Source organism: Mycobacterium dioxanotrophicus, from assembly GCF_002157835.1.
In the GTDB taxonomy this organism is placed as follows: Bacteria; Actinomycetota; Actinomycetes; order Mycobacteriales; family Mycobacteriaceae; genus Mycobacterium; species Mycobacterium dioxanotrophicus.
In genome coordinates this window covers 856,338-911,606 of record NZ_CP020809.1, presented here as the reverse complement: position 1 = coordinate 911,606, position 55,269 = coordinate 856,338, and the positions used below count along the sequence as shown (strand labels likewise).

The window sequence follows — 55,269 nt, the reverse complement described above, 5'->3', positions numbered from 1 at the left end:
TCGGTGTCGTGATCAGCGGGCTCATCGCGGTTTTCGTCACGCCCGACCGGTTGGCCCGCTGGCTGCCCCGGCGTACCAGTGTGGCGATCCTGGCAGCCGGGGTGGGCGGCGCGGCGCTGCCCGGCTGCGAATGCGGGTCGGTACCGGTGGCACGCAGACTGTTCAGCGACGGCGCCGTCGGAGCGGCCGCGTTGACGTTCATGTTGGCCGCTCCGGCGATCAATCCGGTGGTGCTGGTCGCGACGGCCGTCGCCTTCCCCGGCCACCCCGACATGGTGGTGGCCCGCTGCGGCGCGTCGCTGCTGACGGCACTCGTCATGGGTGCGGCCTGGTCGCGGTTCGGCAAGCCGGAGTGGATCACCAAGCGCCTGCCCAGGACTCACCACGGCAGCGGCTCGAAGTGGGCCGTGTTCATCGAGGCCGCACGCCACGACTTCCTCACCGCATGTTCCTATCTGGTCATCGGCGCGGCCGCCGCAGGCGCGCTGCACGTGCTGGTCCCGGCCTGGGTATACGAGCACCTGGCCGGTCAGCTGGTGCTGGGCGTCATCACCATGGCGTTGCTCGCGGTGGTGCTCGCGTTGTGTTCGGAGGCAGACGCCTTCGTGGCGGCCAGCCTGACCATGCTGCCGTTGCTGCCCCGGCTGGTGTTCCTGGTCGTCGGGCCCGCGGTGGACCTCAAGTTGTTCGCCATGCAGGCCGGGATGTTCGGCCGGCCGTTCGCGGTCCGGTTCGCGCCTGCCACATTCGCGGTGGCTACCCTGGTCGCCACCGGCGTGGGGTTGCTCGTGCTGGGGCCGCAATGACCCGCGAAACCGAAAACGCACTGTTGCTGCTCGTCGGGGTCAGCACCGCGATCATCGTCGCCACCGGGGCCTTCACCCGCTACGTCAAGCCCAGCCTGCTGCCGTACCTGATCGCCACGGCCGTGCTGCTGATCATGCTGGCATTGGCGGCCATCGTGCGCGACATCCGGCACGGCCCCACCGACGACCATGACCATGAGCACGCCCACTCCAGCGGCACGGCTTGGCTGCTGCTCATCCCGATCGCCCTGCTGGCCTTCGTGGTACCGCCCGCGATCCGGCCGGACGCGGCGTCGGTCACCCCGGTGTCCACCGATGTGCTCCGGCGCCCCTTCCCGGCACTGCCCGCCGGAACCCCGGAACTTTCGCTGCCCGACGTGCTGATCCGCATCGCCCAGGACACCGCGGGCACGCTCGACAACCGCACCATCAAGGTCACCGGCTTCACCATGCGCGACGGCGACCACACCTATCTGGCCCGGATCGTCATCATCTGCTGTGCGGCGGATGCGCAACTGGCCCGCATCGGTCTCACCGGACCTGCCGCCGCCGACCTGGCCGGCTACCCGGAGAACACCTGGATCACGGTCGAAGGCAGTGTGCCTGCGGGACAGAATGATTCGAGCCGACGCGCGATCCCGAACCTGACCGTGCTCACTGCGGCGCGCACCGACCCGCCGCCACACCAGTACGCCTACTGACCGAGTGCGCAGTCACCGCAGTAGGAACCGCCAGGCACGCGGTAGAACAGGCAGCAGCTCCGACGCCGCGGCCCCGTCATCGTGCCTGCCAGCCCGCCGGTGCTCAGCAGCGCGCGGGTGAGCGTCGTCACCGACGGCCGCAAGTCGGGACGGCCGCCGACCAGCGCACGTGCCGCCCCGACCAGAGCCGCGGCCGCGTTGCCGTAGAGCAGGCCGGCCGCGATCTTGACCCGAAGGCCCGCGGCCAGCAGGTCCAGATGCTCCTCCACGACAACGCGATAGAGCAGCTCGGGCAACGCCTCGAGTTCGCCGACGGATCGCCCGTCGCCGACGGGTAGTCGCAGCGCCGTGCCAGAGTGAAAGCGTTGCAGCCCAGCCAGATCCGGCACGACGTCACATCCCGCCACGCACGCCAGCACTGGTGACCAGAGCCGGGAGGCATGGCTGAACTGGATCATCGATGCCGCAATCCGCAGTTCCGTCGTTCCATATCCCGCTGCGGTCTTTTCGATCAGGTCGGCGCATCCGTCGTCGTAGCACTGCCGGACCGGGAGCCAGCCGTCGGCGTCGCCACCCACGGTGATCGCGAAAAATCCACCGTACGATTGCGATTCGGCCAGCGCCGCGGATATGTCCATCGGCCTCGATGGTGTCACATCAGCGTGGGGCCGCCGCAGGCAACAGCGCCATCTCGCGCGCGTTCTTGATCGCCGCGGCGACCTGTCGCTGCTGTTGCGGCGTCAGACCTGTCACGCGGCGCGACCGGATCTTGCCGCGTTCGCTGATGAAGGTGCGGAGCAGCTGGACGTCTTTGTAGTCGACGCGCGTGACGCCGAGCGCATGCAGCTGATTACGCCTGGGCTTCTTGAGATCCGTTGCAGGCGGTCGCTTCTTGGTGTTCTTCCCGGATTTTGCGGCCATCACCAGCTCGACTTCCGTACGCCGGGCAACTCGCCGCGGTGCGCGAGTTCTCTGACCCGCACCCGGGACAGGCCGAACTTGCGCAGATGCCCGCGCGGCCTGCCGTCGACAGCGTCGCGGTTGCGCAGCCGAACCGGGCTGGAGTCGCGTGGCAGGCGTTGCAGCGCGGAGACCGCGGCGGCGCGCGCATCCCGCGAGCTGGCCGGATCGCGGATGATCTCCTTGAGCTCGGCCCGGCGTTCGGCGTAGCGCTCCACGAGCTTTCGGCGCTGCTCGTTCTTGGCGATCTTGGATGCCTTGGCCATCAGCGTTCCTCCCGGAAGTCGACGTGCCTGCGGATCACCGGGTCGTACTTGCGCAGCACGATCCGGTCGGGGTCGTTGCGGCGGTTCTTGCGGGTGACGTACGTGTAGCCGGTTCCCGCGGTGGATCTCAGTTTCACGATCGGTCGAATGTCGGTGCGCGCCATCAGATTTTCTCTCCCCGGCTGCGGATCTGGGCCACCACGGCTTCGATGCCGTCGCGGTCGATCACCTTGATGCCCTTGGCACTGACCCGCAGCCGGATCCGGCGGCCCTCCGAAGGCAGGTAGTAGGTCTTGTTCTGGATGTTCGGGTTCCACCGCCTGCGACTGCGGCGGTGCGAGTGCGACACGGTGTTACCGAAGCCGGGCGAGCGCCCGGTGACTTGGCAGTGGGCCGACATGAGCCTCCTTGATCGTGGGGTAACCTGGCTTAAGCATAATGACAATCGTTTTCAATAGCGAATCAGGAGCTGCATGCGAACCCCCGTGGTACTCGTCGCCGGGCAAGGCGGCACCGATGACGTCGTCGCGGAACTGAGCCGCAGTCCCGGCACCGTGGTGGTCCGGCACACCTTCGACGGACAGGTGGTGCTGCGCCAGGTCAGCACCCCAACCGGAGCATCGGACTGGGCACTGGAACTCGCGCACGGCTGCGTGACCTGCACGGTGCGCGACGATCTGCTGGTGCTGCTGCGCCGCCTGCACCGGCGCGGCGACGTCCAGCGCATCGTCGTGCAGTTGATGGCCTGGCTGGAACCCGAACCGGTGTGCTGGGCGATCGAGCACATCCGCGTGCACGTCGGCCCCGGCTACATCGACGGACCCGCGGCCCGCGACGTCTACGTCGACGGCGTCGTCGGATGCCTCGACACCGCCGTCTGGCTGCAGCAGGCCGTCGGCGAGGTGGAGCTCGACGACGGGCGCACGGCCGCGCAGGTCGTCGTCGGCCAGGCCGAGTTCGCCGACGTGCTGGTGCTGACCGAACCCGAGGCGACGACACTGGCGGTGCTGCGCAGGCTCACGCCGCTTGCCCGCATCACCGTCGGCCCCGAGCGCATCGAACTGGCGCTGGCGCATCTGGAGCCGGACAGCCGGCGCGGCCGGGCCATCGCCCCGCACGACCCGCTGCTCGCCGGCGAACCGCCGCTGGACCGCGACGGCGAAGTCGGCATCGTCGAGTTCACCGCGCGACGGCCGTTCCACCCGGTGCGCCTGCACGCCGCGCTGGACCTGTTGCTCGACGGTGTGGTGCGCACGCGCGGCCGCGCCTGGCTCGCGAACCGCCCGGGCGAGGTCATGTACATCGAATCCGCCGGCGGCGGGCTGCGGTTCAGCAACGCCGGAAAATGGCTCGCAGCAATGGATTCCAGCGAGCGCTGCTACGTCGACCCGCAGCGACGAGCACTGGCGGCAGTCCTGTGGGACCAGCTGTTCGGCGACCGGCACATCTCGCTGGCGGTGCTGGTGTGCGGCGCGGCGCCCGAGGACATCCTCGACGCCCTGCGCGGCGCCCTGCTCACCGACGCCGAACTCACCCAGCCCGAGGACTGGGCCGACTACCCAGACCCGTTCGGCGACTGGCACGAGGAGCCGTGCCAGCCACCCATCGAGGAAACCGTCCGACCCGGACACGACGAAGGAGAAGCACGATGAAAGCCGACATCCACCCCGACTACCACCCGGTGGTCTTTCAAGACGCCGCGACCGGCACGCGCGGTTCTTGACCCGGTCCACCGCCACCAGCGAGCGGACCGTCGAGTGGACCACGCCGGAGGGCACCCGGACCTACCCGCTGATCGTGGTCGACGTCAGCTCGGACTCGCATCCGTTCTGGACCGGCTCGCAACGCCACATCGATTCGGCCGGCCAGCTGGAGAAGTTCCGCCGCCGCTACGGTTAGCGGTCCCCATAGGGTGGGACCATGCGGCTCAAGCCCGGCAGGCCCGACCTGGCCGATTACGCGCGGTTTTTCGACGCCCCACCGGCCACGCCGCAGTCCCCGCTGCGGGTCACCTGGGCCGGGGTCACGACGCTGCTGGTCCAGGACGGGTCGTCGGCCGTGTTGACCGACGGGTTCTTCTCCCGCCCGCCGCTGTTGACCGTCGGCCTGCGCCGGCTCGAACCATCCCTGCCACGTATCGACGGCTGCCTGGCCCGGCTCGGCGTCAACCGGCTCGACGCGGTGCTGCCCGTGCACACCCATTTCGACCACGCCATGGATTCCGCGGTGGTGGCCGACCGCACCGGCGCCACCCTGGTCGGCGGATCCTCAGCAGCGCAGATCGGCCACGGGCACGGGCTGCCTCCCGATCGGGTCGTCACCGCCACCCCGGGCCGGCCGCTGCCGCTCGGCGCATTCGACGTCACCCTGTTCGAATCCGAACACTGCCCACCCGACCGGTTCCCCGGCACCATCACCGAGCCGGTCGTACCCCCGGTGAAAGCATCGGCCTACAAATGCGGCGAGGCCTGGTCGGTACTGCTGCGGCACCGCGCCACCGATCGCCGGATGCTGATCGTCGGCAGCGCAGGCGCCATACCCGGGGCGCTGGCCGGGCAACGCGCCGACGTCGTCTACCTCGGTATCGGGCAACTCGGGCTGCAACCCGAGCGGTACCTGCTGGACTATTGGGCCGAGACCGTACAGGCTGTCGGCGCCCGTCGGGTGGTGCTGATCCACTGGGACGATTTCTTCCGGCCCCTGCACAAACCGTTGCGGGCGTTGCCGTATGCCGGTGACGATCTGGACGTCTCGATGCGTGTGCTGGCCCGGCTGGCCGCCCGCGACGCCGTCCGCCTGCACCTGCCGACGCTGTGGGAGCCTGCAGACCCGTGGGCCTAGTACTGGTGCTGCTGGCCGTCGTGCTGGTGTTCGCCCTCGCGAAGCCGGAAGGCTGGCCCGAGGCTGCCGTGGCGGTTCCGGCCGCCGGGCTGCTGATCGCGGTCGGCGTCATCTCGCCGCACGACGCCCTGGCCGAGGTGAACCGGCTCCTGCCCGTGGTCGGCTTTCTTGCCGCCGTGCTGGTACTGGCACATCTGTGCGACGACGAAGGCCTGTTCCACGCGGCAGGCACCCTCATGGCCCGCGCGAGCAGAGGCGATCCACGCCGCCTGCTCACCCGCGTGTTTCTCATAGGCGCCACCACCACAGCAGTGCTGAGCCTCGACGCGACCGTCGTGCTGCTCACCCCAGTGGTGCTGACCACGGCCCGCACGCTGGACATCACGCCGCGCCCGCACGCGTACGCCACGGCACACCTGGCCAACACCGCGTCGCTGGTGTTTCCGGTGTCCAACCTGACCAACCTGCTGGCCTTCGCCGTGGCGGGACTGTCCTTCACACAGTTCAGCGCCGTCATGGCAGCGCCGTGGCTGGCCGGTATCGCCGTCGAATTCGTCGTGTTGCGTTGGCTTTTCCGTCACGAGCTGAGCCGCCCGGCCGCCGAGGTGACGCCCCCACCACCCGAAGTTCCGGTGTTCGTGCTCGCGGTGCTGGGCTTGACGCTGGCGGGTTTCGTGGTCACCTCGTTGGTCGACCTGTCCCCGGCCTGGGCCGCGCTGACCGGCGCGCTCGTGCTCGGCGTCCGCAGCCTGGCCCGGCGACGCAGCACGGTGAGCAGTATCGCCCGCGCTGTCAACGTTCCGTTCCTCGCGTTCGTGCTGTGCCTCGGTGTGGTCGTCGACGCCGTCGTCCACAACGGTCTCGGCGACATCATGGCCGGACTGCTGCCCGTCGGCGACTCGCTTCCCGCGCTGCTGGGCTTCGCGGCGGTGGCGGCGATACTGGCGAATCTGGTCAACAATCTGCCCGCCGTACTGGTGCTGCTGCCACTGGTGGCGGCATCGGGGCCCGCCGCGGTGCTGGCCGTGCTGATCGGCGTCAACGTCGGGCCGAACCTCAGCTATGTCGGATCCCTGTCGAACCTGCTGTGGCGCAATGTGGTGCATCAATACGGCCTGACCGCCCGGTTCCGTGAGTTCAGCCGGGTCGGCTTGTGCACGGTGCCGCTGACACTGGTGGCCGCCGTGCTCGGACTGTGGGTCGGGCTGCGCGTCGTCGGGCTCTGAGCGACACCGTTCACCTGCACGTTCGGCGCTGTTCGCGTTGACCCGGTAGCACGGCAGGGGTGAGCGACAACGTCGGCGTCAGCCGCCGCAAACTTCTGCTGGTGGGTGGCACCACCGCACTGCTGGGCGCCGGGGCGGGCGGCGCGGCCACCGAACTGCTGCGGCCCAAGGCCACCGGCCCGGACTTGTGGCCGCGCACGGACCGCAACGGCGCACCGCCGGTGTCCGGGGTGCACCTGCAGTTCGGCGCCGACGCCGCGAACGAGGTGGCCGTGTCATGGCACACGACCGCCGCGGTGAACAATCCCCGGGTCACGTTCGGCACACCCGCGGGTGGCCTCGGGGAAACCGTCGCCGCCGACACCGTCACCTACCGAGATGCGCAGTCCGGCACCGAAGTCCGGGTGCACCATGCGCGGCTGACGGGGTTGCTGCCCGACACCGATTACGTCTATGCCGCCGTTCATGACGGCGCAAGCCCTGAACTGGGTAGCGTGCACACCGCGCCGCGGGGCCGAGCTGCGTTGCGTTTCACGAGCTTCGGTGATCAGTCCACCCCGACGCTGGACGCGATGGTGGCCAACGCGTTCGGCAGCGACAACCGTGGTTCACCTGCCGCGGGCGACATCACCGCGGCCGTCGAACAGACCGCGCCACTGTTCAACCTCGTCAACGGTGACCTGTGCTACGCCAACCTCTCCGGCAACCGGATCCGTACCTGGTCGGACTGGTTCGACAACAACTCCCGCTCGGCTCGACACCGGCCGTGGATGCCCGCGGCGGGCAACCACGAGAACGAGCTGGGCAATGGCCCGATCGGGTTCGGCGCCTACCAAACCTATTTCGCGCTGCCCGATTCCGGCTCCGACGCCGAGCTGCGTGGCCTGTGGTACGCGTTCACCGCGGGCGCGGTGCGGGTGATCAGTCTGAACAACGACGACGTGTGCTATCAGGACGGCGGCAACTCCTACGTGCACGGCTATTCCGGTGGCGCCCAGAGGCGTTGGCTCGAAGGAGAATTGGAGCGCACCAGTACCGATCCCGCCATCGACTGGGTGGTGGTGTGCATGCACCAGACCGCCGTGTCGACCGGCCACAAGACCAACGGCGCCGATCTGGGCATCAGGCAGAATTGGCTGCCTCTGTTCGACCGCTACGGCGTGGATCTGGTGGTGTGCGGGCACGAACACCACTACGAACGGACGCATCCGATCCGCGGCACCCTGCCGACCGACACCCTGACCCCGGCGGTATCCGACCACGGCACAGTGCATCTGGTGATCGGCGGGGGCGGCACCTCGATACCGTCCAACCGGATGCTCTTCGACGAACCCCGCTGCCAGGTGCTCATGGGCGTCGACGGGGTCGACCCCGCGCTGAAGAAACGGACACCGCGCTATGTCGAGGAACCGGCGGCGTGGTCGGCGTTCCGGGACCGTGACAACCCGTACGGGTTTGTCATGTTCGACGTCGACCCGGGCCGTCCGGGTGGCGAAACCTCAATCGAGGCAACGTATTTCGCAATAACCGGCCCGCTGGGCACGATGACCCCGGTGGACCGGTTCAGCCTGCGCAAACCGCGCCGGGCCTGACGGAATCAGCCGCGGCGCTGGCGGGCGATCTCGGCCAGCACCACACCGGCGGCCACCGAAGCGTTCAGCGATTCCGTCGGGCCGGCCATCGGGATCGACACCACCGCATCACAGGTCTCCCGCACCAACCGGGACAGACCCTTACCTTCGGAGCCCACCACCACGACCATCGGCCCGGTGCCGTCCAGTTGGTCCAGCGTGGTGTCGCCACCGGCATCCAGACCCACCACCTGCAGGCCGGCATCGGCCCAACTCGTGAGGGTGCGAGTGAGATTCGTGGCCCTGGCCACCTTGAGCCGGGCCGCCGCACCGGCGCTGGTCCGCCAGGCCACCGCCGTCACCGACGCCGAGCGCCGCTGCGGAATCACCACACCGTGGCCTCCGAACGCGGACACCGATCGCACGATCGCGCCGAGGTTGCGCGGGTCGGAGATGTTGTCCAGCGCCACCAGCAGGGCGGGCGAGCCCTCGTCCTTGGCCGTTGCCAGCAGATCGTCGGGATGCGCGTAGAGGTACGGCGGCACCTGCAGGGCCAGACCCTGGTGCAGCCCATTGGAACTCATCCGGTCCAGGTCGGTGCGCGGCACCTCAAGGATCGAGATACCGCGGTCGGCGGCGATCTGCACCGACTCGGTCAGCCGCTCGTCGGCCTCGGTGCCCAGCGCGATGAACAGTGCCGTGGCAGGGACTTTCGCGCGCAGGCATTCCACGACCGGGTTGCGGCCGAGCACCAATTCGGTGTCATCGGTCTTCTTGTGCCTGCCCTGCTGCTGGCGGGCCACCTTCGCGGCCTTCTTGGCGGCCGGATGGTTGGGCCGCATATGGGCGGGCGGCGTCGCCCCGCGGCCCTCGAGGCCGCGCCTGCGCACGCCGCCGGACCCGACGGTCGGGCCCTTCTTGGTGCCTGCCTTGCGGATGGCCCCGCGCCGCTGTGAATTGCCCGCCACTATTCGCCCCGTCGCTTCGCTCGCCCCGCCATTTACTTCGTCCCATTCAACAAGGACCACTGGGGTCCGTCGGCGGTATCGGTGACCTCGATACCGGCCTCCTTCAACCGATCCCGGATCGCGTCGGCGGCGGCCCAGTCCCGCCGTTCACGCGCCTCGGTCCGGCTCGTCAAAGCCCACTGCACCAGAACGTCGACGGCGGCCAGCGCGGCCGACGTCTCGTCGCGCGACTCCCAGCGTTCGTCGAGCGGGTCGCAACCGAGGATGCCCGTCATCGCCCGGATGGACCGGGCCTGGGCCATCGCACCGTCGTGGTCGCCGGTGTCCAGCGCCCGGTTGCCCTCGGCGCGCGCGGCGTGCACCTCGGCGAGCGCGATCGGCACCGAAAGGTCGTCGTCGAGCGCGGCGGCGAATTTCGGCGTCCACTCGCCGACGGTCACCTCACCGACCCGGTTGTGCACGCGGTGCAGGAAATCCTCGATGCCGCAGTAGGCCTTAACCGCGTCCTGCAGCGCCGTCTCGGAGAATTCGAGCATGGACCGGTAGTGCGCGCTACCCAGGTAGTAACGCAGCTCGGCGGCCCGAACCCGTTGCAGCACAGCGGGAATCGACAGGACGTTGCCGAGCGACTTGCTCATCTTCTCGCCGCCCATGGTGACCCAGCCGTTGTGCAGCCAGTACCGCGCGAAACCGTCACCAGCGGCGTTGGCCTGCGCGATCTCGTTCTCGTGGTGCGGGAACACCAGATCCATGCCGCCGGCGTGGATGTCGAACTCGGCGCCGAGATAGGCCTCGCACATCGCGACGCACTCGGTGTGCCAGCCGGGGCGGCCCCGCCCGAACGGGGTCGGCCAGGACGGCTCACCGGGTTTGGCACCCTTCCACAACGTGAAGTCACGCTGATCGCGCTTGCCGGTGGCGGCCCCCTCACCCTGATGGACGTCGTCGATGCGGTGGCCGGACAGCTTGCCGTAGTCCGGCAGGCTCAGCACGTCGAAATACACGTCGCCGTCGGCGGCATAGGCGTGGCCCTTGTCGACCAACCGCTCGATGAGTTCGACCATCTGCGTGATGTGTCCGGTGGCCCGCGGCTCGGCCGACGGCGGCAGCACCCCCAGCGCGTCGTAGGCGGCGGCGAAGGCCCGCTCGAACGTCGCGGCCCATTCCCACCACGGCCGGCCTGCGTCGGCGGCCTTGTTGAGGATCTTGTCGTCGATGTCGGTGACGTTGCGGATGAAGGCGACGTCGTAGCCGTTGGCGGTCAGCCAGCGGCGCAGCACGTCGAAGGCGACGCCGCTGCGGACGTGCCCGATGTGCGGCAGGCCCTGCACCGTGGCACCGCACAGGTAGATGGAGGCGTGCCCTGGGCGCAACGGCACGAAATCACGTACGGCACCAGCCATGGTGTCGTACAGCCGCAGTCCGGCACGATCAGTCACGACCGGCCAGCTTACCGGCCTAATCGGCCTTGACCACCAACGCGGTGGCAATGGCCGCCAATCCCTCGCCGCGGCCGGTCAGTCCGAGACCGTCGGTGGTTGTCGCCGAGACCGACACCGGTGCCCCCACCAGCTCTCCCAGCAGGCGCTGAGCCTCGTCGCGGCGAGGCCCGATCTTGGGCCGGTTGCCGATGACCTGGACGGCCGCATTGCCCACCGTGAACCCGGCCTCGGCCAGCAAACCGCGAACGTGCCGAAGCATGTCCGCGCCGCTGACACCGCGCCACTGCGGTTGGTCGGTGCCGAATACACCGCCGATATCGCCGAGACCGGCGGCGCTCAGCAGCGCGTCACACAACGCGTGTGCCGCGACGTCGCCGTCGGAGTGCCCGGCGCAGCCGTCGGCGCCGTCGAAAAGCAGCCCCAGCAGCCAGCAGGGCCGTCCGGACTCGACAGGATGCACGTCGGTACCCAGACCGATCCGTGGAATCGTCACGAGGCGCCCGACCCGCCGCGCGCCAGCGCGGCCTCGGCGAGCAGCAGATCCATGGGAGTGGTGATCTTGAATGCCATCGGGTCGCCATCGACGACCTGTACTGGCGTACCGCTCTGCTCGACGAGCGAGGCGTCGTCGGTGACCACCCCGGACCCCGCACGCTGATACGCGCGCCGCAGCACGTCGACATGGAAGCCCTGAGGTGTCTGGACGGCTCGCAGCCCGGCCCGTTCCGGCGTCCCGAGCACCGCACCGTTGGCGTCGACCGCCTTGATGGTGTCGGCCAGCGGCAGGCCCGGGACGACGGCACTGTGCCCAGCCTCGAGAGCCCGCACGACACGGACGATCAGCGCAGCCGGAGTCAGCGCCCTGGCCGCGTCATGGACCAATACGAATTCCGCGTCACCCACCGCCTGCAGGGCCAGCCGGACCGACTCGGTACGGTCGGCACCGCCCGCCACGATCTCGGCCGCTGCACCGAAGATCAGCTTGGCCTCATCGGTCAGCGCGGGCGGCACCGCGACAACGACAGCGTCGATGACCCCCGACGCACGCAAACCGTCGAGAGCGTGTTCCAGCAGCGGCCTACCGGCCAATTTCACGAAGGCTTTCGGCCTACCCGCACCCAGCCGCTCACCCGAGCCGGCGGCCGGGACGACCGCTACCGTTGTCACTACGCGTCAGGACGCGGCGGCCAGAACCTCGTCGAGCATGGTCTCGGCCTTGGCGTCGTCGGTGTTCTCCGCCAACGCGAGTTCGCCGACCAGGATCTGCCGGGCCTTGGCCAGCATCCGCTTCTCGCCCGCGGACAGGCCGCGTTCCTGATCCCGGCGCCACAGGTCGCGGACGACCTCGGCAACCTTGTTGACATCCCCCGAAGCAAGCTTCTCCAGATTGGCCTTGTAGCGGCGCGACCAGTTGGTCGGCTCCTCGGTGTGCGGCGCACGCAGCACCTGGAACACCTTGTCAAGGCCTTCCTGCCCGACTACGTCACGCACGCCGACGTACTCGGCATTTTCTGCAGGTACTCGAACGGTCAGGTCCCCCTGGGCGACCTTCAGGACGAGATATTCTTTCTGCTCGCCTTTGATGGTTCGGGTTTCGATCGCCTCGATCAACGCAGCACCGTGGTGTGGATAGACAACGGTGTCTCCGACCTTAAAAATCATCTGATTCGAGCCCCTTTCGCCCCCCTATCCTAACACGGGCCTTGCTTACACGCCGATCAACAGTGCAGGTCAGGGGCACCGCAGGTGAAGAGTAGGGGTTGACAGGGTGACGAAATCGTGCAACCAAACAGCCGCTGCCACACCCGATTCGGCCGATCTCAACCCTCGCCGTTCCGCCCGCAACCCCGACCTACTACTCTGCATAGTCGAAGTAGGGCGACCCAATTCAGGAGGCTTGAGTGAACCGCTTCACATTGCGCGCCTCGGTCGGCATGGCCGCGTGCGGCCTGGCCGCCGCAGTCGCACTCACCGGATGTGGCGCCGGCCAGGTCTCCCAGACGTCCACCCAGGAGCCCGCGGTCAACGGCGTCAACGCCCAGGCCGGACCGGTCTCGCTGCGCAACGTCCACCTGCGGGCCCCGCAGGACACCGACTATGTGCAGCCGGGATCTCCCGCCGAGTTGCTGTTCGTCGCCGCCAACACCTCGGCCGACGTGAACAACAAGCTGAAGTCGATCACCTCCGACATCGGTGACGTGGCGCTGACCGGTGACACCACGGTGCCCGCCAACGGCGTGCTGGTTGTCGGTGAGCCCGACGGGCAGATCGCGCCGCTGGAGAAGGTCGAGGCTGCCGACGCCGTCACCGCCAAGGTGACGCTGACCAAGCAGATCAGCAATGGCCTGCTGTACAACTTCACGTTCAACTTCGAGAACGGCCAGACCACCGTGGCCGTCCCGATCTCGGCGGGCGACGCACCGCGCCGCGACAAGACCGGCGATTCGGACCAGGCCGAGGGCGGCTCCGCCGAATCAGGCGGACACCACTAGGTTTTCGCCGTGCTGTTGCCGATGGATGTCGGTGACAGCCGCTAGGGTCACGGCGTGGCCGGTTCGAAAGCACGTTCGCAATACCGGTGCTCGGAATGCGCGCATGTCACCCCGAAATGGGTGGGACGCTGTGCGAACTGCGGCACGTGGGGCACCGTCGACGAGGTGGCCACGCTGTCCGCGATCGGCGGCGCGGCCCGCCGGTCGGTAGCCCCGGCCTCCCCCGCCGTTCCGATCACCGCCATCGACCCGGGCGCGACACGGCACTGCCCCACCGGGGTCAGCGAGCTCGACCGGGTACTCGGCGGCGGTCTCGTCGCGGGATCGGTGACACTGCTCGCCGGTGACCCTGGCGTCGGCAAGTCCACGCTGCTGCTCGAGGTCGCCAACCGCTGGGCACACGAAGGCCGCCGGGTGCTCTACGTGTCCGGCGAGGAATCCGCCGGGCAGATCCGGCTGCGGGCCGAGCGCACCGGCTGCACCCACGACGAGATGTACCTGGCATCCGAGTCCGATCTGCAGATCGCGTTGGGCCATATCGACCAGGTACGCCCCAGCCTCGTCATCGTCGACTCGGTGCAGACCATGTCCACCACCGAGGCGGACGGCGTGACCGGCGGCGTGACACAGGTGCGTGCGGTGACCACCGCGCTGACGGGCTACGCGAAGTCCACCGCCCAAGGCCATTCGGTGGCACTCATCCTGGTCGGCCACGTCACCAAGGACGGCGCCATCGCAGGGCCGCGCTCACTGGAGCATCTGGTCGACGTGGTGCTGCACTTCGAGGGTGACCGCGCGTCGTCGCTACGGATGGTGCGCGGGGTCAAGAACCGGTTCGGCGCCGCCGATGAGGTCGGCTGTTTCCTGATGCACGACAACGGAATTGAATGCGTCAGCGATCCGTCCGGACTGTTCCTCGACCAGCGCACGGCACCCGTCGCAGGCACCGCCGTGACCGTCACGCTCGACGGCAAGCGCCCGATGATCGGTGAGGTGCAGGCACTGTGGAACCCGACGGACGCGCCGGCACGACGGACCGTCAGCGGCATCGATTCGGCGCGCGCCGCGATGATCAGCGCCGTGCTGGAACGGCACAGCGGCCTGCCGCTGGCGCGCAGCGACCTGTACGTGGCGACCGTCGGCGGCATGCGGCTCACCGACCCTTCGGCGGATCTCGCGGTCGCGTTGGCCATCATGTCGTCCTGCTATCAGCTGCCGTTGCCGATGGACATCGTCGCCATCGGCGAGGTGGGCCTGGCGGGTGACCTGCGCCGGGTCAGCGGGCTGGAACGCCGGCTGGCCGAAGCCGCCCGGCTGGGCTTCAACACCGCCGTGGTGCCACCTGGGATCACCGACACACCGGCCGGGATGCGGGTCATCGCGTCCGACAACATCGCAACCGCATTGCGGGCGGTCCGGGAGATCGCGGAGAATAACGGCCGATCCTAGGAGGACCGATGGCCGTTAAGACCGGTGGCAGAGCCGGCCGCAACGTCGTGCACCTGGCCCGTCCGACGCTGCGCGAGACCTTGGGCCGGTTGGCACCAGGGACCCCGCTGCGCGACGGGCTGGAACGCATCCTGCGCGGCAGGACGGGTGCGCTGATCGTGCTCGGCTACGACGAGAGCGTCGAGGCCATCTGTGACGGCGGTTTCGAGCTCGACATCCGCTACGCACCGACCCGGCTGCGTGAGCTGTCCAAGATGGACGGCGCGGTCGTGCTGTCCAGCGACGCCAACCACATCCTGCGGGCCAACGTGCAGCTGGTGCCCGACCCGTCGATCCCCACCGACGAGTCCGGCACACGGCACCGTTCGGCCGAGCGCACCGCGATCCAGACCGGCTACCCCGTGGTTTCGGTGAGCCACTCGATGAGCATCGTGACGGTCTACGTGGCCGGGGAACGGCACGTCGTCCCCGACTCGGCGACCATCCTGTCGCGGGCCAACCAGACCGTCGCCACGCTGGAACGTTACAAGGGCCGCCTCGACGAGGTGAGCAAGCAGCTCTCGACCGCCGAGATCGAGGACTTCGTGACACTGCGCGACGTCATGACGGTGGTGCAGCGCCTGGAGATGGTGCGCCGGATCAGCCTTGAGATCGACGCCGACGTCGTCGAACTGGGCACCGACGGCCGTCAGCTCAAACTGCAGCTCGACGAGCTCGTCGGCGACAACGAAACGGCCCGCGAACTGATCGTGCGGGACTATCACGCCAACCCCGAACCCCCGACGGCGGCGCAGGTCAGCGCCACCCTCGAAGATCTGGACGCGCTCACCGACAACGAGCTGCTCGACTTCACCACGCTGGCGCGGGTCTTCGGCTATCCCACGACGGCCGAGGCACAGGACTCGGCGATGAGCTCCCGGGGATACCGCGCCATGGCAGGCATCCCGCGACTGCAGTTCGCCCACGTCGACCTACTGGTCCGCTCGTTCGGCTCGCTGCAGGGGTTGCTGGCCGCCAGCGCCGACGACCTGCAGTCGGTCGAAGGCATCGGGTCCATGTGGGCCCGGCACATAAGAGAAGGGCTCTCCCTGCTGGCCGAGTCGACGATCGCCGACCGGCTGGCCTAGAACCGGCTCAGTTACCCGGGGCAGGTGCCGGGGCGGCCGGGGCACCCTCGGCCGGCGGCGGTGCCGGCTGCTGCGCGGGCGCGAGGATGAACGGCACGGGCGCCGATCTCAGATTGCCCAGTTGCACCATCAGGTTGTAGGTGCCGGGCCCGATCGGCTGCCGAGGCAGCGGGCACTGGGGTGCGGAGCTCATCCCGGTCCAGGTCACCTCGGTGGTCACCTGCTCGCCCGGGTTGAAGGTCTTGACGAGCGTTTCGTTGGACGGCGCGCAGTCCAGGTTGGACCACAGGCGAGTGTTGTCCAGCGAGTAGACGTAGGCGGCCAACACGGCTGCGCCGACGTCACGCTTGCAGGCCACCAGGCCGATGTTGGTGACGACCATGGTGAACTTCGGCTGATCGCCGACGACGTACTGCGGCTGGCTGGTGATGCCCTTGACAGCCAGGGTCGAATCCGGGCAGTCGTCGCCCTCCTTGAGCACCGGCGGCGGCGTCACCGCCGCGGTCGGGGTTGCCGTCGGCGGCGGAGCGTGCTGCGCCGGGGGCACCACCGGAGTTTTGACCTCGGGGTTCTCGCCCGGCAGCGGGGTCGGCGCGGCAGCGGTCGGGGTGGGAGTCGACTGTTCAGCGGACTTGGATTCGGCACCTGAGCTGTTGCTCACCACGACAGCGATGATCGCGACGACCACCGCGACGACGACCACCCCGATCCCGATCGCCAGCGCTCGGCGCCGCCGGTAAATCTCCGCAGGCAGGGGGCCCCGTGGTTCCAGATCCAACACGACCTTCACGGTAAGCCCAGGTCATCCCCAGTTGCCCGAGGCGGCCCGGCGTGTCGCCGACGGGCTTGTCGTCAGGCGTGACCGATGTCGCCCACGTGATGGCGCAACTCGACCCGGCCGTCGGACAGGTGGTAGGTCGCGCCGACGATGGCCTGGGTGCCCGCCGCGATGCCCTGGGCGATGGCCGCTGAGCGCATCTGCAGCTGGTTGACGGTTTCCTTGACGTGATGGGCCTCGAACTCGTCGACCCGCTCGAGCCCAGCGTGGCGACCCATCAGGATCGACGGCGTCACCCGCTCGACGATGTCGCGCACGTACCCGCCGGGCACCTGTCCGTCATCAAGCGCGTTGATGGCGGCCTGGACCGCACCGCAGCTGTCGTGCCCCAGCACCACGATCAGCGGCACGCCCAGGATCGAGACGGCGTATTCGATGGAGCCGAGCACCGCGTTGTCGATCACGTGGCCCGCCGTGCGCACGACGAACATATCGCCCAGACCCTGGTCGAACAGCAACTCGGCGGCGACACGGCTGTCGCCACACCCGAACACCACCGCGGTGGGCTTCTGACCGTGTGTCAGTCTGGCGCGCCGAGCGATGTCCTGGCTCGGATGCTGCGGCTCGCCCGCGACGAAGCGCGCGTTACCGTCCTTGAGTGCCTTCCACGCCGACACCGGGTTCGAATTGGGCATGGCGGTCAGCCTATCGCTCTGGACGCCTGATGCCCTGATGAGCATCGATTCCGACGAGCTGACCGGGTGGTACCGGGAATTCCAGCGCGACCTGCCGTGGCGCAGGCCCGGCGTCACGGCCTGGCAGATCCTGGTCAGTGAGTTCATGCTGCAACAGACGCCGGTGGCCCGGGTCGAGCCGATCTGGCTGGACTGGATCGCGCGGTGGCCCACGCCGTCGGCGACTGCGGCGGCCGGTGTCGGCGAGGTGCTGCGGGCGTGGGGCAAGCTCGGATACCCGCGCCGGGCCAAGCGCCTGCACGAGTGCGCCGTCACGATCGCCGCCGAGCACGGTGATGTGGTGCCCGCCGACGTCGAGACACTGCTGACGCTGCCGGGTGTCGGGGCCTACACCGCGCGGGCGGTCGCGTGTTTCGCGTATGCGGCCAGGGTGCCTGTGGTGGACACCAACGTGCGCCGGGTGGTGGCGCGCGCGGTGCACGGCCGGGCCGATTCTCCGGCGAGCGTGCGCGACCTGGACGACGTGTCCGCGCTGCTCCCCGACTCCGATGCGGCACCGGTGTTCTCGGCCGCGCTGATGGAACTCGGCGCGACGGTGTGCACCTCGCGGACCCCGCGGTGCGGGATCTGCCCGCTGAGTTCGTGCCTGTGGCGCACGGCGGGTTACCCGGCGCCCACGGGACCGGCCCGCAAGGTGCAGCGGTACGCGGGAACTGACCGCCAGGCCCGCGGCAGGCTATTGGATGTCTTACGCACCAACAGTTTTCCCGTCACCAGGGCACAGCTCGACGTGGCCTGGCTCACCGACACCGCCCAGCGTGACCGAGCCCTGGACTCGCTGCTGGTCGACGGCCTGGTGGAACAGACACCCGACGGCCGCTTCGCGTTGGCCGGCGAGGGCGAAAATACATGAGGATGGCCTGAATACCCGTCGGGGGTCCCCATGACGCCGCTTCGGCACATACAACGGAGACATGCCGAAACTGACGCTACTGCTCTGTACGACAACGTTTCTCGCGTTGGGACTGGCGGCCCCGGCGGCGGCCGCGCCCAGCGGCACCGGATCGGCCGAGGACACCGTGCGCGAGTTGGAAAGCCGGGGCTATCACGTCCAGGTGAATTCCAATGCCAAGACCAGCCTTTCGCTGTGCAAGGTGACGGGAGTGCACGGCCTGGCCGACTCCAACATCAACGACACCGGACACCGCATCGACCCGTCGCAGCACACCACCGTCTACGTCAATGTGTCGTGCCAGCCCGACGGCTAGGCCGAGGCGACGGCTTCGCCGTCGTCGCAAACGGATTCCCCTGTGCCGCAAGCAAATCTGCGACGGTAGTCCGACGGCGTCACCCCGATGACGCGGCGGAAGTGGTGCCGTAGCAACGTCGCGGTGCCGAACCCGGCCTGCCCTGCGATCCAGTCGATGTCGAGGTCGGTCTCCTCGAGCAAGCGGCGCGCGTACAGCACCCGCTGATCGGTGATCCACTGCATCGGCGTGGTGCCGGTCTCCTCGACGAAGCGTCGCGCGAAGGTCCGCGTCGACATCGCCGCCCGCTTGGCCAGGGTGCCGACGGTGTGCGGCTTGTCCAGGTTGCCGATGATCCAATCCAGATGTGGGGCAAAGCCATCCGAACATCGCACCGGGATCGGCTGGTCGATGAACTGGCGCTGGCCGCCGTCGCGCTGCGGCGGGACCACCATGCGGCGGGCGATCTTGTTGGTCACCTCGCTGCCGAGTTCCCGCCGCACGAGGTGCAGGCAGGCGTCGATACCCGCGGCCGTGCCGGCGCTGGTGATCAGGTTGCCGTCGTCCACGAACAGCACATTGCGGTCGACGCGTGCGGTCGGATACATCCGGGCCAGCTCGTCGGCGTGCATCCAGTGCGTGGTGCACGGCCGTCCGTCGAGCAATCCGGCCGCGCCGGCCAGGAAGGCTCCGGAGCACACGGTCAGGATGATCGATCCGGCATCGGCGGCGGTGCGCACCGCGGCCAGCGCTTCTGGCAGGTAATCGGTGCCTGCGATCGCCGGGATCGCCACCAGGTCGGCACCGATCAGGGCATCGAGGCCGTGGTCGGGTGTGAGCGTGGCGCCGATCGAGGTCCGCACCGGCTTACCGGGCTCGGGGCCGCACACCTTGAAGTCGAAGTTGGGTACCCCGTCGGCCGAGCGGTCGATCCCGAAAACCTCACAGATCACCCCGAACTCGAAAACCGCGAGGCCGTCGAGCACCAGCGCGGAGACGCTTCTGATCATGGCAGTATCTTACCGAAAGGTGTCAGTGCTGCCACTTGTTGGCCGGATATTGACCTAACAAGAATTACTGCCATGACCTATGCACTCGCCCTCCTGATCATGGCCTCGCCGTTCCTGGTCGCTGCCGCCCTGAGCTGGGCAGCGCACCGCAGCGGCATCCTGCGCATCCACCTCGACCAGTTCCGCACCTATGCGCCGCTCGCGGGTTGGCTGGCGGACTACGACGCGAATCGGGCCGAGCACGATCTCGATGCGGTGCGCACCCGCTTCGAGCAGAACCCGGCCTGGCCGACCGCAGGCGCCCTAGGCGAGCGACGCTAGGAACTTCTCCACGGCGTCGCGGTAGACCTGCGGCTGCTCGTCATGAATCAGGTGCCCCGCCTCAGGAACATGCAGATACGTTGTCCGGTAACCGATCTCGGCCATCGTCCGCATCTGTCCGGGAGGGGCCACCGAAGTCCCCGCCTCAAGCAGCAGGGCAGGCACCCGCACCGCGCGCCACTGCTGCCAGTAGTCCCTCGTCCCCCACTCGGCGGCGATGTCGAGCCACCACTGCGGCCGGCCGTGCAGACGCCAACCGGTGGCGGTGCGGTCGAACGCCTCCAGGAAGTAGCGACCGGCCACCGGGCCGAACTCCTGGTAGACCTCCTGCGCCGAACCGTATTCGACCGGCAATGCATGCACCCACGGCTCCCACGGCCCGGTGGTGCGCCCGAGAAAATCCGGTGCCATGTCCTCGACCACAACCGCCGTCACCAACTCCGGTCTGGCCGCGGCCAGGCACCACGAATGCAGCCCGCCCATCGAATGACCGATCAGGCGCGCGGGCTCACCCAGTTCCGCGACCGCGTCGGCAAGATCGGCGACGAAGCGCTCGGTGCTGATCGGGAACGGGTCGGGCACATCGCGGCCGCGGTGCCATGGCGCGTCGTAGGTGTACACCGCGCCCAAGGCGGTAAGCCACGGAACTTGCCGGGTCCACGTGCTGCCGCGGCCCATCAGTCCGTGCACCAGCACGATCGGTGCACCGCGACCACCATGGTGGGCGAGGAGTTCTGTGACCATGCCGTTATCTTGCCGCGCGGTCGCGGTAGCCTGATTCCCATGCCCGTCGTGAAAATCAACGCCATCGAGGTCCCGCCCAACGCAGGCCCGGAACTGGAGAAGCGGTTCGCGCACCGTGCACACGCCGTAGACAACCAGCCGGGATTCCTGGGGTTCCAGCTGCTGCGTCCGGTCAAGGGCGAGAACCGCTACTTCGTCGTGACGCAGTGGGAAACCGAAGAGGCGTTCCAGGCGTGGGCACAGGGCCCGGCCGTCGAGGCCCACAAGGGTGAACACAAGAACCCCGTGGCAACCGGGGCGTCGCTGCTGGAGTTCGAGGTTGTGTTGGACGTTGCGGGGCCCGGCGCTCAGGCATAGCCGGAGCGGGGTGGCACGGCGGACGACCTGCCTGACGGCTGTCGTCGCGCTCGCCGCTGCCCTGGCTTCCGGTTGTTCACAGGGTGCCGCACCGGCGGCCGAGCTCTCCTACGGCGCCCACATCGACACCAACACCCCACCTGGTCTGCGGGCCAAGCAGACCATGGACATGCTGAACTCCGACTGGCCCATCGGCCCGGTCGGAGTGCGCACGCTCGCCAGCCCCGAGAAGGTCGACGACGTCGGCACCAAGATGGACCGGATCTGGTGGGACCGCCCGTTCCGGGTGTCCTCGGTGGACATCGGCGCGGGCCAGGCCACGCTGCACGTGTTGACGTCCTACAACGTCGCGCAGGATATCGAGCTGCGCACCAACGACGCCGGGCTGGTCGATCGGTTCGACGTCAACCTCGTCCCACCGGTGATCAACTCCTGGTCGGACATCGACACCGAGCTGACCAAGTCGGGCGCGCGGTACTCCTACCAGGTCGCCAAGGTGACCGACGGCAAGTGCGTGAAAGTCGCCGGGACCAACACCGACCTGTCGTTGCCACTGGCCTCGATCTTCAAACTCTATGTGCTGCTTGCCGTCTCAGATGCGATCAAGGCCGGAACGGTGCACTGGGACGATCTGCTGACCATCACAAAAGAGGGCAAGAAACTCGGTTCGGCGGGGCTGGACAAGATGCCGCCGGGCGCCCAGATCACCGTGCGCACCGCCGCCCAGCAGATGATCTCGGCGAGCGACAACATGGCCACTGACCTCTTGATCGGGCGCGTGGGCACCGGCGCGGTGGAACGCGCCCTGGTCACCGGCGGCCACCACGACCCGGCCAGCATGACGCCGTTCCCGACCATGCACGAGGTGTTCTCGGTCGGCTGGGGCGAGCCGAACCTGCGCGAGCAGTGGAAGCAGGCCTCTCCCAAGGACCGCGTCCAGTTGCTGCAGCAGACCAATTCCCGCCCCTACGAACCGGATCCGATGCGCACCCACACGCCGGCGTCCAACGACGGCCTGGAATGGTTCGCCAGTGCCGAGGACATCTGCCGGGTGCACGCCGCGCTGCAGGCCTCGGCCGTCGGCGAGGCGGCCCCCGTCAAGCAGATCCTGTCCGCGCTGCCCGGCATCGACCTCGACCCGGCGAAGTGGACCTACGTCGGCGCCAAGGGCGGCAACCTGCCCGGAGACCTGACCTACAGCTGGTACGCCGTGGACCACACCGGGCAACCCTGGGTGGTGAGCTTCCAGTTGAACTGGCAGCAGTTCCGCAGCCCCACGGCCGCGGGCTGGTTGTGGTCCATCGCCAAGCGGGCCTTCGCGATGGCGCCCATCGGTTGACTCAGTTGCTGCGCAGCGTCCAGGCATGGCCGCGGAAGTGCAGCACCGTGCGGCTCACCGGTGCAATGTCGATGCGCCAGAACGATTTCGGCGGGGCATCCAACGCGATGAGGACGGCGGCGCGGACCACCGCCGGGTGCGTGACGGCCACGAGCCTGCCGCGCTTGGCGGTCACGGTATCCATCCACCGCCGTACCCGTGCGATCAACTCCACGACGGTTTCCCCGCCGTGCGGCGCCTTGCCCGGATCGGTGAGCCAGATGGCCAGTTCGGCGGGGCGCACCCCGGAGAGCACGTCACCTCGCCAGAGACCGCAATCCAGATCGGCCAGCAGCGGCTCGACCTCGGCGCGCAGGCCGAGCAACTCCGCGGTCTGGCGCGACCTCTTCTCCGGGCCGCAGTAGGCCTGGTCCACCGGGCCGAGCTCGATCGACGCATCGACCTGACGGTGGCCCAGGGAATTGAGTGGTTCGTCGATGGGGAAACGTCCGGCTGCCACGGCGTCGGTCATGGCATGCGACACCAGCGACAGCCGGACGACTTCACTCACGCGATCAGACGGTCCTGCTGCACGCGCCTACCCTCGACGAGCCGGGTGGCGAGCACGCCGAACACCAACCCGATCGTCGCCCAGATGACCACCTGTGTGCCCAGCGAATACAGCCGGAACTCGTAGACGTCTTCGGGCGGGAAACCGGACGGCGTCTCGTGGATGGCCGGCAACACCAGCATCACCACGCCGACCGCGACGATGTAGGCCGCGGCGGCGGCCAGCGCCGCGTTCCAGGCACCGAGCTTGGGCGCCAACTGACTACCGAGATAGACCGCCGCGACCATCAGCAGCGCCGACAACCCGACCATCAGCAGGTAGAGCAGCCCGCGCTGGGTGATGGTCTCCTCCAAGCTGGTCGCCGGAGGGTTGGGCGGGTACTTCAGCGCAGGTACCACCCACAGTGCGATCAGCATCGCGCCTGCGATCAACGCCGACAACGCACGCACAGACAGGCCGTTGACGCGGTTGTAGGCCACGCAGAACACCACAGCGAACAGCGCGCCCATGGCGACCGCGAAGGCCAGCACCCCGAACCCCAAGCCGATGTTCGACTGCACGCCTCGGGTAAACAGTTCGACGCCCTCACCATGGCTGTGGCCGTGGCCGGACGCGGCTTCCATCGCCTCATGTGCGGCCGACTGGCGTTCCTCGAAATCGATGGCCCGGCCGATGATCGGCTCAAGGAATACCTTGGCCCAGACGAAGGCGAGCACCCCGGCAAGGGCGCCGGCGAGAACGCCGCGCCCGATGATGTGTTTTTCCATGTTCGCTTGTGCCGCCGGAGAATCAGTGGCAGGGGAAGCCGAGCAGGTGCCGGGCGTCGTGGACGAACTCGTGGATGTACATGTTGTCGCCGAACACCGAGGTGGCCCCCTGGTCGACGCCGACGAAGTAGAGCACGACGAGCGCCAGGAACGCCGTGAGGCTGAGCCACAGCACAGCTTTGGTTGCCGAGAGATCGAGCGTGGGCGCGTAGCTCTTACGTGCCTCGGGAGAAGTCATCCGGGGGGTCCTTTCTGGGAGTTCGCGTCCCAGTGGCAGCTGTGACGGGCTCAGGGTCTGACTGTGTACAGTGGCGCGACCGTTCTGGATTCTCACCAGATTCCTTCGTCCGTCGATTACAGGTGCATCGTAAACCTGTGAATCTCCCGTGTCAGCCGCCGTACCCGAGTTGCTGTGCGGTGTACTTGGCGGCGTCGGTGACAGGCACGGCCTGCACGGCGGTGCCGTAGGCGCAGATCTCGGTCCAGGTATCGCCGATCTCGGTGGTGTCGAAGCGCATCGCGACGATCGCATTGCCGCCCCGGGCGCGGGCCTCGTTCATCAGCCGGCCCATCGCCTCGTTGCGGCTTTCGGCAAGGTTCTTGGTCATGCCCTGCAGCTCGCCGCCGAACATGCTCTTGAACCCGGCGCCCATCTGCGAGAAGGCGTTTCGGGACCGCACTGTCAGCCCGAAGACCTCGCCGCAAACCCGCTGAATTTCCCAGCCCGGAATGTCGTTGGTGGTGACGATCAGCATGGTAGAGCCCTTCCCTCGTGGGTGTGGATGCGTGACAACGCAAATACCGAGCAGTGAATCCCGTTGCTATGCACTGCCTGTGACATACCTGGACCACATAATCACGCCGTGAATCAACTCTTTCGCCGTGTTCGCGTGTTTGCAGCAGCCCTGACTGTAGTGATGCCGTTCCTGTCGATGCCGACGGCAGCAGCCGACCCGCCGCAAGGCGGCGCGCACATCACCGGCATCGAGCACGTCAACGATCGCTGGGACAAGGTCTCGGTGTACTCGCCCGCCATGAACCAGGTGATCGTCAACGACGTGTTCAAAGCCCCGCGCTCGGGTGCGCCGACGTTCTACCTCCTGCCCGGTATCGACGGTGGCGACAACCTCGACCCGGGCGGCAACTTCGCACCCGGCGCCAAGAGTTGGTTCGGAATGACCGACATCCAGGGCTTCTTCGCCAACAAGAACGTCAATGTCGTGTCCCCGCTCGGTGGGCAGTTCAGCTGGTGGACCGACTGGGTCAACGACGGCAGCAAGCAGTACCAGACCTACATGACCCGTGAACTGCCGCCGGTGATCAACGCGCAGTACAACACGAACGGGCGCAACGCGGTCGGCGGACTGTCGAGCACCGGCGGCACCGCCGTCGACTACGCCGTGCAGGCCCCCGGGCTGTTCCGGGCCGTCGGCTCCTACAGCGGCCTGCTCAACCCCTCCGACAACGCCCAGCAGGTCTCGCTGACCTTGATGGGTGGCGGGCTCAGCGCGGACAACATGTGGGGCCCGGCCGGCGGTCCGCTGTGGGTCGCGCACGATCCCACCAAGAACGTCGGGAAGCTGAAGGGCACCGCCGTCTACGCGGCCGCCTCGACCAGCGGAGGCGAAGGCGCCGTCGACCGGCTCCCCGAAGGCTTCGGACCCAACATCACCGGCGGGCTGATCGAGCGCATCGTCTCCGACAGCACCAGGGCGTTCGCCGACGCCGCAGCGGCAGCCGGAGTTCCGGTGCACTACGTCGCCCGCCCGGAGGGCTCGCACACGTGGGGCCTTTTCGAGTCGGAGATGCAGGAGTCCTGGAACACCACCATCGGACCGGCGCTGGGCAGCTAGCCCGCAACAAAAATGCCCCCACCGGATGGTGGGGGCATTTTTGTTTGGCGCTTATTCAGCTTCGTCGCCGGAGGCGACTATTCAGCGGAAGCTGCGGCCTTGGCCAGGTCGGGACCGTCCTGGCTGGCGCTCTTCGGCTTGCCCACGAAGGTGAACTTCGCGTCCTCGCCGGCACCTTCGCCGTCCCAGCCCTCGACGTCGACCGTCACGAGCTGCCCCGGACCGACCTCGTCGAACAGGATCTTCTCCGACAGCTGGTCCTCGATCTCGCGCTGGATGGTGCGGCGCAGTGGCCGCGCACCCAGCACCGGATCGAAGCCGCGCTTGGCCAGCAGAGCCTTGGCCTTCGGCGTCAGCTCCATGGCCATGTCCTTGGTCTTGAGCTGGTTGCCGACCCGGCCGATCATCAGGTCGACCATCTTGATGATCTCGTCCTGCGTCAGCTGGTGGAACACGATGATGTCGTCGATACGGTTGAGGAACTCAGGCCGGAAGTGCTTCTTGAGCTCGTCGTTGACCTTCTGCTTCATCCGCTCGTAGTTGTTCTCACCGCCGCCCTGCGTGAAGCCAAGGCCGACCGCCTTGCTGATGTCCGACGTGCCGAGGTTCGACGTGAAGATCAGCACGGTGTTCTTGAAGTCGACCGTGCGACCCTGACCGTCGGTGAGGCGGCCGTCCTCAAGGACCTGCAACAGGCTGTTGTAGATCTCCTGGTGGGCCTTCTCGATCTCGTCGAACAGCACGACGCTGAACGGCTTGCGGCGCACCTTCTCGGTGAGCTGGCCGCCCTCTTCGTAGCCGACGTATCCCGGAGGGGCACCGAACAGCCGCGACGCGGTGAAGCGGTCGTGGAACTCGCCCATGTCGATCTGGATGAGCGCATCGTCCTCGCCGAACAGGAAGTTGGCCAGCGCCTTGGACAGCTCGGTCTTACCGACACCGGACGGGCCGGCGAAGATGAACGAGCCGGACGGACGCTTGGGGTCCTTCAGGCCGGCACGGGTGCGGCGGATGGCCTTGGAGACGGCCTTGACGGCGTCCTCCTGGCCGATGATCCGCTTGTGCAGCTCGTCCTCCATGCGCAGCAGCCGAGTGGTCTCCTCCTCGGTCAGCTTGAACACGGGGATACCGGTCCAGTTGCCCAGCACCTCGGCGATCTGCTCGTCGTCGACCTCTGCGACGACGTCGAGATCACCCGAGCGCCACTGCTTTTCCCGCTCGGCACGCTGGGCCACCAGCTGCTTCTCGGAATCGCGCAGCCGCGCGGCCTTCTCGAAGTCCTGCGCGTCGATCGCCGATTCCTTCTCCCGGCGCGCATCGGCGATCTTCTCGTCGAACTCGCGCAGGTCTGGCGGAGCGGTCATCCGGCGGATGCGCATCCGGGCGCCTGCCTCGTCGATCAGGTCGATGGCCTTGTCCGGCAGGAACCGGTCGTTGATGTACCGGTCGGCCAGCGTGGCGGCAGCCACCATGGCACTGTCGGTGATGGAGACGCGGTGGTGCGCCTCGTAACGGTCGCGCAGACCCTTGAGGATCTCGATGGTGTGCTCGACCGTCGGCTCACCGACCTGCACGGGCTGGAAACGGCGCTCCAGCGCGGCGTCCTTCTCGATGTACTTGCGGTACTCGTCGAGGGTGGTCGCGCCGATGGTCTGCAGTTCGCCACGGGCCAGCTTCGGCTTCAGGATCGAAGCGGCGTCGATGGCGCCCTCGGCAGCACCCGCACCGACCAGCGTGTGCAGCTCGTCGATGAACAGGATGATGTCGCCGCGGGTGTTGATCTCCTTGAGCACCTTCTTGAGGCGTTCCTCGAAGTCACCGCGGTAGCGGCTGCCCGCGACCAGCGAACCCAGGTCGAGGGTGTAGAGCTGCTTGTCCTTGAGCGTCTCGGGGACCTCGCCGTGCACGATGGCCTGGGCCAGGCCCTCGACGACAGCGGTCTTGCCGACGCCGGGCTCGCCGATCAGCACCGGGTTGTTCTTGGTGCGGCGGCTCAGCACCTGCATGACCCGCTCGATTTCCTTCTCGCGGCCGATGACCGGGTCGAGCTTGCCTTCCATGGCGGCGGCGGTCAGGTTGCGGCCGAACTGGTCGAGCACCAGCGACGTCGAGGGATTGCCCGACTCGCCTCCCCGACCACCGGTACCTGCCTCGGCGGCCTCCTTGCCCTGGTAGCCGCTCAGCAGCTGGATGACCTGCTGGCGCACCCGGGTCAGTTCCGCACCGAGCTTCACCAGCACCTGGGCCGCGACGCCCTCACCCTCGCGAATCAGGCCGAGCAGGATGTGCTCGGTGCCGATGTAGTTGTGGCCGAGCTGCAGCGCCTCGCGCAGGCTCAGCTCCAGCACCTTCTTGGCGCGTGGGGTGAACGGGATGTGGCCGGACGGCGCCTGCTGACCCTGGCCGATGATCTCCTCGACCTGGCTGCGAACGCCTTCCAGCGAGATACCCAGCGATTCCAGCGACTTGGCGGCGACGCCTTCGCCTTCGTGAATGAGGCCCAAGAGGATGTGCTCGGTGCCGATGTAGTTGTGGTTGAGCATCCGGGCTTCTTCTTGCGCCAGGACGACGACCCTGCGGGCACGGTCGGTGAATCTCTCAAACATCGGTGGTTACCTGCTCTCCGTCGCATAGCGGTACTGACGCGCAGCACTCCGCACGTAGTACATACCGTCCACTCTAGTGGGCGGCAGCTTCGGGTGCGGAGCTTGGTTGCGCGTTTACCCCGTGTACCCGATGCTGCAGACGATCAACGCCGCTGGTGCGCGAAACGTTTCCGCAAATGGGCACCGAAAGGTTCGCCGCTAGCGAAAACACGGACCGGCGGTGACCGCCGATCCGTGTACTGGCAATTCTCTTTTACGTTGCCGCGTGGAATGCGTCGATCACGTCGGCGGGAATCCGGCCCCTGGTCGACACATTGTGCCCGTTGCGGCGGGCCCATTCCCGGATGGCCGCGCTCTGTTCGCGGTCGATGGCCCCGCGGCCCCGGCCCGCCGGGCTCGCGGCGCGCCCGCGCCTGCGGCCACCGACACGACGTCCGGCCTCGACCCATTGTTTGAGATCGTTACGAAGCTTGGTCGCATTCTTGGACGAAAGATCGATCTCATAGGTGACGCCGTCGAGACCGAATTCGACCGTCTCGTCGGCGGTGGCTGCACCATCGAAATCGTCAACCAACGTGACGGTCACTTTCTTTGCCATTAGCCCCGCACCGAACCCTTCTGCCTACGCATTGATGAGTAGTTGCCAGTATCCCGCCTCGTTGACCAATGTGCCACACCGACGCGCGCTAATACAACAGATCAGGTTCGAAGTCACTCAGTTGCCGAGACGCCGGACAATCGGGAACAAAACCGTCTCCCGAATTGAAAGCCCCGTCAATGCCATCAACAACCGGTCGATACCCATTCCGGTACCAGTCGTCGGCGGCATCGCATACTCCAATGCGGCAAGGAAATCCTCGTCGAGAACCATTGCCTCGTCGTCTCCGGCAGCTGCCGCGCGAGCCTGCGCCGCGAAACGTTCGCGTTGGATTACCGGATCGATCAACTCGGAGTAACCGGTCGCGAGTTCGAAGTTACGGACGTACAGATCCCATTTTTCTGTGACTCCGACAATACTTCGGTGCGCGCGCACCAACGGCGTCGTCTCGACCGGGAAGTCCCGCACGAACGTGGGTGCCCACAACTTGTCGCCCACGGTGTGTTCCCAGAGTTCTTCCACCAATTTCCCGTGCCCGTAGCCACGATCCCGGGGAATCTCGGCGCCGAGTTGATCGGCGATCTGCCACAACCGCTCCACCGATGTCTGGGGGGTGATCTCTTCACCGAGTGCTTCGGAGAGCGATGGATACATTTCGACGGAGTCCCATTGGCCGTCGAGATCGTAGACCGTGCCGTCGGGCAATGGCACTTCTCTGGTACCCAGCGCTTCGTCGGCGACCTCCTGAATAACTTCCCGGGTGACCGTCGCCGAGTCGTCGTAGTCACCGTAGGCCTGATATGTCTCCAACATCGCGAATTCCGGTGAGTGCGTGGAATCGACACCTTCGTTGCGAAAGTTCCGATTTAACTCGAACACCTTCTCAAAACCCCCGACCGCACACCGTTTCAGGAACAGTTCCGGCGCGATCCGCAGGTAGAGATCGACGTCGAGCGCATTGGAGTGGGTAATGAACGGACGTGCGGCCGCACCGCCGGCCTGAGTCTGCAGCATCGGCGTCTCGACTTCGAGGAATCCGCGCCGTTCCAGAGCGTTGCGCACTGCACGCACGACTGCGACGCGCTGTCGCGCGATGGTGCGCGCCTCCGGACGCACAATCAGATCGACATAGCGCTGCCGCACCCGCATTTCTTCGCTCATTTCTTTATGAGCAACCGGAAGCGGTCTCAGCGCCTTGGCAGCCATCTGCCAGGAATCGGCCAAAACCGACAATTCGCCACGTTTGGAGCTGATCACCTCGCCGTGGACGAACACGATGTCACCGAGGTCGACATCGCTCTTCCAGCTGTCCAGCGATTCCTGGCCGACCTGCGCCAGGCTGATCATCACCTGCAGCTGGGTCCCGTCGCCTTCCTGCAGGGTCGCGAAGCAGAGCTTGCCGGAGTTGCGGGCAAACACCACGCGCCCGGCGATGCCGACCACCTGACCGGTCTGCGTGTCGGCTTCCAGGTCGGGGTAGGCGCTGCGCAGCTCGGCCAGCGTGTGGGTGCGCGGCACGACAACGGGATACGGTTCACGCCCCTCGGCCAGCAACCGTTCCCGCTTGGCCTGACGGATCCGGAACTGCTCGGGGATGTCGGCCTGGGACTCGGACGCTACGTGGCTATCGGCTTGGGTCACGAAATGCCAGCTTAGTCAGCGCGCAGGCTTGAGCCGTCCGCGCTGTGAGTCCCGGTTGCGTTCGAAGATCAGCCGCAGCCCGTCGAGGGTCAGATGCCGGTCGTAGTGCTCGACGGTGCGCAGATCCGGCAGCACCAGCGGAGCGGTGTACCCGGTCGCCACGACGGCGACATTGCTGCCCGCGAACCCGTCGACATCCTCCCGGATGCGGCTGACCAGACCGTCGACCAGACCGGCGAATCCGAAGACCGCACCGGCCTGCATGCACTCGACGGTGTTCTTGCCGATCACCGAGCGTGGTCGGGTCAGCTCGACGCGGCGCAGCGCGGCCGAGCGCGCCGCCGCGGCGTCGGACGAGACCTGCACACCGGGCGCGATCGCACCGCCGAGGAACTCGCCCTTGGCCGACACCACGTCGACGCAGATGGACGAGCCGAAATCCACCACGATCGCGGCCGTTCCGTATTTGTGGTACGCGGCAAGGCAATTCACGATGCGGTCGGCGCCGACCTCTTTGGGGTTGTCCACCAGCAGCGGGATGCCGGTGCGCACGCCCGGTTCGATCAGCACGTGCGGCACCGCCGGCCAGTACTGCTCGAGCATCAGCCGCACCTCGTGCAGCACCGACGGCACGGTGGACAGGCCGGCCGCACCGGTCAGCTGGTCGGCGTCATCGCCGATCAGACCGTCGATGGTCAAGGCCAGCTCGTCGGCCGTCACCTCGGACTCGGTACGAATCCGCCACTGCTGCACCACTTTCGCGTGATCTCCCGAACCGGAGATGAGGCCGACGATGGTGTGGGTGTTGCGGACGTCTATGGCGAGCAGCATCAGCGTGGCGACATCAGCTCGGAGATACCCGCACGCGAGGAGGACGAAAATGCCGGGTGCGGCACATACGCCGGGTCTTCTCCGAGGTCGATCTGCCGGTTGTCGGCGTCGACGAAGACGATCCGCGGGCGGTACGCCCGCGCCTCGGCGTCCTCCATCACGCCGTAGGCGATCAGGATGACCAGGTCGCCGGGGTGAATGAGATGCGCTGCGGCACCGTTGATCCCGATGACTCCGGTGCCCCGCTCACCGGTGATGGCATAGGTCACCAGCCGGGCGCCGTTGTCGATGTCGACGATGGTCACCTGCTCGCCTTCGAGCAGGTCGGCCGCCTCCATCAGGTCGGCGTCGATGGTCACCGAACCGACGTAGTGCAGGTCGGCCTGGGTCACCGTGGCCCGGTGGATCTTCGATTTGAGCATTGTGCGTTGCATCAGTTCCTCCAGGGCAGTTCGTGGTTGTCGTCGACGCGGGGGTGTCCGTCGATACCCGCGGACGCGCCGATGTCAACGGCGATGTTGTCGAGCAGCCGGGTCCGCCCCAGCCGCGCGGCGACCAGCAACCGGGCCTGCCCCTCTTCGGGTGCGGGGCCCAGCCGGGGATCGCGGACCTGCAGGTAGTCCACATCGATGGCGGGCACCTCGTCGAGCACGGCCCTGGCGGCGTCGATCGCCGCACCCGCACCGCCGGCCGCGGCGTACTTGCCTGCCAGCAGCGCCGCCGACAGTGCGGTGGCCTGCTCCCGCTCGTCGGCATCGAGGTAGCGGTTGCGCGAGGACAGGGCCAGCCCGTCGGACTCGCGCACGGTGGGCACTCCGACGATCTGCGCGTCGACGTTGAGATCGGTGACCATCTGCCGGATCAGCGCCAGCTGCTGGTAGTCCTTCTCGCCGAAGTAGGCCTTGTCGGGGTGCACGATGTTGAGCAGTTTCAGCACGACCGTCAGCACGCCGGCGAAATGTCCTGGGCGCGAAGCGCCTTCGAGCTCCTCGCCGAGCGGGCCGGGGTGCACCTCGGTGCGCGGCCCGTCGGGGTAGATCTCGGCGACGGTCGGGGTGAACGCGATGTCGACCCCTTCTGCGCGCAGCGCGGCCAGATCGTCGTCGAGGGTCCGCGGGTAGGCGTCGAGGTCCTCCCCCGCGCCGAACTGCAGCGGGTTGACGAAGATCGACACCACCACCACCGATCCCGGCACGCGCTTGGCGGCCTTGACCAGAGTCAGATGCCCTTCGTGCAGCGCACCCATGGTGGGTACCAGCGCCACCCGTCGCCCGGTGCCCCGCAACGCGCGCGTGACCGCGGAGACGTCGGCAGGGTCGCGGTAGACGTTGAGTTCCCCCGCGCTGAATTTCGGTGGGGTGTCCAGGCTCATCGTTGGCTCGTTTCCGCCAGCACCTCGAAGACGTCTCCGGGTGCGTGGGCACGCTGGGCAGTACGCATTGAGTTGGCCCGATATGCCTGGGCCAGTTGAGGATCCAGTTCTTCCAGAGCGCTCAGGTGGGCGGCCACTGCGGCGGCGTCGCCGCGTGCCACCGGACCGGTCAGCGCGGACTGCCCGCGCTGCAGGGCGTTTTCGAGCGCTGCCCGCGCCAGCGGGGCCACCACCCGTTCGGCCAGGCCGCCCGGTTCGTCGCCGACGAGTTCCTGGCCGAGCAGTTCCTGACCACGCAGCGATGCCCGCAGGACGTCCACGGCGTCGAGCACCAGGGTCACCAGATGGTTGCTGGCATGCGCCAGGGCGGCGTGGTACTGCGTCCTGGCGTCTTCCCGCACCCGGAACGGCTCGCCGCCGATCTCCAGCACGAGTGACTGGCCGATCGCATAACCCACCTCGTCGGCGGCGGTGACGCCGAAGCAGGTGTCGGGCAGCCGGGCGATGTCCTCGTCGGAGCCGGTGAAGGTCATCGCGGGGTGGATGGCCAGCGGGATACAACCTTGCGCGGTCAGCGGTGCCAGGATCCCGACACCGTTGGCACCGGAGGTGTGCACCACGATGGTGCCCGGCCGCACCGCACCCGTGGCGGCCAGCCCGGCCACCAACGCGGCCAGTTCCGCGTCGGGAACCGTGAGCAGCAGCAGTTCGGCGCGCCCGGCGACCTCGTCGACAGGCAGGATCGCCGTATCAGGCAGCCTGCGGTGGGCCCGCAGCCGAGACGGCTCCGAGATGGCGCTGCACGCCACCACGACATGCTCGGCCCGCTCCAGGGCGTAGCCGAGCGCGGTCCCGACGCGACCGGCCGAGATGATCCCGACCGAAAGGCGCGCGGGACGCAGCCCGTCGAACTGCTCCATCGCAGACGACCTCACAAGTTGAAGTAGTTGTCATCGTTCCAGTCCCGCGCTGCGGGTACCGGACGGTTGCCACAGACTAGCTCACTCGTCTCGGCGTCTGCGACCGCCACCTTGGGCGGGCGCCGACTGGAAGCGGGCCAGCAACTCGTTGACCGACTGCCCGCCGGCGTGCTGACCATTGGCTTCGTCGGATTCCGGCTCGGGCTCGGGCTCCGGCGGCGGAGGAGGCTGCGAGGGTTCCGCAGCCAGCACCGGACGGCCGGGGTCGCCCGCGTCGGACGAGGCGGAGTGGCGGCCACGTGGCGGTTCGGGTGGCTGGGTGGACATCACCGGCTCGGCAGGAGCCTGCTCGGGAGCGCGGCGACGGCCGACGTACTCGTTGGACGCCCCGTTCTCCGGCACGGGCGGGGCGACCCAGTTGCTGCCCGGCGCACCGGCGGGAATGAACTGCCCTTCGGCTGGAGCAGGCTGCCACCCGGTTTGGGGCTGCTCGGGCAGCCGGTGCGGCGGGGCGTCCGGCGGGGACCACGGGCTGCTCGGCGGCGCCGGGCGCTGGGCGGCGGGCACGTCGAGGGTGGGAGACGGCTCCATCGGCGGCATGGTCGGCGGCGGCGGGGCGGTGCCCACGTCGACGGCGGCTGTTGCTGCGGGGGAACAGGCTGCTGCGGAGCCTGCTGCGGCGGCGCCGGACGAGGCGGCTCCTGCTGGGCGGCCGAGCTTGCTGGTCCTCGGGCATGCGGCGCCTGCGGCGCGGCTCCTCGGGGCCCTGGGCGGACAGCCGGTGCGCGCCACCGGCCGCCGCTGCTGCCGCCGCCGCGACCCAGTCGTTCTCGGACGGATGCGGCTCGGCAGGGACGTCGATGATGGGACTTTCCTCGGTCCGGACGCTGCGGATGTCGGTGTCCTCGACCGGGGACACATCCAGCCTGCTGGCGGTGACGCGGCCCGCAGCCCGCACGGTGCTCTTGTCGTTCTCGATGGCAGGCCGGTGCGACAGATCGGCATCGAACAGGATCTCGAGGTTCGCCCGCAGCGCGGCCAGCTCGGCGCGCAGCGCGGCGACCTCGTCGGCGGCCTGGGCCCGCAGCTCCGAAGCCAGTTCGCGGCGCAGCTGGCTCTCGACGGTCAGCTCGTATTCGCGCCGCGCGGAGATCTCCCGATCGAGCTGAAGGTCGTATACCAGTTTCAGATCGCGGGCCTTGGCCTGGTCGAGATCACTCTGACGGCGGTAGATGACGGAGACGAACGCCGCCACCACGGCGGCCCACAACGCCAGGATGACGGCTAACTTCAGCAACTCCACGCGGTCGGTGAACACCAGCGCCGAACTCGCCAAAATAGCGAGCACCAGCAACACTGTTAAGAGCAGCCAGCCTGGACTTCGGCCGCCGCGCCGTGGCCGAGCACCGCGGGGCAGAACGGTCATGGGCCGACTGTACCTGTCACAGGTCACCTAGCGTGTCGACCGCGGCGGCGATTCGGCCACCAAGCTTCGGTACCCGTTCACTCGGGCGCCGCGTCACCGCCGTCCGGCGGTTCTTCGGGGGACTTGCAGCAATGCTGTAACCACAGTGCGGCAACCACCAATGCCAGCGCGCTGACGACGGCAACCACCACGCCTTTGGTGTCCTCGGCGGCCACCCGCAACTCGCCGCGGCGCGGCAGCAAGTAGGCCAGCACTCCGATCCACCAGCCCGCCACGATGGCCCCGACCCAGGCCGAGGCTTTGGCGATGATCACACCCCGGGCCACCGACAGGGGATGCAGCCGCCCGCCGCCGACGCCGATCTGCCCGGCGTTGATCTTGGACCGCACGTAGAACGCCCAGCCGGCCTCGGCGATCGCCACCGCCAGCAGCGACAGCCCGGTCCAGACGGTGATCGGCGGAAACCACCGGTAGAGCACGACGACCAGCAGGTAGCCTGCGACGGCCACGGCGGCGATGGTGCCTGCGAGGTCACGTTTGCGGGTCGGCCCCATCGCTCAGTCCCGCGTGGATTCGGTTTGCAGCGTCAGGGCCAGGTCCGTCGGCCGCACGCCGTCACGTTCGGCCTGGTCGATCTCGCCGAGCAGGCGCTGCACCGGGCGGGATTCGCCCGCGACGGTCAGCGTGGCGTCCGGATCCACCGTCAGCCACGGGATCAGCACGAAGGCCCGCAGGTGCGCGAGCGGATGCGGCAGCGTCAGGCCATCGGTACGCGAGCTCAGCTCGACGTCGCCGTCGTAGCAGGCGATCAGGTCGACGTCCAGGGTGCGCGGGCCCCAACGCTGACCGCGAACCCGGCCGGCGGCCTGTTCCAGCTCCTGCCCGCGCCGAAGCCACCCCTGCCCGTCGAGGGCCGGGTCGTCGGCGATGAGCACTGCGTTGAGGAACGGACCCTGCTCCACGCCGCCCCACGCGTCGGTTTCGTACACCGGGGACACCGCGCGTACGGCGGGGCCCAGCCCGTCGAGGACCGATTGCAGCCGCGCCATCCGGTCACCGAGATTGGACCCGATCGAAAGCACTACTGAAGTCATCGACGCTCCTCACGTACGCGACTCATCGATGCTCCTCACGTGCGCGGCGACTGCGCCGGGCGACCACAGCGACGTCGTCGAACGTCAACGGGATCGGCGCGCTGGGTTTGTGCACCGCCACCTCGACGGCGTGCAGGCGCTCGTCGGCCATGACAGCGTCGGCGATCTCCGCCGAAACCGTCTCGATCAGATTTCGCGGGGGCCCGGCGACGATGTCCGCGGCGCGCTGGGCCAGCGCACCGTAATCCAGCGTGTCATCGAGTTCGTCGCTGGCCGCCGCGGCCCGCAGGTCGAGCCACGCCGTGATGTCGACGACGAATTCCTGGCCGTCGCGCCGCTCATGCTCGAATACCCCGTGATTGCCGCGAACTCTCAAGCCGCGCAATTCGATTCGGTCAGCCATCGAGTCCTCCCGACTCCCACGCGTCAAGCACGCGCAATGCGTCGACCGAAGCGGTCACGTCGTGCACCCGCACTCCCCATGCGCCGTGCGCCCCGGCAAGCGCGGAGATCACCGCGGTCGCGGTCTCCCTGCCGTCCGGCGGGCGGGGCTCGCCGTCCGCGCCGGCCAGCAACGTCCCGAGGAAGCGCTTGCGCGACGCTCCGACGAGTACCGGGATCCCCGTGCCCACCAGTTCGGGCAGCGCCTGCAGCAACGCCCAATTGTGTTGGCCCGTCTTGGCGAATCCCAGTCCTGGGTCGATGATCAGCCGGTCGGGATCGACCCCGGCGGCCACCGCGGCGTCGACCCGGGCGAGCAGTTCCGCACGCACGTCGGCGACCACGTCGCGATATTCGGGAACGTGGTGCGGACGGTCAGCCCGCACCGAACGCCAGTGCATGAGCACCCAGACACACTTCGCGTCTGCCACCACACCCGCCATGTTGGGGTCGGCCAGCCCACCGGACACGTCGTTGACGATCGTGGCTCCGCAGGCCAGCGCCGCGCTCGCCACATCGGCGTGCATGGTGTCGATGCTCACGGTGACGCCATGTGCGGCAAGCTTTTCGATGACGGGAGCCACCCGCGCGGCCTCGACGCGGGGGTCCACCCGCGTGGCGCCGGGGCGGGTGGATTCACCGCCGACGTCCACGATGGCCGCACCTGCCGCGGCCAACGCCAACCCGTGCGCCACGGCCCGGTCGCGATCGATGAATTTTCCGCCGTCGGAGAAGGAATCGTCGGTGACGTTGACGACCCCCATCACCTGCACACGGGTGGACTTCACTTACGGAGGATAAGTTCCAGCGCCTCGGCCCGAGATGCCTTGTCGGTCTTGAATTGTCCGCGTACCGCCGAAGTCGTGGTGATGGCGCCCGGCTTGCGGACCCCACGCATGGCCATGCACAGATGCTCGGCCTCGATCACCACGATCGTCCCGCGCGGTGCGAGCTTGCGCATCAGTGCGTCGGCGATCTGCGCGGTCAGCCGTTCCTGCACCTGCGGGCGTTTCGAGTACAGGTCGACGAGCCGGGCGATCTTCGACAGGCCGGTCACGCGCCCGTCCTCGCCGGGGATGTAGCCGACGTGCGCCACTCCGTGGAACGACACCAGGTGGTGCTCGCACGTGGAGTACATCGGGATTGCCTTGACCAGCACCAGCTCGTCGTGCTGCTCGTCGAACGTGGTGTTGAGCACCGCGTCCGGATCCGTGTACAGCCCGGCCATCAGTTCCTTGTAGGCCCGGGCCACCCGGGCCGGGGTGTCGACAAGCCCCTGGCGGTCGGGATCCTCACCGATGGCGATGAGCAACTCGCGTACCGCAGCTTCGGCGCGCGGTTGATCGAACACCCGATGGTTGTTGTTGGTGCTCGGCGACCGCGTCGCGGGCTTCGTCATTCGAAGTCCTCCGTTCTCGGATCAGCGATCCTTGTCCTGGCCTGAATCCTCATTCGAGTTCGGCGGCGCGGGCCGGTCCGGCGCAGGCGCCGGCTGGCCAGGATGCGGATAGGGCTGATACGGGTACGGCTGGGGCTGCTGCCATCCCGACGGGTGTGGCGGCGGATACCAGTAACCCTGCTGCGGGTGGTACCCGGCGGGTTGCGGCTGGTTCTGCTGCTGCGGCGACGGCGGCCAGCCGGGCGCGTGCCAGCCGGCGGGAGCGCCGTAATCGGGCTGAGTGGGCCCGTTCGGTGCGCCGTTGCCCGCGACTCCGGCTCCGTTGGCACCGTTCTGCCGCTCGGCTTCCCGGCTGGCGGCGGCGATGGCGGCCTTGAAGGCGGGCTCGGGAACCGGCGGCGGCCACGGCTCGCCGCGCTCGATGGCGATCTCGCCCGGGGTCTTGATCGGCGGCTTGTCCGACGGCACCCGGCCACCGAAGTCGTCGAACATGGTCAGCCGGGGACGCTTCTTGACCTCACCGAAGATCGCCTCCAGTTCGGCGCGGTGCAGGGTCTCCTTCTCCAGCAGCTCGCCGGCCAACGTGTCGAGCACGTCGCGGTATTCGGTGAGGATCTCCCACGCCTCGGTGTGCGCGGCCTCGATGAGCTTGCGCACCTCGTCGTCGATGTCGCGGGCCACCTCGTGACCGAAGTCGGCCTGCGTCCCCATGGTGCGGCCCAGGAACGGGTCGCCGTGCTCGGTGCCGTAGCGGACGGCGCCCAGCTTGCTGCTCATGCCGTACTCGGTGACCATGGCGCGCGCGATCTTGGTGGCCTGCTCGATGTCGGACACCGCGCCGGTGGTGGGCTCACGGAACACGAGCTCTTCGGCGGCACGTCCACCCATGGCGAACACCAGCCGGGCGATCATCTCCGAGCGGGTCATCAGGCCCTTGTCGTCCTCGGGGACGGCGACGGCGTGGCCGCCGGTGCGACCGCGGGCCAGGATGGTGACCTTGTAGATCGGCTCGATGTCGGGCATCGCCCACGCGGCGAGGGTGTGTCCGCCCTCGTGGTAGGCGGTGATCTTCTTTTCGTGCTCGCTGATGATGCGGCCCTTGCGGCGCGGACCGCCGACGACGCGATCGACGGCCTCCTCGAGCGCGGGGCCGGTGATGACCGTCCCGTTCTCCCGGGCGGTCAGCAGCGCGGCCTCGTTCACCACGTTGGCCAGGTCGGCGCCCGACATGCCGACAGTGCGCTTGGCCAGCCCGTCCAGGTCGGCGTCGGGTGCAATGGGCTTTCCGGCCGAGTGCACCTTGAGCACGGCGCGGCGGCCGGCCAGGTCCGGGTTGGACACCGGGATCTGACGGTCGAAGCGGCCGGGCCGCAGAAGGGCCGGGTCCAGGATGTCGGGCCGGTTGGTCGCCGCGATGAGGATGACGCCCTGGCGGTCGCCGAACCCGTCCATCTCGACCAGCAGCTGGTTGAGCGTCTGCTCGCGTTCGTCGTGGCCGCCGCCCATTCCGGCGCCGCGCTGACGGCCGACGGCGTCGATCTCGTCGACGAAGATGATGCACGGGCTGTTGGCCTTGGCCTGCTCGAACATGTCGCGCACCCGAGAGGCGCCGACACCGACGAACATCTCGACGAAGTCCGAACCCGAAATCGTGAAGAACGGAACCCCGGCTTCCCCGGCGACCGCCCGGGCCAGCAGCGTCTTGCCGGTGCCGGGCGGGCCGTAGAGCAGCACGCCCTTGGGGATCTTGGCGCCCAGCGCCTGATAACGGCTGGGGTTCTGCAGGAAGTCCTTGATCTCGTAGAGCTCCTCGACCGCCTCGTCGACGCCTGCGACGTCGGCGAACGTGGTCTTGGGCATGTCCTTGCCCAACTGTTTGGCCTTGGACTTGCCGAAGCCGAAGCCCATGCGCCCGCCGCCCTGCATACGGGAGAACATCACGAACAGGCCGACCAGCAGCAGCACCGGCAACATGTAGATGAGCAGCGAGCCGAGGAAGCTGCCTTGATTGACGACGGTGTTGTACTTGACGTTCTTGCCGACCAGCGCGTCGACGACATGCACCGCGTAGCCCGTGGGGAACTTGGTGATGATCTTCTTGCTGTTGTCGGTGTCGCCGTTGCTGTTCTTCAGGTCCAGCCGCAACTGTTGCTCGCGGTCGTCGATCTGTGCGCTGTCTACGTTGTCAGCGTTGATCTGAGCCATCGCCACCGAGGTGTCGATGGGCTTGTAACCGCGGGTGTCATCGCTGAAATAGAGAAACGACCAGCCCAGCAGCAGCACGACCGCGATCGCGGTCAGCGTGCGGATCACATTTTTCCGGTTCATCAAAATCGGCCGAGTTCGGCCCGGTCCTTCCAACGTGCACAGTTGAGAGCTTTCAGGCTACCGCTAGACCAACGTCGGGCAGTTCCCGACGTTGGTCTAGCCCTCGGCGGCCGGCCATGCTTGGGTGAGATCGTGCTCATCCCGACCGAACGGTTAGTCGATACCAACGGCGTGACCTTGCGAGTGACCGAGGCGGGTGAGCGGGGCAACCCCGTCGTCGTGCTCGCGCACGGCTTCCCCGAACTCGCCTACTCATGGCGGCATCAGATCCCCGCCCTGGCCGCGGCCGGCTACCACGTGCTCGCCCCCGACCAGCGTGGTTACGGCGGCTCGTCGCGGCCGGCGGCGATCGAGGACTACGACATCGTCGCGCTCACCTCCGACATCGCCGGGCTGCTCGATGACGTCGAAGCCGAACGCGCCGTGCTCATCGGCCACGACTGGGGTTCGCCGGTGATGACGAACTTCGCGCTCTTCCATCCCGACCGCGTGCGCGCCGTGGTCGCGATGAGCGTGCCGCCCGTGCCTCGGGCACCGGCACCGCCGACGCAGATCTGGCGCAAGATGATCGGCGACAACTTCTTCTACATCCTGTATTTCCAGGAACCGGGCGTTGCCGATGCCGAACTGGCCGTCGACCCGCGGGAGTCGATGCGCCGGCTGATCACGCTCGAGGGCATCAGCGCTCCCCCGGACGTGCTGCGCGACCGGCCCCTGCCGCCGCTTCCGGACTGGGTGACCGCCGGCGAGTTCGAGCATTACATCGAGGCTTTCACCGAGACGGGGTTCACCGGGCCACTAAACTGGTACCGCAACTTCGACCGCAACTGGGAGCTGACGGAGCACACGCCGGCCTCGACCATCACGGCGCCGACACTGTTCGTGGCGGGCACCGCCGACCCGGTGCTCGGCTTCACCCCGCGGGACCGGGTCCGCGACGTGGTCACTGGGGACTACCGGGAAGTGCTCATCGAGGGCGCCGGGCACTGGTTGCAGCAGGAGCGCCCCGACGAGATCAACGCAGTGCTGCTCGAGTTCCTCGGCGGCCTGTGACATGCCGGTAGGGTCCCGTGGCATGGCGATCGCCGCGAATGCGAAGTTGCGAACCCGTGCCCTCGTCGCCGTGCTGGCGGCTCTGCTCATCACCGGTGTGTCGGCGTGCGATTCCAAGTCCGGGCCCGACGCCCACGGCGGCTCACCCGACACCCGGCAGGTCACCGTCATCGGCTCCGGCAAGGTGCAGGGCACGCCCGACACGCTGACCGCCAACGTGGCGATGGAGTCGGTCGCGGGAGACGTCACCGCCGCGCTCAGCCAGTCCAGCCAGCGCCAGCAGGCCGTGATCGACGCGCTGGTGGGCAACAAGGTGGACCGCAAAGACATCAGCACCACGCACGTCAGCGTGCAACCGCAGACCAATGCCGACGGCACGACCATCGCGTACCGGGCGAGCAACGCCATCGACGTCAAGATCCGCGACATCACCGCGGCGTCACAGCTGCTGGCGCTCATCGCGAACACGGGCGGGGACGCCACGCGTATCAACTCGGTGAGCTACTCGATCGAGGACGATTCGCAGCTGGTCAAAGATGCTCGCGCACAAGCCTTCAACGACGCCAAGAGCCGCGCCGAGCAGTACGCCCAGCTGTCCGGGCTCACCCTGGGCAAGGTCATCTCGATCTCCGAACAGTCCGGCACCACACCGCCGACGCCCGCGCCGATGCCGCGCATGGCGCTGGACTCGGTGCCGGTGGAACCGGGCCAGCAGACCGTCAACTTCAGCGTGACGGTGATCTGGGAACTGACCTAGGCCGGGCTGGATTGCCGGCTCAGCCGGCGACCGGCGCGATGTCGACGGGAATCCCGTTGAGCACCGCGGTACCCGACAGCGGGTCCAGATGCGTGCCGTCGTTGAGTTGGTTGACGTTCACACCGCGGTCCGCGCTCCAGCCGTGCGGCAGGGAGACCACACCGCGCCGCATGCCGTCGGTCACCTCGACGGGGACCAGCAGCTCACCGCCCGGACCCTTGACGATGGCGACGTCGGTGAGCCCGAGATCGGCTGCGTCGTCCGGGTGGATCTGCAACGTGCACCGGTTGGATCCGCCGGACAACGCAGGCAGGTTGTGCATCCAGCTGTTGTTGGACCGCAGGTGGCGCCGCCCGATCAGCAGGAACCCACCTGCCGCGCGGCGCAGCGCATCGCGGAGCCGGGCCACGTCGGCGACGATGAGCTCCGGGGCGAGTTCGATTCGCCCACTTGGGGTTCGCAGCACTTCGGGGATGCGCGGACGCAGCGGGCCGAGGTCGATGCCGTGTGGATTGGCCTTGAGCCGTTCCAGCGTCAGCCCGTCGGGCTTCGCGCCGAACGCGTCGCCGTAGGGCCCGAGCCGCAGCATCATGTCGAGACGGCGTTCATAGCCCGGGCCGGGGTGCAGCATCGCGGTGAGCTCGTCGACGTCGCGTCCCGCCACCGGCGAATCGGGGTCGGCGGTCTCCTTCGCGAGCGTCGTCGCGATCACCTGCGCGTCGACGCTACCCGGATCTGCTTGTGCCCCAAGGCCATACAAGATGAGCGCGAGCCGGGACAGGATCTCCGGCTCGGAGGGCCGCCCGTCCAGCGGCAGCACCGGCGACGAGTAGCGCACGTTGTTGCGCACGGCGAGGTTGTTCAGTGCGACGTCGAAGTGCGCGCTCTGGGCCGGCGGTGGCGGCGGCAGGATGACGTCGGCGTGCTGCGTGGTCTCGTTGAGATAGGGGTCGACGGAAAGCATGAATTCGACACTTTGCAAAGCCTTTTCGAGCCGCTCACCGTCGGGCGCGGAGAGCACGGGATTGCCCGCGACGGTGATGATCGCCTTGATCTGCCCTTCGCCCGCGGTGTCGATCTCCTCTGCGAGCGCGGCGGCAGGCAGCTCCGACAGCGCCTCCGGGTAGCCGGACACGCGGCTGGCCCACCGTCCGGTCTTGAACCCGCGGCCGGGTTTCGCCGGGCGAGGCGCCGGTGCTGTCGCGCCGAGCGGGAACATCGCCCCGCCGGGCCGGTCGAGATTGCCGGTGAGGATGTTGATGACGTCGACGAGCCAGCTGCCGATCGTGCCGAATTCAACTGTGGACGTGCCGATCCGACCGTAGACGGCCGCGGTCGGGGCCGCCGCGAGTTCGCGGGCCAGCGTGCGGATCTCCGCCGCAGGCAAGCCGCAGGCCTGCTCGACGGCCTCGGGTGAGAATTCCTCGGCCAGGACACGGACCTGCTCGACCCCGGTGACGTGCTCGGCCATGTCACCGAGGTCGACGAGGTCCTCGTCGAACAGCACCTGCACGATCGCGAACAGCAGCGCCGCGTCGGTGCCTGGCCGCGGCGCGAGGTGACGGTCGGCGAGATCGGCCGTACGGGTGCGGGCCGGGTCGATGACGACGAGCGTGCCGCCGCGGCTGCGCAACGCCCGCAACTTGCCGGGGAAGTCGGCTGCCGTGGCCAGGCTGCCGTTGGACACCAGCGGATTGGCGCCGATGATGACGAGATAGTCGGTGCGGTCGAGATCGGGCACGGTGAACGCGACCGGGCTGCCGAACATCAGGCCCAGCGAGACGTGTTTGGGCATCTGGTCCAGCGTGCTGGCACTGAACACCTGACGGGTGCCCAGGCCGCGGATGATCAGCGGCGCGTAGAGACTGCCCGCGATGGTGTGGGCGTTCGGGTTGCCGAGGTACACCCCGACAGAGGATCCGCCGTGCTCGCCGATCACCGCGCCGAGCCGCTGGGCGACGACGGCGTACGCGTCGTCCCAGGTGGTCTCGGTCAGCACGCCGTCGCGGCGCACCAGTGGGCGAGTCAGCCGGTCGGGATCGTTGTCCAGCTGTCCGAAGCTCGCGCCCTTCGGACAGATGAACCCGGCGCTGAACACGTCGTCGCGGTCACCGCGGGCACCGGTCACCCGGCCGTCGGAAATGGTCAAGGTCAGGCCGCAGGTGGCCTCGCAGAAGGGGCAGATCCGCAGGGCAGTGTTGGTGTCGGCCATGCGTGCGATTCTGCGCCGCGCCGTGCCGTTTGGTAAGCCTCCGGCTTAGTGCCGTTTGGTAAGCCTCCGGCTTAGGGCTGCTCGTACACCTTCGGTTCGAGGGTGCCGATGTAGGGCAGGTCGCGGTAACGCTCGGCGAAGTCGAGGCCGTATCCGACGACGAACTCGTTGGGGATGTCGAAGCCCACGTAGGCGACGTCGAGCTCGGTCTTGACCGCTTCGGGTTTGCGCAGCAGCGTGCACACCCGCAGCGAGCGCGGATGGCGTGTGGCCAGGTTGCGCAGCAGCCACGACAGCGTGAGCCCGGAGTCGATGATGTCCTCGACGATCAGCACGTCGCGGTCGTTGATATCGCGGTCGAGATCCTTGAGGATGCGCACCACACCCGACGACGAGGTGGACGAGCCGTAGGAGCTGACCGCCATGAACTCCAGCTGGGTGGGCAGCGGGATGGAGCGGGCCAAGTCGGTGACGAACATGACCGCGCCCTTGAGCACCGTCACCAGCAGCAGGTCGTCATTGCCCAGGTTGTCGCGGTACTCCTCGGCGATCATGTCGGCCAGTTCGGCAGTGCGGGTCCGGATCTGCTCCTCGGACAACAGCACCGATTTGATGTCTCCCGCATACAGTTCGGCAGAGTCGACGGCCACGGGGAACAGCCTAGCTACACCGGTTCGACGTGGAGCCTCAGCACCCCGCCGTGGCGCCCGGCAATCAGCCTTTGGCGGCGCAACGCCGAGCCCACAGCCACCCCGCCCTGCCCACGCCAGGCCGTGACCAACCGGTTCGCCGCGCGGATCTGGGTGTCGGTGAGCCCGCTGGCCCCGCCCGACATCAGCCACCCGCGGATGACGCGGCGACGCAGCGCATCGGGCAGCGCCGCCAGCCGGGCGGTGTCCAGGCCGCCGTCGCCGGTGGCCGCGTCGTCGAGGGCCTGGCGGGACAGTTCGTCGAGCGCATCGGAGTCTTCGCGCAACGCCCGGGCCGTGCGGCCGAGCGCCTCGGCCACCCCGCCGCCCAGCACATCCTCGAGCACCGGCATGACCTCGTGGCGCAACCGTGACCGGGTGAACCGCGCATCGGTGTTGTGCGGGTCGTGCCACGGCGTGAGCCCGAGTTCGTCACATGCCGCGTGGGTCAGCGCGCGGCGGACCTCCAACAGCGGCCGATGCCACGGCGGATCGTGTGGCCGCATCCCGGCGATCGACCGCGGCCCCGAGCCCCGGCCCAGCCCCAGCAACACCGTCTCGGCCTGATCGTCGAGGGTGTGACCGAGTAGCACCGGGGCGCCGGCGCGGGCAGTGTCGAGCACGGCGTAGCGCGCCGTCCGCGCTGCCGCCTCGGGCCCACCGGCAGTGCCGATCTGCACCGAAAGCACCTGTGCTGCAACACAACCCAGCTGCAATGCCTGAGCACGCGCCGCCTCGGCCACCGCGCGCGAACCGGCCTGCAGGCCGTGGTCGACGATCAACGCGGTCGTGGGCCGCTGCGCCGCGGCAACCGCGGTGAGCGCCAACGAGTCCGGCCCACCGGAGAGCCCCACACACCAGTGGTCGCCGTCGATGTGCACACCGGCCGTCGCCACCGCACGGCGCAGCGCAGCTACAGCACCCGATCGATCCATCGCTGCGGTTCATCGATTTCTGTTGGCAGCGGCAGAGTTTCGGCGCCCGACCAGACGGTGTTGAACCGGGCCATACCGACCGCCGCCACCACATGGTCGACGAAGGCCTTGCCCCGGGTGTACTGGCTGAGCTTGGCGTCGAAGCCGAGCAGCGCCCGCACCAACCGCTGCACGGGCGGCTGTTTGCGTTGCCTACGCTCGTCGAACCGGCGCCGAATGATGTTGACCGACGGCACCACCGCCGGGCCGACGGCATCCATGACGTGATCGGCGTGGCCCTCCAGCAGCGTGCCGAGCACCAGCAGCTGATCGAGCGCCTTGCGCTGCGGTTCGGCCTGCACGGCCCGCACCAGGCCGAGCACGCCCGTCGAACCTGGTTCGGGCGCAACGCCGTTGCGTTGGTTCCGGACATAGCTCGCCAGCCGCCCGGCCACTGCGGCGACGTCGTCGCCGGCATCCTGGGTCAGCACGGCCAGCGCATCGGACATGTGGGTGGCCAGCCACGGGTTGGCCCGGAACTGCACACGGTGCGTGACCTCGTGCAGACATACCCACAGCCGGAAATCGGCTGGGGTGACCCGTAATTCGCGTTCCACGGCGATCACGTTGGGGTACACCAGCAGTAGTTCGCCACCGTCGGGCGCGAACGGATCGTACTGGCCGAGAATGCCCGACGAGATGAACGCCAGCACCGCGCCGGTCTGCGCGCCGGTGACCCGCCCGGTGATGAACCCGGGCTTGTGGTCACTGTCGTCGGCACCGCCGGTCATCACCCGCATCGACCGGGTGGCCGCACGGATCCAGTCAGGACGGTCGACGACACGGGCCTCGGGCACCTCGGCACCCTCGTTGAGCCCGGTCACCTCGCGCACCGGCAGCTCGGCGGCGCGAGCGCTCTCGTAGAGCTGGTCGATCGCGATCCTGCGCGTGTAATCGGTGAACGCCGGGGCCGGCCGGGCCAGCTTGGCGCCGACCGTGGCCGCGAACTCCCAGTCGACGGCACGGCCCGCGGTCAACGCGGAGGGGCGGCTCATGCGCCGCACCCGCATGAGCGCAGCACGGCCGCCACGGCGTCGATGGCCGTGCGGCCGGTCGCTCCGGCGTTGTTCGACAGCAGTGCGAACGTCAGCACCCGGCCGCTGGCGTCGGTGACGATCCCGGCCAGAGCGTTGGTGCCGGTCAGTGAGCCCGTCTTGGCCCGAAGCCAACCGGCCGCGGCCCGCCCCGATTCGGTGTCGAGGTAGCGGTTGGACAGCGTGCCGCTGCCACCGGCCACCGGGAGCAGGTCGACCAGTGGCCGCAGCTTGGGTTCGGTAGTGCCCGAGGCGGCGGTGACCACGCCGTCGAGTGTCCTCGCCGTCAGCCGGTCGAACACCGACAATCCGCTGGAATCGACGAGCTTGGCGCCGCTCGTGTCGATACCGATGCTCTGCAGCTGCCCGAGCACGGATTGGACGCCGCCGTCGAAGCTCTGCGAATGATTCAGCTGATCGGCGACCTCGCGCGCGATGGATTCGGCCATCACGTTGTCCGACTCGTTCATCATCTGACGCAGCCGCTCGATCAGTGGGGCCGACTGCACCTGGGCGATCTGCCTGCCGCCGAACTGCGCCAACCGGGTGGCCGACACCGTCACGGTCGAGGGATCGACCTTGAGGGCGACAGCCAACGCCTTACCGGCCTCCAGGGCCGGGGTGGTGGTGCGTCGGGAATCGACAGTGGCCGGCTGGATGCGCCCGCAGTCGAGCATCACAGGTTCCATCGGCGCGATGTCCCCGCCGCCGATATCGGAGGGATCCCAGCCAGGCGCCATCGTCGGACCGGTGTAGGCACTGGTGTCCACCGCGACCGCGGTGACCCGCACCCCGCTCTGCCGGATCTGATCGGCCAGGTCGCTGATCCGGGCGGCGCCCTTGTACCAGGTGTCGGTACCGGCCGGGGCGTCCGAAAGCGTGGTGTCGCCGCCGCCTTTGAGCACCACCAGACCGGGCTGTTGGTCGGAGGCCACGACCGTGGTGGTCAGCCGGGCCCCGCGATCGAGCGTGAGCAGCGCCGCCGCAGTGGTGAGCACCTTGTTGACCGACGCCGGTTGCATCGGGGTGTCGGCGTCCTGCTCCCACAGCTGCGCCCCCGTGGAGGCGTCCGTCACGCGACCTGTGATCTCGCCGAGGTCGGGATTGGCCAGAGCGGGCGCCAACGCGGCGGCCAGGCCGCCGACAGTCGGGGTCGGAGCCGACATGTCGACCGGCGTGATCTCGGGACTGGCCGTCGCCGCCGGCGGAGCGGGTTTTGCCGCGGCGGCGTCGCTGGATTGCCGCCCTGTCAGAATGGCCGCGACAGCAACCACGGCGGCGACCAGCGCCAGAACCACGACGCCCACCGCCACGTGGGTGGAACGCCGCCACCGAGTGGGCCGCATAGTTCTCCTGCTCATTCATCGACGGGGACCAGGCACCCCGCTGCGCCAGCCTATCGCTGGATTAGGGTTGACCCGCGTCGTCGCCCGACGACCCTTGCCTTAACCGCAGATGCGAAGGAGCCACGACGGTGGAGTTCGACGTCGTCATCGAGATCCCGAAGGGTTCACGCAACAAGTACGAGGTTGACCACGAGACGGGCCGGGTCAAGCTCGACCGCTACCTCTTCACGCCGATGGGTTACCCCGCCGACTACGGCTTCTTCGAGAACACTCTCGGTGAGGACGGCGACCCGCTGGACGCGCTGGTGCTGCTGACCGAATCGGTGTTCCCGGGCTGCATCGTCGAGGCCCGGCCGGTCGCGATGTTCAAGATGACCGACGAGGCCGGCGGCGACGACAAGCTGCTGTGCGTCCCGGCCGGTGATCCGCGTTGGGATCACATCCAGGATGTCGGCGACGTGTCGCAGTTCGAGCTCGACGCCATCAAGCACTTCTTCGTGCACTACAAGGACCTCGAGCCGGGCAAGTTCGTCAAGGCTGCCGACTGGGCCGGCCGCGAGGAAGCCGAGGCCGAGTTGCAGCGCTCGATTGAGCGGTTCAAGACTGAGGAGCACTGATTTCAGGCCCCTGATTTAGCCCTGCTGTAACACGGGGTAATACCCCCGTACTCTGCGCCTTCGATGATGGTCGTGTGTTGATGCATCAGGGCATGGGGCTTGACGCGTACAACGCATTGCCGATGCGGCGCGCGGTGCACGCGGTCTACGAATGTTGTTACAGCGTGCTGGTATCCGCCGACCTGGCGCGGTCGCGTCCGTACGCCGACCACGAGAGCCTGTTCCGGCAGGCCGATGCCCTGCTGTTCAGCCTGGGCGAGGACTCCATCGACGCCGTGCTGCAGGCCTACCCGTTGATCGGGTGCCGCTGGCCCGACCTGCCCGACGTGACAGCGCGGTTCGACGGCGCCTTGCTGCGCTATCGCGACCGCTTCGGATTCGGGTTTGTCATGTGCACGCCCACCTGCGACCCGACCGAAGTGCTCGACTGCATCACCTACCGCCTGCACAACGACGTGGACACCGAACGCAAGGTGGTCCGCAACGAGCTGGCCCGCATCAACCGCACGCGGCTGGAGCGCATGCTCGGCCCCGAAGGCGGCTATTACAACTGGTAGCCGGGCCGCGAGCTGGCGGTGTTCACAACGTCCCGAGCCTTTGCGTCGGCACACTTTCCTTTTCGGACAGTCCAGGTCGGCACAGCGCGACGTGGCGCGGCATCTCGAGGTGCGAGTATTCGGCCAATGCCGCTTCCAAATAGCGCCTGCCCCGTGCGGTCGACTCGTCATCTCCCCTGGTGAGGAGCATTTGCCCGAAGAACCTCAGGGTGTGCGCATGTTCCACCACGTGGGGCATCGACTCCGCATCGGCCAGTGCCGCCAGGAAGTACGTCTCCGCGCGAGACCATTCACCCGCCGCGGCCGCGGCTACGGCAACGGCCCGCTTGACCAGGCGCCCGCCGCGGAACTCGATACACACCACGGCGGTTTCGTCGAGGAAACCTTCCAACACAGGCAGCAGCTCAGCCGCCTCATTGAACCGTTTCAAGATGGCCAAACCCTCCACCGCGGCCAGACCAGCCGTCCATGAACCGCAGGTGTTTGGCCGTCCCGGTGTAGGCAAATTGTGTCGATGCCGGTTGAACAGTTCCATGGCCGCCTCTGCGTCGCCCAGGTAGGCGAGGATCTCGAACAGCGACGACCAGCTCCAGCCGACCATCGCGGTGTTCTCCACCTCGATGTCCAGCGCGGCGGAGTACAAAGTCTTGGCCTCAGACCACTTTCCGGCCAGGAAGTTGCTCAGCCCGAGCCAGGACAGGGAATGCTCCCGCACGCCGGGACCGACGGCTTCACAGAACTCAAGGTCGCGACGAGCGAACCTCTCCAGGTCAGGAATGCTTCCGCGGCGGAAGAACTCCATCATCGCTTTCATTCGACTGTAATGTTGCTGGGCCGCATAGTTGCCGACTCGATTCACCACTTGGTCGAGTTCTGCCCCGATCTTGGCTGCTTCCTCCAGGCGTCCCAATCCCACCAGTGTGTAGTTCATGAAGCCCAACACGCTGGCATAGGTCCACGCGTCATCGGTGTAGCGCAATATCTGCAAAGCCTCGTAACCCGCCGCTACCGCATTGCCGTGCTGGAGGAAGGCCGGCAGCTGCATCGCGCGCATCGCCAGGGCGTGGCCTTTGAGCTCTGTATCGCCGGTCCGTTCCGCAAGCTCGAGTTCTTCCGCGATGTTCTGTGTGCTGGCCTCGTAATCGCCATTCCACGCGTTCGCGAAAGCCAACGCGCCGAGCAGTCGTCCCCGTTCCCGGCCGGACGCGTCACCGATCAATCCCAACCCGTACAGCGCCAGGTCGCGCGCCTCCCTGGTTCGGAAAGACCAGAAGATGGTCTGGCTCGCGGCCTGACATGTGCGCGAAATGGCAACGGCGTCATCGACTTCGGCATAGAGATCGAGCGCCTTGGACAGGGACGCGACCGAATCCGACCACTGCCCCAGTGCGCGTTGCGCCATGCCCCGCTGGTACGACAGTTCGGCGCGTTCCGACGCGTCGCTCGACTCGGTGAGGACCATGGCTCGGTCGAAGAAGCCGAGCGCTTCTTCGACGGCGGAACTGCCCAGTGCCGACCTGCCCGCCATCGTCAGATACCGCACGGTGTCCGCGCGGTCGGTGACCTGCCCCGCCTCCACCAGGTGGCGAGCGATCTCGTCGGCCCGCTCAGAGAGACCATCGGAATAGAGTTCTTCCAGTGCCCGGGCGGCCGCCGCGTGCAGACGTCGACGCCGCGCGGCGGAGACGCCCTCCAGGATGGCACGGTGCACGATTGCGTGGCAGAACGCGTAACGCTCCACCGCCCGAGGCGCCGCCACCGTGACGTCGAACAGCAGATTTGCCTGCACTGCCTCCTCGATGGCAGCCAAGAGTGCCTGATCGTCGATGTGGGCAACGTGTTGCAGCAGGATCAGATCGAACTCATGTCCAAGCACTGCTGCGGTCCGCAACAACTCCTGGGTTTCCTGCGCGAGACGTCGTGATCTCGAAGCGATCACATCTTTGATTCCACGCGGCACATCGTTCGATGTGGCAGACAATGCCGCCGAATTGTCGGTGAGATTGCGGATCAGCTCCGCCACGAACAAGGGATTGCCTCGGGTCTCCGAAAAGACCTCCTGTGCAAGCCGTTCCCGCGAAATCTGCAGATCGGTCACCGACTCCAACAGCTCGACGACGTCGCTTCGGAGCAATTCGTCGAGATGGATCTGCGTCGGAGCGATATCCCTGCTCAGATCCCCGAGAAAATCGATCATGGCACTCGACACCGGCTGCGGGCGGTAGGTACACAAGATGAGCATCCGGCCCTGGAACTTCGACTTCACCAGATAGGTGAGGAATCGCAGCGTCGGCGCGGGAGCCCAATGCAGGTCGTCGATGACCAGCAAGATCGGCGCAGCTTCCGCGGCTTGACGAAGCACGCCGACCGCGGCTCCAAACATCCGCATCCGGTTGATGTTGGGATCGAGCGGCATCTCCTCCGCATGGCCCGACGGGAAGTGCATTCGGGAATCGGGGCAGATTCTGCGCAGCTCGGAGGTGAGATCACCCAGGTGCTCGGCGAGCGCAACCGGATTGCACGCCTCGATGTAGGGAGAGATCGCCTGACCTATGGCGTCAAACGCGCCTCCGCTGTCCTCGTCGCAGCGACCGTAGAGAACCAATGGCGAATCTTGTTGCGAGAGCTGCCGTGCGAACTCGGCGACCAGCTTGCTCTTGCCAAGGCCGGCATCGCCGACGACGAGGGCTATCCGCGGGGTGGCCCCGCTTTGCACGGCGTTCCATTCTCGGTGCAATTGGTCCATTTCGCTGGCGCGGCCCACGAACCTGCCGGCATTTACCATGCGTAGCAATGAGATTGGTGGAGCAACGCGGGTGGGTGCGTCACTCAACTGAGCTTGAACCATCTGGATCAGGTCACGTCGGTCGGCCACCTCGAACTTCGCGAGAAGTTTCGACACGTGGCTTTCCACCGTGCGCACGCTGATTCCGAGCGCGGCCGCGACTTCGGCATTGGTCGAGTGTCCGAGCACTTGCTGGAGGGTTTCCCATTCTCGACCAGTGATGGCGCGCCCACCGATCAGTCGAGTGGTTGTCACCGTCGAGTCCTCCGATCCTCAGCACCCCCCGTCGGCGCGCCACCACTAGGGCAAGTGATGACGATCACAGCGAGACTAGCTTAGTCTCGCCCCATCGGACCTTCCTGTACGCGGGGGTGGTCGGCGGCCGGTGCAGGATGACGGGTGAACAACGGTTGTCCCCATATAACAGCGGGCAGAAATAACAGCGGGCAGAAGCCGACCGCCGGCGACAACACAGGCCACCGGCGGCCGGTTCCCAGGCCCACATTGCTACCTCAAGCCGTTTGTGGCACACCCCCGCTCACCAAGGCCTCGACCGGCGCCGCTTCCTGGTCTCGAGGCGCGCTGCGTCGCGACAGCGTCACGGAGAGCACGGTGGCCACCAGCAGGATCGCCAGCGCCGCCGAACCGGCTGCCGCCGAGGTGGGCCACCGCCCGTTGAGCAACAGGATCGCCGGCACGGTGCTGCTCGGGACGCCGAGCAGCACGAGGAACCATCCGGTGAAGTGGCCCAGGTCGACGCGGCCGGCCTTGGTCACGCCCAGAGCGAGCAGCACGAAGAACAACGACCACATGATGGCCCACGTCGCCCAGATGATCGCGAACACCGGATCGCTGCCGACGCTCTTGACCGCGTGATACACCGCGATGGCCGCGACGAACGAGCTGAACCAGCCGAACCCGCACGCGTCGATGTCGAAGATCTGGATGAGCCCGAACCACAGGTAGGTGAACCCGAACAGATAGCTCGGCCAAGTCGCGTTCACGATGCCGGGATTACCTTCGGACTGGACGAGCACCAGCGTCGGCAGCACGACCTGGGCGGCCCCGACGAACAAGTTCAGCGGCGCGGCCCCGCGCGCGTCGACAACCCCGACCGACACCAGCCCGTTGACCAGCAGGGCCACGCCGACGAGAAGCAATCCAACGTTTCCCATCAGCGCACCATCCATTTCACAAATTGATCAGCGGGCATGGCAGAGATTTCAGTGCAGGTATTCATGCTCGTTTGGGCTCCTCGACCTCACATGTGCCGACCTCCTGGAACATCCCGTACCGGCCCCGGAGAAAGACCAGCGGTTCGCTCTCGGGACGGGCGTCAAGACGGGTGACTTCGGCGACGACGATCGTGTGGTCTCCTGCATCGTGCTCGTGATGAATTCGGCACGTAAGCCAGGCGACGGCTTCGTTGAGTACCGGTCCTTCCTCATGAGTTTGGTAGCTCACTCCGACGAAGCGCTCTGCACCCTTACGCGCAAACTGGCCGACCAATTCTTTGTGGTGACCAGCCATTACGTTGACACAAAACATTCCGGCGGCGCGCACCGCGGGCCAGGTCGACGACGACTTCGCCGGGCAGAACAGCACGAGCGGCGGATCAAGCGAGACCGAGGTAAACGAGTTTGCGGTCATGCCAGTGGGACCTTCTGGCGTGTTCGCCGTGATGATCGTTATGCCCGTTGGTAGGTGCGCGAGGACATCGCGAAATCGGGCGGCATCGAAATCGAGTCCAATGCTCATCGCCCAGCTCCCACTCGTGCCGGGCCGACGATCGCATCGCAAGTCTCGAGATTGTCCATAGCCCAGCGCTCAACAGTTTTCGACATCTGGTCCATCCGTGATATTTCGAAGTACAGCCCACGGGTTGGTACCGAGGCTCCCAGCTCCACCAGTACCGGTCGCAAGCTCGTTTCCACGGCCAACGCGTGTTGAAATCCTGCTCCCGTCATGACTGGAATCGCAGTGACGCCGGCCAGCCCGTTATTGCCAAATCGATCCAAGAACGCTTTGAGCAGCCCCGTGTAGGCCGCCTTATATGTGGGGGACGCAACCACCGCAATATCCGTTGCTGCCAACCGGTTCTCAAGATTCTCAAGAGTGGCATCCGGCCAACGGAACATCGATCCGCTGACATCGCACAAATCTATCGTCGGCGCCAGTCGAGCCCCGATGCGCTCGATGACGAACTCCGCGACCGCCTCGGCAATTTCTCGCGTGCGCGAGCGCGACTTCGGATTGCCCACTACTACAGTCACTTCCACAGCAGCCACCTCCATGCTCGTTCTATCTTTGTGGCGCAACAACGCCTACCCAAGGAATCCGAACCACGGTGCTGTGTCGCGGCGGCTGTGAGGTGTCTTACACCCACTGCAGTTACTATGCACCAGCGCAACACATTTGGTCAAACATGAGTTGGAAACTCATTCACAATGTGGGTGCCCGACTGAAAATGGGTCGCTTCGCATAACGAAAAGCACTACCGCGCAAGGGAGCAAATGCCAATGCGACCCCGAGCGATCAGTCGAGTCCGGTGGTCCAGGTCTGCGCTTTACCCGTCAGGGCGACCACGCCGTCTGGCCGGGTGATCGTGGTCCGCAGCAGGCACATCGGCTTCTCGTCGCGTACCTCGAGCACCTCGACTTCACCTACCACGGTTTCGCCGAAGTAAATCGGGTTCTGCAGGCGCCATTCGAGATTCAGGAAGACCGTCCCAGGGCCGGGCAGGTCCGTTCCACAGATGCCGTGCAGGATCGCCTGCATGAGTCCTCCGTGACCCACTCTCCGACCGAACAGCGACTTGGCCGCCGCTTCGTCATCGAAGTGCAACGGGTTGAAATCTTGGCTGATCTCGGCCCACATCTTGGTGTGCTCCATGGTGAGCGTGTACTCACGCGTGGCCTTCTGACCGACGTCTGGCTTTCCTTTGCGGGTCAGTGCCCACGGATTCGGTGATTGTTCTGTCGTCATGTTGAACCTCTCCTGGGGACGTCTAAGTGACTGTCGGGCAGGATCACCCGGACTCGCTGATCCTCTGCACGGCGTGTCCACCGAACTGGTTACG

The 55,269-nt window shown here is 67.5% G+C and carries 62 protein-coding genes and 2 pseudogenes (2 of these 64 running past the window's edge); 20 read left to right on the top strand and 44 right to left on the bottom strand.

From position 1 onward, the window contains the following. Together BTO20_RS04310 and BTO20_RS04305 are read left to right on the top strand one after the other, a co-directional pair. Positions 1-806: the 3' portion of a permease gene (locus BTO20_RS04310; RefSeq protein WP_198344252.1), read on the top strand. 196 nt of this gene lie to the left of the window's left edge; 806 of the gene's 1,002 nt are visible here — the last part of the coding sequence; its start codon lies beyond the left edge, outside the window; the stop codon is at positions 804-806. Further along, positions 803-1,507, top strand: a complete 705-nt coding sequence (locus BTO20_RS04305) for a TIGR03943 family putative permease subunit (RefSeq protein WP_087073679.1) — start codon at positions 803-805, stop codon at positions 1,505-1,507. Before BTO20_RS04310 ends, BTO20_RS04305 begins: the two co-directional genes overlap by 4 nt. Here BTO20_RS04305 and BTO20_RS04300 read toward each other — a convergent pair. Genes BTO20_RS04300 through rpmB form a run of 5 tightly spaced genes read right to left on the bottom strand, consistent with a single transcriptional unit; the run spans position 1,501 to position 3,133 of the window. Next, on the bottom strand, positions 1,501-2,145 hold the full coding sequence (locus BTO20_RS04300; RefSeq protein ID WP_087073677.1) for a (2Fe-2S)-binding protein: 645 nt from the start codon (positions 2,143-2,145) through the stop codon (positions 1,501-1,503). The two genes, BTO20_RS04305 and BTO20_RS04300, sit on opposite strands and share 7 nt — an antisense overlap. A gap of 19 nt (positions 2,146-2,164) precedes the next feature. Beyond that, on the bottom strand, positions 2,165-2,428 hold the full coding sequence (gene rpsR / locus BTO20_RS04295; RefSeq protein ID WP_087073675.1) for a 30S ribosomal protein S18: 264 nt from the start codon (positions 2,426-2,428) through the stop codon (positions 2,165-2,167). Then, positions 2,428-2,733: a 30S ribosomal protein S14 gene (gene rpsN / locus BTO20_RS04290; protein ID WP_087073673.1), complete on the bottom strand. Its 306-nt coding sequence runs from the start codon at positions 2,731-2,733 to the stop codon at positions 2,428-2,430. Before rpsN ends, rpsR begins: the two co-directional genes overlap by 1 nt. Next, positions 2,733-2,897 (bottom strand): 50S ribosomal protein L33, encoded by a 165-nt coding sequence (gene rpmG, locus BTO20_RS04285; RefSeq protein ID WP_018603652.1) that lies wholly within the window; start codon positions 2,895-2,897, stop codon positions 2,733-2,735. Before rpmG ends, rpsN begins: the two co-directional genes overlap by 1 nt. Continuing rightward, complete coding sequence (gene rpmB / locus BTO20_RS04280) at positions 2,897-3,133, bottom strand: 50S ribosomal protein L28 (RefSeq protein WP_083165817.1); 237 nt, start codon at positions 3,131-3,133, stop codon at positions 2,897-2,899. Before rpmB ends, rpmG begins: the two co-directional genes overlap by 1 nt. A 73-nt stretch (positions 3,134-3,206) precedes the next feature. Between rpmB and mrf the strand changes: the two genes are divergently transcribed. From mrf to BTO20_RS04255, 5 genes and pseudogenes are all read left to right on the top strand, one after another. Continuing rightward, complete coding sequence (mrf, locus tag BTO20_RS04275; RefSeq protein ID WP_087073671.1) at positions 3,207-4,385, top strand: ribosome hibernation factor-recruiting GTPase MRF; 1,179 nt, start codon at positions 3,207-3,209, stop codon at positions 4,383-4,385. Next, a pseudogene (locus tag BTO20_RS04270) lies at positions 4,382-4,632 on the top strand (type B 50S ribosomal protein L31). Before mrf ends, BTO20_RS04270 begins: the two are co-directional and overlap by 4 nt. A gap of 21 nt (positions 4,633-4,653) precedes the next feature. Then, complete coding sequence (locus BTO20_RS04265; protein WP_087073669.1) at positions 4,654-5,574, top strand: MBL fold metallo-hydrolase; 921 nt, start codon at positions 4,654-4,656, stop codon at positions 5,572-5,574. Next, entirely contained in the window at positions 5,565-6,800 is a 1,236-nt protein-coding gene (locus BTO20_RS04260; protein WP_087073667.1) for an SLC13 family permease, read from the top strand. Before BTO20_RS04265 ends, BTO20_RS04260 begins: the two co-directional genes overlap by 10 nt. 59 nt (positions 6,801-6,859) lie before the next feature. Continuing rightward, positions 6,860-8,392 carry a purple acid phosphatase family protein gene (locus BTO20_RS04255; protein ID WP_087073665.1) on the top strand — a complete coding sequence of 511 codons (1,533 nt, stop codon included), beginning with the start codon at positions 6,860-6,862 and terminating at the stop codon, positions 8,390-8,392. Between the two features lie 5 nt (positions 8,393-8,397). Here BTO20_RS04255 and rlmB read toward each other — a convergent pair whose 3' ends face one another. Genes rlmB through carD form a run of 5 tightly spaced genes read right to left on the bottom strand, consistent with a single transcriptional unit; the run spans position 8,398 to position 12,443 of the window. After that, complete coding sequence (gene rlmB / locus BTO20_RS04250) at positions 8,398-9,339, bottom strand: 23S rRNA (guanosine(2251)-2'-O)-methyltransferase RlmB (protein WP_087073663.1); 942 nt, start codon at positions 9,337-9,339, stop codon at positions 8,398-8,400. Positions 9,340-9,371: 32 nt separating this feature from the next. Further along, positions 9,372-10,778, bottom strand: coding sequence for a cysteine--tRNA ligase (gene cysS / locus BTO20_RS04245; RefSeq protein ID WP_087073661.1), 1,407 nt, complete (start codon positions 10,776-10,778; stop codon positions 9,372-9,374). A 19-nt stretch (positions 10,779-10,797) separates the two neighbouring features. Then, the gene (ispF, locus tag BTO20_RS04240; RefSeq protein ID WP_087073659.1) at positions 10,798-11,274 is read right to left on the bottom strand and encodes a 2-C-methyl-D-erythritol 2,4-cyclodiphosphate synthase; all 477 of its coding nucleotides are present in this window, start codon (positions 11,272-11,274) and stop codon (positions 10,798-10,800) included. Continuing rightward, positions 11,271-11,948: a 2-C-methyl-D-erythritol 4-phosphate cytidylyltransferase gene (ispD, locus tag BTO20_RS04235; protein WP_087073657.1), complete on the bottom strand. Its 678-nt coding sequence runs from the start codon at positions 11,946-11,948 to the stop codon at positions 11,271-11,273. Before ispD ends, ispF begins: the two co-directional genes overlap by 4 nt. A 6-nt stretch (positions 11,949-11,954) precedes the next feature. Then, positions 11,955-12,443, bottom strand: coding sequence for an RNA polymerase-binding transcription factor CarD (carD, locus tag BTO20_RS04230; RefSeq protein WP_029369378.1), 489 nt, complete (start codon positions 12,441-12,443; stop codon positions 11,955-11,957). Between the two features lie 239 nt (positions 12,444-12,682). Here carD and BTO20_RS04225 point away from each other — a divergent pair, with 239 nt between their 5' ends. From BTO20_RS04225 to disA, 3 genes are read left to right on the top strand one after another with little or no spacing between them, the layout of a single operon-like run. Then, positions 12,683-13,273, top strand: coding sequence for a hypothetical protein (locus BTO20_RS04225; protein WP_087073655.1), 591 nt, complete (start codon positions 12,683-12,685; stop codon positions 13,271-13,273). 54 nt (positions 13,274-13,327) lie between these two features. Further along, a complete protein-coding gene (radA, locus tag BTO20_RS04220) occupies positions 13,328-14,722 on the top strand; it encodes a DNA repair protein RadA (protein ID WP_087073653.1) in 1,395 nt (464 codons plus the stop codon). 47 nt (positions 14,723-14,769) lie between these two features. Next, a complete protein-coding gene (disA, locus tag BTO20_RS04215; protein ID WP_198344457.1) occupies positions 14,770-15,849 on the top strand; it encodes a DNA integrity scanning diadenylate cyclase DisA in 1,080 nt (359 codons plus the stop codon). A gap of 7 nt (positions 15,850-15,856) precedes the next feature. Here the strand turns inward: disA and BTO20_RS04210 are convergent, their stop codons facing one another. Together BTO20_RS04210 and BTO20_RS04205 are read right to left on the bottom strand one after the other, a co-directional pair. Further along, entirely contained in the window at positions 15,857-16,630 is a 774-nt protein-coding gene (locus BTO20_RS04210) for a hypothetical protein (RefSeq protein WP_198344251.1), read from the bottom strand. A 71-nt stretch (positions 16,631-16,701) separates the two neighbouring features. Then, the gene (locus tag BTO20_RS04205) at positions 16,702-17,322 is read right to left on the bottom strand and encodes a carbonic anhydrase (RefSeq protein WP_087073650.1); all 621 of its coding nucleotides are present in this window, start codon (positions 17,320-17,322) and stop codon (positions 16,702-16,704) included. A gap of 37 nt (positions 17,323-17,359) precedes the next feature. On the opposite strand from BTO20_RS04205, the gene BTO20_RS04200 reads away from it, so the two are divergent. After that, positions 17,360-18,235 (top strand): HhH-GPD family protein, encoded by an 876-nt coding sequence (locus tag BTO20_RS04200; protein ID WP_087081581.1) that lies wholly within the window; start codon positions 17,360-17,362, stop codon positions 18,233-18,235. A gap of 61 nt (positions 18,236-18,296) precedes the next feature. Beyond that, positions 18,297-18,590, top strand: a complete 294-nt coding sequence (locus tag BTO20_RS04195; RefSeq protein ID WP_087073648.1) for a hypothetical protein — start codon at positions 18,297-18,299, stop codon at positions 18,588-18,590. Here the strand turns inward: BTO20_RS04195 and BTO20_RS04190 are convergent. After that, entirely contained in the window at positions 18,587-19,579 is a 993-nt protein-coding gene (locus tag BTO20_RS04190; protein ID WP_087073646.1) for a GlxA family transcriptional regulator, read from the bottom strand. The genes BTO20_RS04195 and BTO20_RS04190 overlap by 4 nt on opposite strands. A 72-nt stretch (positions 19,580-19,651) precedes the next feature. Here BTO20_RS04190 and BTO20_RS04185 point away from each other — a divergent pair, with 72 nt between their 5' ends. After that, a complete protein-coding gene (locus BTO20_RS04185) occupies positions 19,652-19,900 on the top strand; it encodes a hypothetical protein (RefSeq protein WP_029369368.1) in 249 nt (82 codons plus the stop codon). Here the strand turns inward: BTO20_RS04185 and BTO20_RS04180 are convergent. Then, positions 19,883-20,644, bottom strand: a complete 762-nt coding sequence (locus BTO20_RS04180; protein ID WP_087073643.1) for an alpha/beta fold hydrolase — start codon at positions 20,642-20,644, stop codon at positions 19,883-19,885. The two genes, BTO20_RS04185 and BTO20_RS04180, sit on opposite strands and share 18 nt — an antisense overlap. 39 nt (positions 20,645-20,683) lie before the next feature. On the opposite strand from BTO20_RS04180, the gene mhuD reads away from it, so the two are divergent. Both mhuD and BTO20_RS04170 read left to right on the top strand, forming a co-directional pair. Then, the gene (gene mhuD, locus BTO20_RS04175; RefSeq protein WP_087073641.1) at positions 20,684-21,001 is read left to right on the top strand and encodes a mycobilin-forming heme oxygenase MhuD; all 318 of its coding nucleotides are present in this window, start codon (positions 20,684-20,686) and stop codon (positions 20,999-21,001) included. After that, positions 20,976-22,340: a serine hydrolase gene (locus BTO20_RS04170; RefSeq protein ID WP_408632154.1), complete on the top strand. Its 1,365-nt coding sequence runs from the start codon at positions 20,976-20,978 to the stop codon at positions 22,338-22,340. The genes mhuD and BTO20_RS04170 overlap by 26 nt, the downstream gene beginning before the upstream one ends. A gap of 1 nt (position 22,341) precedes the next feature. Here the strand turns inward: BTO20_RS04170 and BTO20_RS04165 are convergent, their stop codons facing one another. The 4 genes from BTO20_RS04165 to BTO20_RS04150 all read right to left on the bottom strand — a co-directional run bounded on the left by BTO20_RS04165 (position 22,342) and on the right by BTO20_RS04150 (position 24,412). Beyond that, positions 22,342-22,890 (bottom strand): histidine phosphatase family protein, encoded by a 549-nt coding sequence (locus BTO20_RS04165; protein WP_087073638.1) that lies wholly within the window; start codon positions 22,888-22,890, stop codon positions 22,342-22,344. Further along, complete coding sequence (locus BTO20_RS04160; protein WP_087073635.1) at positions 22,887-23,657, bottom strand: CbtA family protein; 771 nt, start codon at positions 23,655-23,657, stop codon at positions 22,887-22,889. The genes BTO20_RS04165 and BTO20_RS04160 overlap by 4 nt, the downstream gene beginning before the upstream one ends. Before the next feature lie 22 nt (positions 23,658-23,679). Continuing rightward, the gene (locus BTO20_RS04155; protein WP_087073634.1) at positions 23,680-23,895 is read right to left on the bottom strand and encodes a CbtB domain-containing protein; all 216 of its coding nucleotides are present in this window, start codon (positions 23,893-23,895) and stop codon (positions 23,680-23,682) included. A gap of 151 nt (positions 23,896-24,046) precedes the next feature. Continuing rightward, positions 24,047-24,412 (bottom strand): YbjQ family protein, encoded by a 366-nt coding sequence (locus BTO20_RS04150; protein ID WP_083165839.1) that lies wholly within the window; start codon positions 24,410-24,412, stop codon positions 24,047-24,049. Between the two features lie 135 nt (positions 24,413-24,547). Between BTO20_RS04150 and BTO20_RS04145 the strand changes: the two genes are divergently transcribed. Beyond that, a complete protein-coding gene (locus tag BTO20_RS04145) occupies positions 24,548-25,510 on the top strand; it encodes an alpha/beta hydrolase (RefSeq protein WP_157680131.1) in 963 nt (320 codons plus the stop codon). Between the two features lie 77 nt (positions 25,511-25,587). On the opposite strand, the gene clpC1 is transcribed toward BTO20_RS04145, so the two are convergent. From clpC1 to ftsH, 15 genes and pseudogenes are all read right to left on the bottom strand, one after another. Then, a complete protein-coding gene (gene clpC1 / locus BTO20_RS04140; protein ID WP_087073630.1) occupies positions 25,588-28,116 on the bottom strand; it encodes an ATP-dependent protease ATP-binding subunit ClpC in 2,529 nt (842 codons plus the stop codon). A gap of 253 nt (positions 28,117-28,369) precedes the next feature. Further along, the gene (lsr2, locus tag BTO20_RS04135) at positions 28,370-28,714 is read right to left on the bottom strand and encodes a histone-like nucleoid-structuring protein Lsr2 (protein ID WP_029369358.1); all 345 of its coding nucleotides are present in this window, start codon (positions 28,712-28,714) and stop codon (positions 28,370-28,372) included. Positions 28,715-28,831: 117 nt separating this feature from the next. After that, on the bottom strand, positions 28,832-30,355 hold the full coding sequence (gene lysS, locus BTO20_RS04130; protein WP_087073628.1) for a lysine--tRNA ligase: 1,524 nt from the start codon (positions 30,353-30,355) through the stop codon (positions 28,832-28,834). 15 nt (positions 30,356-30,370) lie between these two features. Continuing rightward, positions 30,371-31,186, bottom strand: coding sequence for a type III pantothenate kinase (locus tag BTO20_RS04125; RefSeq protein ID WP_087073626.1), 816 nt, complete (start codon positions 31,184-31,186; stop codon positions 30,371-30,373). After that, a complete protein-coding gene (gene panD / locus BTO20_RS04120) occupies positions 31,186-31,620 on the bottom strand; it encodes an aspartate 1-decarboxylase (RefSeq protein ID WP_087073624.1) in 435 nt (144 codons plus the stop codon). The genes BTO20_RS04125 and panD overlap by 1 nt, the downstream gene beginning before the upstream one ends. Next, positions 31,620-32,558, bottom strand: a complete 939-nt coding sequence (gene panC / locus BTO20_RS04115; RefSeq protein WP_087073622.1) for a pantoate--beta-alanine ligase — start codon at positions 32,556-32,558, stop codon at positions 31,620-31,622. Before panC ends, panD begins: the two co-directional genes overlap by 1 nt. Further along, positions 32,555-33,478 (bottom strand): Rossmann-like and DUF2520 domain-containing protein, encoded by a 924-nt coding sequence (locus tag BTO20_RS04110; RefSeq protein ID WP_087073620.1) that lies wholly within the window; start codon positions 33,476-33,478, stop codon positions 32,555-32,557. Before BTO20_RS04110 ends, panC begins: the two co-directional genes overlap by 4 nt. 81 nt (positions 33,479-33,559) lie before the next feature. Next, positions 33,560-34,069 (bottom strand): hypothetical protein, encoded by a 510-nt coding sequence (locus tag BTO20_RS40225; protein ID WP_232491331.1) that lies wholly within the window; start codon positions 34,067-34,069, stop codon positions 33,560-33,562. 327 nt (positions 34,070-34,396) lie between these two features. Further along, positions 34,397-34,904, bottom strand: a pseudogene (locus BTO20_RS40220) (DUF6779 domain-containing protein); the annotation flags it as partial. Between the two features lie 77 nt (positions 34,905-34,981). Then, positions 34,982-35,458, bottom strand: coding sequence for a DUF3180 domain-containing protein (locus BTO20_RS04100; RefSeq protein WP_087073618.1), 477 nt, complete (start codon positions 35,456-35,458; stop codon positions 34,982-34,984). Positions 35,459-35,461: 3 nt separating this feature from the next. Next, a complete protein-coding gene (gene folK / locus BTO20_RS04095) occupies positions 35,462-35,998 on the bottom strand; it encodes a 2-amino-4-hydroxy-6-hydroxymethyldihydropteridine diphosphokinase (RefSeq protein WP_087073616.1) in 537 nt (178 codons plus the stop codon). A gap of 22 nt (positions 35,999-36,020) precedes the next feature. Next, positions 36,021-36,401, bottom strand: coding sequence for a dihydroneopterin aldolase (gene folB / locus BTO20_RS04090; RefSeq protein WP_087073614.1), 381 nt, complete (start codon positions 36,399-36,401; stop codon positions 36,021-36,023). Next, positions 36,394-37,227, bottom strand: a complete 834-nt coding sequence (folP, locus tag BTO20_RS04085; protein WP_198344249.1) for a dihydropteroate synthase — start codon at positions 37,225-37,227, stop codon at positions 36,394-36,396. Before folP ends, folB begins: the two co-directional genes overlap by 8 nt. Then, positions 37,224-37,838 carry a GTP cyclohydrolase I FolE gene (gene folE, locus BTO20_RS04080; RefSeq protein WP_087073612.1) on the bottom strand — a complete coding sequence of 205 codons (615 nt, stop codon included), beginning with the start codon at positions 37,836-37,838 and terminating at the stop codon, positions 37,224-37,226. The genes folP and folE overlap by 4 nt, the downstream gene beginning before the upstream one ends. Positions 37,839-37,859: 21 nt before the next feature. Then, positions 37,860-40,166, bottom strand: a complete 2,307-nt coding sequence (ftsH, locus tag BTO20_RS04075; protein ID WP_087073610.1) for an ATP-dependent zinc metalloprotease FtsH — start codon at positions 40,164-40,166, stop codon at positions 37,860-37,862. 132 nt (positions 40,167-40,298) lie between these two features. Between ftsH and BTO20_RS04070 the strand changes: the two genes are divergently transcribed. Both BTO20_RS04070 and BTO20_RS04065 read left to right on the top strand, forming a co-directional pair. Next, complete coding sequence (locus tag BTO20_RS04070) at positions 40,299-41,219, top strand: alpha/beta fold hydrolase (protein WP_198344248.1); 921 nt, start codon at positions 40,299-40,301, stop codon at positions 41,217-41,219. 22 nt (positions 41,220-41,241) lie between these two features. Next, positions 41,242-41,976 carry an SIMPL domain-containing protein gene (locus BTO20_RS04065; protein ID WP_087073606.1) on the top strand — a complete coding sequence of 245 codons (735 nt, stop codon included), beginning with the start codon at positions 41,242-41,244 and terminating at the stop codon, positions 41,974-41,976. A gap of 19 nt (positions 41,977-41,995) precedes the next feature. On the opposite strand, the gene BTO20_RS04060 is transcribed toward BTO20_RS04065, so the two are convergent. The 5 genes from BTO20_RS04060 to dacB form a co-directional block, all read right to left on the bottom strand. Beyond that, complete coding sequence (locus BTO20_RS04060) at positions 41,996-44,188, bottom strand: molybdopterin-dependent oxidoreductase (RefSeq protein WP_087073604.1); 2,193 nt, start codon at positions 44,186-44,188, stop codon at positions 41,996-41,998. A 71-nt stretch (positions 44,189-44,259) separates the two neighbouring features. After that, positions 44,260-44,847 (bottom strand): hypoxanthine phosphoribosyltransferase, encoded by a 588-nt coding sequence (hpt, locus tag BTO20_RS04055; RefSeq protein WP_408632179.1) that lies wholly within the window; start codon positions 44,845-44,847, stop codon positions 44,260-44,262. Positions 44,848-44,852: 5 nt separating this feature from the next. Beyond that, on the bottom strand, positions 44,853-45,812 hold the full coding sequence (gene tilS / locus BTO20_RS04050) for a tRNA lysidine(34) synthetase TilS (RefSeq protein ID WP_087073600.1): 960 nt from the start codon (positions 45,810-45,812) through the stop codon (positions 44,853-44,855). Next, positions 45,791-46,846: a zinc-dependent metalloprotease gene (locus BTO20_RS04045; protein WP_087081575.1), complete on the bottom strand. Its 1,056-nt coding sequence runs from the start codon at positions 46,844-46,846 to the stop codon at positions 45,791-45,793. Before BTO20_RS04045 ends, tilS begins: the two co-directional genes overlap by 22 nt. Then, positions 46,843-48,231: a D-alanyl-D-alanine carboxypeptidase/D-alanyl-D-alanine endopeptidase gene (gene dacB, locus BTO20_RS04040; RefSeq protein WP_087073598.1), complete on the bottom strand. Its 1,389-nt coding sequence runs from the start codon at positions 48,229-48,231 to the stop codon at positions 46,843-46,845. The genes BTO20_RS04045 and dacB overlap by 4 nt, the downstream gene beginning before the upstream one ends. 128 nt (positions 48,232-48,359) lie before the next feature. Here dacB and BTO20_RS04035 point away from each other — a divergent pair, with 128 nt between their 5' ends. After that, on the top strand, positions 48,360-48,848 hold the full coding sequence (locus BTO20_RS04035) for an inorganic diphosphatase (protein ID WP_087073596.1): 489 nt from the start codon (positions 48,360-48,362) through the stop codon (positions 48,846-48,848). Between the two features lie 80 nt (positions 48,849-48,928). After that, positions 48,929-49,405, top strand: a complete 477-nt coding sequence (locus tag BTO20_RS04030; protein WP_087073594.1) for a 2-oxo-4-hydroxy-4-carboxy-5-ureidoimidazoline decarboxylase — start codon at positions 48,929-48,931, stop codon at positions 49,403-49,405. Positions 49,406-49,427: 22 nt separating this feature from the next. Here the strand turns inward: BTO20_RS04030 and BTO20_RS04025 are convergent, their stop codons facing one another. From BTO20_RS04025 to gnd, 6 genes are all read right to left on the bottom strand, one after another. Continuing rightward, a complete protein-coding gene (locus BTO20_RS04025; protein WP_087073591.1) occupies positions 49,428-52,445 on the bottom strand; it encodes an ATP-binding protein in 3,018 nt (1,005 codons plus the stop codon). 257 nt (positions 52,446-52,702) lie between these two features. Then, positions 52,703-53,365 carry an AmiS/UreI family transporter gene (locus BTO20_RS04020; RefSeq protein ID WP_087081573.1) on the bottom strand — a complete coding sequence of 221 codons (663 nt, stop codon included), beginning with the start codon at positions 53,363-53,365 and terminating at the stop codon, positions 52,703-52,705. A 61-nt stretch (positions 53,366-53,426) separates the two neighbouring features. Beyond that, positions 53,427-53,948 (bottom strand): flavin reductase family protein, encoded by a 522-nt coding sequence (locus BTO20_RS04015; protein WP_232491033.1) that lies wholly within the window; start codon positions 53,946-53,948, stop codon positions 53,427-53,429. After that, positions 53,945-54,469, bottom strand: a complete 525-nt coding sequence (locus BTO20_RS04010; RefSeq protein ID WP_232491032.1) for an NADPH-dependent FMN reductase — start codon at positions 54,467-54,469, stop codon at positions 53,945-53,947. The genes BTO20_RS04015 and BTO20_RS04010 overlap by 4 nt, the downstream gene beginning before the upstream one ends. Positions 54,470-54,725: 256 nt before the next feature. Continuing rightward, positions 54,726-55,175: a MaoC/PaaZ C-terminal domain-containing protein gene (locus tag BTO20_RS04005; RefSeq protein ID WP_087073586.1), complete on the bottom strand. Its 450-nt coding sequence runs from the start codon at positions 55,173-55,175 to the stop codon at positions 54,726-54,728. A 43-nt stretch (positions 55,176-55,218) separates the two neighbouring features. Further along, positions 55,219-55,269 carry the end of a phosphogluconate dehydrogenase (NAD(+)-dependent, decarboxylating) gene (gnd, locus tag BTO20_RS04000; protein ID WP_087073584.1) on the bottom strand. The gene runs 843 nt beyond the window's last position, so the window shows 51 of its 894 coding nt (coding positions 844-894); the start codon falls outside the window, past its right edge — the gene reads right to left on this strand; its stop codon occupies positions 55,219-55,221.

Coding starts and splice junctions, on each gene's coding strand:
- BTO20_RS04185 (WP_029369368.1), top strand. CDS start 19,652: ATGACCTATGCACTCGCCCTCCTGATCATGGCCTCGCCGTTCCTGGTC.
- BTO20_RS04155 (WP_087073634.1), bottom strand. CDS start 23,895: ATGACTTCTCCCGAGGCACGTAAGAGCTACGCGCCCACGCTCGATCTC.
- rpsN (WP_087073673.1), bottom strand. CDS start 2,733: ATGGCCAAGGCATCCAAGATCGCCAAGAACGAGCAGCGCCGAAAGCTC.
- folE (WP_087073612.1), bottom strand. CDS start 37,838: ATGACGAAGCCCGCGACGCGGTCGCCGAGCACCAACAACAACCATCGG.
- dacB (WP_087073598.1), bottom strand. CDS start 48,231: ATGCGGCCCACTCGGTGGCGGCGTTCCACCCACGTGGCGGTGGGCGTC.
- BTO20_RS04160 (WP_087073635.1), bottom strand. CDS start 23,657: ATGGAAAAACACATCATCGGGCGCGGCGTTCTCGCCGGCGCCCTTGCC.
- rpmB (WP_083165817.1), bottom strand. CDS start 3,133: ATGTCGGCCCACTGCCAAGTCACCGGGCGCTCGCCCGGCTTCGGTAAC.
- BTO20_RS04305 (WP_087073679.1), top strand. CDS start 803: ATGACCCGCGAAACCGAAAACGCACTGTTGCTGCTCGTCGGGGTCAGC.
- BTO20_RS04200 (WP_087081581.1), top strand. CDS start 17,360: ATGAGCATCGATTCCGACGAGCTGACCGGGTGGTACCGGGAATTCCAG.
- BTO20_RS04205 (WP_087073650.1), bottom strand. CDS start 17,322: ATGCCCAATTCGAACCCGGTGTCGGCGTGGAAGGCACTCAAGGACGGT.
- BTO20_RS04125 (WP_087073626.1), bottom strand. CDS start 31,186: ATGCTGCTCGCCATAGACGTCCGCAACACCCACACCATCGTCGGCCTC.
- BTO20_RS40225 (WP_232491331.1), bottom strand. CDS start 34,069: ATGGAGCCGTCTCCCACCCTCGACGTGCCCGCCGCCCAGCGCCCGGCG.
- BTO20_RS04150 (WP_083165839.1), bottom strand. CDS start 24,412: ATGCTGATCGTCACCACCAACGACATTCCGGGCTGGGAAATTCAGCGG.
- clpC1 (WP_087073630.1), bottom strand. CDS start 28,116: ATGTTTGAGAGATTCACCGACCGTGCCCGCAGGGTCGTCGTCCTGGCG.
- folK (WP_087073616.1), bottom strand. CDS start 35,998: ATGACTTCAGTAGTGCTTTCGATCGGGTCCAATCTCGGTGACCGGATG.
- BTO20_RS04110 (WP_087073620.1), bottom strand. CDS start 33,478: ATGGAGCAGTTCGACGGGCTGCGTCCCGCGCGCCTTTCGGTCGGGATC.
- panC (WP_087073622.1), bottom strand. CDS start 32,558: ATGAGCCTGGACACCCCACCGAAATTCAGCGCGGGGGAACTCAACGTC.
- BTO20_RS04015 (WP_232491033.1), bottom strand. CDS start 53,948: ATGAGCATTGGACTCGATTTCGATGCCGCCCGATTTCGCGATGTCCTC.
- lsr2 (WP_029369358.1), bottom strand. CDS start 28,714: ATGGCAAAGAAAGTGACCGTCACGTTGGTTGACGATTTCGATGGTGCA.
- rpmG (WP_018603652.1), bottom strand. CDS start 2,897: ATGGCGCGCACCGACATTCGACCGATCGTGAAACTGAGATCCACCGCG.
- BTO20_RS04005 (WP_087073586.1), bottom strand. CDS start 55,175: ATGACGACAGAACAATCACCGAATCCGTGGGCACTGACCCGCAAAGGA.
- carD (WP_029369378.1), bottom strand. CDS start 12,443: ATGATTTTTAAGGTCGGAGACACCGTTGTCTATCCACACCACGGTGCT.
- mhuD (WP_087073641.1), top strand. CDS start 20,684: ATGCCCGTCGTGAAAATCAACGCCATCGAGGTCCCGCCCAACGCAGGC.
- folB (WP_087073614.1), bottom strand. CDS start 36,401: ATGGCTGACCGAATCGAATTGCGCGGCTTGAGAGTTCGCGGCAATCAC.
- BTO20_RS04065 (WP_087073606.1), top strand. CDS start 41,242: ATGGCGATCGCCGCGAATGCGAAGTTGCGAACCCGTGCCCTCGTCGCC.
- BTO20_RS04020 (WP_087081573.1), bottom strand. CDS start 53,365: ATGGGAAACGTTGGATTGCTTCTCGTCGGCGTGGCCCTGCTGGTCAAC.
- BTO20_RS04030 (WP_087073594.1), top strand. CDS start 48,929: ATGCATCAGGGCATGGGGCTTGACGCGTACAACGCATTGCCGATGCGG.
- BTO20_RS04100 (WP_087073618.1), bottom strand. CDS start 35,458: ATGGGGCCGACCCGCAAACGTGACCTCGCAGGCACCATCGCCGCCGTG.
- BTO20_RS04045 (WP_087081575.1), bottom strand. CDS start 46,846: ATGAGCCGCCCCTCCGCGTTGACCGCGGGCCGTGCCGTCGACTGGGAG.
- BTO20_RS04265 (WP_087073669.1), top strand. CDS start 4,654: ATGCGGCTCAAGCCCGGCAGGCCCGACCTGGCCGATTACGCGCGGTTT.
- BTO20_RS04180 (WP_087073643.1), bottom strand. CDS start 20,644: ATGGTCACAGAACTCCTCGCCCACCATGGTGGTCGCGGTGCACCGATC.
- mrf (WP_087073671.1), top strand. CDS start 3,207: ATGCGAACCCCCGTGGTACTCGTCGCCGGGCAAGGCGGCACCGATGAC.
- BTO20_RS04300 (WP_087073677.1), bottom strand. CDS start 2,145: ATGGACATATCCGCGGCGCTGGCCGAATCGCAATCGTACGGTGGATTT.
- rpsR (WP_087073675.1), bottom strand. CDS start 2,428: ATGGCCGCAAAATCCGGGAAGAACACCAAGAAGCGACCGCCTGCAACG.
- BTO20_RS04190 (WP_087073646.1), bottom strand. CDS start 19,579: ATGATCAGAAGCGTCTCCGCGCTGGTGCTCGACGGCCTCGCGGTTTTC.
- panD (WP_087073624.1), bottom strand. CDS start 31,620: ATGCAACGCACAATGCTCAAATCGAAGATCCACCGGGCCACGGTGACC.
- ftsH (WP_087073610.1), bottom strand. CDS start 40,166: ATGAACCGGAAAAATGTGATCCGCACGCTGACCGCGATCGCGGTCGTG.
- BTO20_RS04060 (WP_087073604.1), bottom strand. CDS start 44,188: ATGGCCGACACCAACACTGCCCTGCGGATCTGCCCCTTCTGCGAGGCC.
- tilS (WP_087073600.1), bottom strand. CDS start 45,812: ATGGATCGATCGGGTGCTGTAGCTGCGCTGCGCCGTGCGGTGGCGACG.
- BTO20_RS04195 (WP_087073648.1), top strand. CDS start 18,297: ATGCCGAAACTGACGCTACTGCTCTGTACGACAACGTTTCTCGCGTTG.